Raw genomic sequence first — 42,626 nt, 5'->3', positions numbered from 1 at the left:
GGGGCGGGCACTACCGATCGGGTGGGTGCCGACCGTTGGTCGGCACATCCCATTCCACGCCTACCGCTCGATCGCCGGCAACGCATCGGACAACAACAACCGGTCAATCCGTCGCAACGCACTCTCCAGCTGCCGTCGGTCCGCCGCCAGCCCCAGCGACAACCGCACGCCGTACTGGAGCGAGACCCCCGGCGGACAGAACGCCGATGACGGCGCAATCGCCAGCCCCTGCAGCTGTGCGGTACGCACCAGCGTGGCGTCGGTCCAGGGTGCCGGTATCCGGCACCAGGCATGCAGGCCCTCCGCGCGCTGCAGCAGCGACGGCGCGAGCAGGTAACGTGCCATGCGCATGCGCTCGCGTGCCTCGGCGCGTACCTGGGCCAGCAGTGACTGCGCCGAACCATCCAGCAGCAGTTGGCTGGCCAATGCCGAGACCAGCGGATGGCCCATCAGCCGCGTCGCCCGCAACGCCGCCGTCATCGCCTCGGCGTGCGCAGCGCTCGGGCACTGCACGAACGCGGTGCGCAGGCCAGGGCTGATCACCTTCGACAGCGTCGCCACATAGAACACATGGCGCGGTGCCAGCGTTGCCAGGGGTATCGGTGCATCTTCGGCAAGGTGCCAGTACGGATCATCCTCGATCGCCAGCAGGCCTTCGCTCTCCAGTACACGCGCCAGCGCCTCGCGCCGCTGCAGCGGCAGGGTCAGCGCGGTCGGGTTCTGGCAGGTGGGATTGAGATAGACCAGGCGCGCGCCGCTTTCGCGTGCCTGCCGCAGCAGCGCTGCAGGACACATGCCGTGTTCGTCGCCGTCCACCGGCAGCAGCCGCCGGCCCAGTGCGGCGGCGGCCTGCAGCAGGCCCGGGTAGACCAGCGCATCGCAGAGGATCGTATCGCCATCGCGGCCCTGGCTGACCAGGATCGCGGCCAATGCCACCTGCGCGCCTTCGGTCAGCAGCAGGCAGTCGTCATCCACGGCGCCCAGCATCGGCTGCAGCCAACGCGCCGCAGCATGGCGATCAGTGGGGTTGCCGCCACCCAGGTGATAGGTCATCAGGTTCGGCGCGTTGCTGCGTGCAAGCACGGCGGCGGCACCGCGGCGCAGTGTCTCGGCCAGCGCATCGGCGTCGGGCACCGGCGGCACGTTCATGCTCAGGTCCACTGCCTGGTCGAAGCCGGCTTTGGGCGGTGCGATGAAACTGCCCTGTGGTCCGCGTGCTTCGATCAGGCCGCGCTTGCGTGCTTCATCGAACGCGCGGGTGACCGTGGTCAGGTCGATGCCGAGCTGCTGTGCCAACGCGCGCTGCGAGGGCAGGCGCTGTCCGGGTGCCAGACCACCACGGCGCACTGTGCGTTCCAGCGAATTGACGATGCGCAGGTAGATCGGGCCGCTGTGCGCGAGCACGTCCTGCACCCACTCGCGCGCTGCGACATCCGGTCGCGGCATGTACGGAGCATGTCGGGGCGTATCGTTGCTTCCAACGGCGGGAGCCTGTCCATAACCATCGGTCGGTTCGGACAGGTGACCGCCGTTGTTGTTTGCGGCGGTCGCGCCACCCAGAGCCAGTGATGTCATTGCGCGTCCTCAGCGCTTGGCCTGCCAGGGGCAGTAGCAGCCCACGGCAAGCAGTCCCTTGGGGCGCACGGTTTCGCCGCGCACCAGTCTGTCCAGCAGCGGTTCGACGAAACTGTTGGCCGAGTTGCAGACCATGCCGATGCTGTACGGGCCGGCGTAGGCCAGATGGCCCTGCCGGTCCCAGATCGCCACCGCAGGGCTGGCCGGGATGTGCTCGATGCCGTCGATGGACGGCAGGTTGATCACCTTGTTGCGCAGCGGCTCGGGCAGTTCGCCCTGCGTGCCAGGGCGACGGATCGCGTAGAAGTCGATGCCGGCGCGGCGGTACATGCTGATCAGGTAGCTCAGGTGGGCACCGGTCTCGCGGTTGCACACCCCGCAGGCCGGGTCCCAGAAATGCACCACGCGGATGCGGCCGGTATCTCCGGCCAGATCGGCCGGCAGGCGCAGCTGCGAGTCGTCGAAGACGATGGCCTGTTCGGTGAACGTGGACTGCGCGCTGTAACCGAAGTACTGCCACAGTGCAGCCGCCACGCCGGCCATGAACAGGCAGGCGAGGGCGATCATCGTCGGCAGCAGCCAGCGGCGGCGCGGCGCGGCTGCGCCCATCAGGAGTCTTCCCGGCCGAACTTGTGCACGTACTGCTTGCGCATCTCGCGGCAGGAATCGGCCTGCGCGCGGCGCTGGATCTCGCTACGCGACGGATCCTCGCTGCGCTGCAGGCACTGCTCGATGGCATGGCGTTCGGCGGCCTGTACGTCCACGGTCTGTGGCTGCAGGCAGACCCAGGCCAGCGCGGCCAGCATCAGCACCACAAAGCCACCGCAACCGGCCATCACCAGGTGGAACTTCAGTTTCTCGGCGCGCATCGATGCACGTCCCTTCATCCATACATTGCATACAAAATATCATCTTGTATGGATCTCTTGCCACGTGGACGACTCAGACGATGGCGTTGTGCCGGGCCTCGGGAACTTCGGACAGGATCTCGTTCAGCTTGGCCAGCGCCCCGGCCAAAGCGCCCTGGTCGACCGCGCCGCCCAGCGACAGGCGGATTGCGTTGCCCGGCGGCGGTTCTTCCACGCTGAAGGCGTCGGAACTGGCGATGCCCAGGCCCTGTTCCTGCGCGGCCTGGATCAGCCGGTACTGGTCCAGCCGTGGCGGCAGCGGCAGCCACACATGCAGGCCGGCCGGATGCGCCTGGGCGCGGGTGGGCAGATACCGGGCGGCAATGGCCTGGCGCTCGCGCAGCTCCTGCTGGAAGCGCTGCACCATGTCCTGGGCCTGGCCACTGCGGATCCACTGCGAGGCCATCGCCACCATCGACTGGGTCGGCATCAGTGCGATCGCGCGCAGGGCGTCCAGCACTGGCTCCATCGGCTCGCCGGCCGGCACCACCAGGTAGGCGGTGCGCAGGCCCGGGGCCAGGCACTTGGACAGGGTGGAGATGTAGTAGACCGGGCAGCCGGCGTCGCGATGGGCGGCCAACGGCGGCGCGGCGTCACCAGCCAGCAACCAGTAGGGATCGTCTTCGATCACGGTCAGATCGTGGCGCTTGGCAACCGCCAGCAGGGCCTGCCGGCGCCGCGCCGACATCGTTGCCGTGGTCGGGTTCTGGATGGTCGGCACCAGGTACAGCAGGCGCGGGCGGCGCAGCTGGCAGGCTTCTTCCAGTGCCTCGGGCAGCATGCCTTCGGCGTCCATCGCCACCGGCACTACGCCCCGCTGCAGCACGCGCGCGGCGGCCAGCAGGCCCGGGTAGGTCAGCTGTTCGGCGGCGATCAGCCCGCCTGGCTGGGTGCGGGCCAGGATCAGCGCGCACAGCGCGGTCTGCGCGCCGGGGCAGATCACCACCTGGTCGGCACCGACTGTCCCCAGCATCGGCGCCAGCCACTGCACAGCGGCGGCGCGGTCCTCGCGGGTGCCGGCGCCGACGTGGTAGCTCATCAGTTCGCCCTGGCCCAGCTGCTGGCCCACGTGCTGGAAACCGGCCTCCATGCCCTGTGCGAACGGCGCGCTGCCCAGCAGCGGCGGGATGTTCATGCTCAGGTCCACCGAGGTGCTGCGGTTGCCGGCCGACAGTGCGATGAAGGTGCCGCCGGCGCCCTGCGCATCGAGCAGGCCGGCCTGGCGCAGCTCGGCAAAGGCACGGGTGACCGTGGTCAGGTCCACGCCCACCTGCTGGGCCAGGTCGCGCTGCGGCGGCAGGCGGTCGCCCGGGCGCAGCACGCCGTCATCCACCGCCTCGCGCACCTGCTGGGCAATCTGCAGGTACAGCGGGCCGGCGCCCTCGCGGAAGGGGCGGACCCAGGTGCGATTGGGGTGTTTCAGGCGGCGGCCGGCGGCAGGTGGCGTCATCGGTCAGATTTTTCCATACGTGCAGATGCACAGGTCCATACAATGCTGTATCTTGTATGGGCTTGATTGGAGTGGCTCGCCTGCTTGTAGGCGACCTCGTACCCACAGTGTAGCCGCTCCACGCCCGGGCGCTGCGCGCAGGCGAGCCGGTCAAGCGCGCTTCTTCAACAGGGTTGACCTCCAATGAATATCTGCTGGAACCGCATCCGCCTGGCGCTGGTCGCCCTGGCCTGCGTCGGCCTGTCGGGCTGTGACTGGGTGCTGCTGGATTCGAAGGGCATGGTCGGGCTCGCCCAGCGCGACCTGATCCTGATCTGCATCGGCCTGATGCTGATCGTGGTGATACCGGCCATCGTGCTGACCTTCGTGTTCGCGTGGCGCTACCGCGCCGGCAACACCAAAGCGAAATACATGCCTGACTGGTCGCACTCCACCAAGGTGGAGATCGTGGTCTGGGGCGTGCCGCTGATCATCATCGCGGTGCTGGCGGTGATCGTGTGGAAGTCGACCCACGAGCTGGACCCGTACAAGCCGCTGGACGTGGCCGGAGAGCCGCTGCACGTGGACGTGATCGCCACCGACTGGAAGTGGGTGTTCGTGTACCCGGACCTGGGCATCGCCACGGTCAACCAGCTCAACTTCCCGGCCAACCGCCCGCTGGCGTTCAATATCACCTCCAACTCGACGATGAATACCTTCTTCATCCCGCAACTGGGTGGGCAGATCTACGCGATGGCTGGCATGCGCACGCAGCTGCACCTGATCGCCAACGAGCCCGGCCAGTTCCGTGGCATGTCCGGTAACTACAGCGGGCATGGCTTCTCCAACATGAAGTTCATCGCCACTGCCAGCAGCAACGAAGACTTCGAGCGCTGGGTGGCCGAGGTGCGCAGCGCGCCGGACGCGCTCAGCTTCGCGCAGTTCAAGGCGCTGGCCGCGCCGTCGAAGAACGCACCGGTGCAGCACTTCTCCAGTGTTGAACCGCTGCTGTTCAAGAAGGTCATCGACCAGTTCATCGGCGTCGGTGAGAACACCGCTGCGGCTACCCCGGCGGGCGCTGCCGGCGGTGCCCAGGTTTCCCAGGAGTAACGAACATGTTGGGTAAATTGACGTGGGAGGCCGTGCCGCTGCACGAGCCGATCGTCGTGGTCACATTGGTGGCCATGGTGCTGGGTGGCCTCGCGCTGCTTGGCGCGGTGACGTACTTCAAGCTGTGGGGCCCGTTGTGGCGTGACTGGTTCACCACCGTGGACCACAAGAAGATCGGCATCATGTACGTGGTGGTGGCGCTGGTCATGCTGGTGCGTGGCTTCGCCGACGCGCTGATGATGCGCGCGCAGCTGGCCGCGGCCGGGCCGGGCAGTGATGGCTTCCTGCCACCGGAGCATTACGACCAGATCTTCACCGCGCACGGCGTGATCATGATCTTCTTCGTGGCCACCCCGTTCGTGGTCGGCCTGATGAACATCATCGTGCCGCTGCAGATCGGCGCACGCGACATGGCGTTCCCGTTCCTCAACGCCTTCAGCTTCTGGATCTTCGTGGTCGGCGCTGCGCTGATGATGATCTCGCTGGGCGTTGGCGAATTCGCCATGACCGGCTGGGTCGCCTATCCGCCGCTGTCGGGCATCGAGTTCAGTCCAGGCGTGGGTGTCGACTACTACATCTGGGCATTGCAGGCGTCCGGTGTCGGCACCTTGCTGACCGGCGTCAACCTGTTCATCACCATCCTGCGCATGCGTGCGCCGGGCATGACCCTGATGAAGATGCCGGTGTTCACCTGGACCGTGCTGGTCACCAGCGTGATCATCATCGCCGCCTTCCCGATCCTGACCGTGGCGCTGGGCGCGCTCACCCTGGATCGCTACCTGGACTTCAACTTCTACACCAACACATTGGGTGGCAACCCGATGATGTACGTGAACCTGGTGTGGGCCTGGGGCCATCCGGAGGTGTACATCCTGGTGCTGCCGGCGTTCGGCATCTTCTCTGAAGTCACTGCCACGTTCGCGCGCAAGAAGCTGTTCGGTTACAAGTCGATGGTGGGCGCCACGCTGGCGATCGGCATCCTGTCGTTCATCGTCTGGCTGCACCACTTCTTCACCATGGGTTCCGGTGCCAGCGTCAATGCCTTCTTCGGCATCATGACGATGATCATCGCCATTCCCACCGGCGTTAAGATCTTTACCTGGCTGTTCACCATGTACGGTGGCCGCGTCGAGTTCAGCGTGCCGATGCTGTGGACCATCGCGTTCCTGGTCACCTTCACCATCGGTGGCATGACCGGCGTGCTGCTGGCCATCCCGGGCGCGGACTTCCTGCTGCACAACAGCCTGTTCCTGGTCGCGCACTTCCATAACACCATCATCGGCGGCGCGCTGTTCGGCTACCTGGCCGGCTTCGCCTACTGGTTCCCGAAGGTGTTCGGCTTCACCCTCAACGAGCGCCTGGGCAAGTGGTCGTTCGCCTGCTGGGTGATCGGCTTCTACCTGGCCTTCATGCCGCTGTACATGCTGGGCTTCATGGGCATGACCCGTCGCATGAACCAGTACGACAACCCGGCGTGGACGCCGTACCTGATCGCTGCCTTCATCGGCGCGCTGTTCGTGTTCGCGGGCATCATCCTGATGCTGGTGCAGATCTACGTGAGCGTTCGCGACCGCAAGCGCAACCTGGACCTGACCGGCGACCCGTGGAATGCGCGCACGCTGGAATGGGCCACGCCGTCGCCGCCGCCGTTCTACAACTTCGCCGTGGTGCCCAAGGCCGATGAGCTGGACGCCTTCCACGAAGCGAAGAAGCGCGGCCTGCCGCCGCCGCCGAAGAAGTACGCACCGATCCACATGCCGAAGAACACCGGCGTGCCGCTGATCCTCAACATCTGGATCCTGGTGCTGTGCTTCGCCCTGGTCTGGCACATCTGGTGGATGGCCGCGGCCAGCTTCATCGCGATGATCGTGACCCTGATCGTGCGGTCCTACGACGAGGACGTGGACTACTACGTCAGTTCCGAAGAGGTGGCGCGCACCGAAGCGGCCAGCCTGGCCAAGTTGAAGGAGGTACGCGCATGAACCTGTTGACCCGCCCCGAGCTGGCCAGCGACACGCAGGCGCACGAGGACCACCACGAGCACGACCACGGCCACGAACAGGGCGGCATGAAGGTGTTCGGCATGTGGGTCTACCTCATGTCCGACCTGGTGCTGTTCGGTTCGCTGTTCGCCTCGTACGCAGTGCTCAGCACCGCCTACGCCGGCGGCCCCACCGGCAAGGAGCTGTTCTCGCTGCCGTTCGTGATGGCCGAGACCTTCCTGCTGCTGGTCTCCAGCATCACCTACGGCCAGGCCGTACTGGCGATGCATCGCCACGACACCTCGGCGGTGCTGCGCTGGCTGGGCGTGACCTTCGTGCTCGGTGCCTCGTTCATCGGCATGGAGATCTACGAGTTCTCGCACCTGATCCACGAAGGCGCGGGCCCCAGCACCAGTGCCTACCTGTCGGCGTTCTTCGCGCTGGTCGCCACCCACGGCCTGCACGTGGCCAGCGGCCTGATCTGGATGGCGGTGGTCATGCACCAGGTCTACCGCCGTGGCCTGACCCCGACCAACATCACCCGTGTGTCGTGCCTGAGCCTGTTCTGGCACTTCCTGGACCTGGTGTGGATCTGCGTCTTCACCTTCGTCTATCTGATCGGAGCCTTCTGACATGGCCCACGTCGAAACCTCGCGCGCAGGCAATGCGCACGGCTCCACCAAGTCCTACCTGATCGGCTTCGTGCTGTGCGCGCTGCTGACCGTGGTGCCGTTCGCACTGGTGATGAACCCGGTGCTGTCGCGGCCGCTCACGCTGTTCCTGCTGGTCGGCTTCGCGGTGGCGCAGATCCTGGTACAGCTGGTCTATTTCCTGCACATGGACCGCAAGTCCGAAGGTGGCTGGAACCTGGCCAGCTTCGTGTTCACCCTGGTGATCCTGTTCATCATCGTCGCGCTGTCGGTATGGATCATCTGGAGCATGCACTACCACATGATGATCAACTGAGCCTGCGAACCGTGAAAGGCATCGCGTTCCCCCAACGTGGCCTGCGGCTGGCCGCAGGCCTGCTGCTCGGCCTGCTGGCCGGTTGCAGTGCGCAGTCGCGCATGGACTTCTACTCCAAGGACATCGCCTGCGAAGAGCTCGGCCAGCAGTGGTCGATGCCCGACAGCCACGGCACCGTGCGTGGCCCGAAGGACCTGCAGGGGCAGGTGACCTATCTGTTCTTCGGTTTCACCAGCTGCCCGGATGTGTGCCCGACCACCATGGTCGAGCTGAGCCAGGTCAAGCACCTGATGGGCAAGGATGCCGACCAGCTGCAGGTGGTGTTCGTCAGCGTCGACCCGGCCCGCGACACCCCGGAAGTTGCGCGGACCTACGTGGAAGCGTTCGACCCCAAGGCAATCGCGCTGGTCGGCAACGAAGCGCAGCTGGCGGCGATGGCCAGCGACTTCAAGGCGTTCTACGAAAAGGAACCCGGTCAGGTACCGGATACCTACACGATGAGCCACATTGCCGGCGGCTACGTGTTCGACCGCCAGGGTCGACTGCGCCTGTTCGCGCCCTATGGCATGCCGGTGGACAAGCTGTTCTCCGACGTGCAGCGCCTGCTGCTCGAGCCCGCTCATCCAGCCGCCGGCAACGACGCACTGGCCAGCTGCCACCTCAAGCACAGCGATACACTCGCCGCCCGCTGACGCTGGTGTGTGCCGACCACTGCTCCTGGTGAGTGCCAACCTTGGTTGGCACAGCTGTAGAGCCGAGCCGATGCTCGGCTCCGTGCTTACCGCGCAGCCTGCAAACAGCAGCCGAGCATAGGCTCGGCTCTACATGCTCGCCGCCCCGGTAGGTGTCGACCCTGGTCGACACGCGATGCATGAATCCGGTGGGTGCTGACCGTTGGTCGGCACATCCATCAATCCCCGGCTGGCCAGGAGAGCCGACCGGCCGGGGGCACCACTCAACGCCTTACTTGGTTTCTTCCCACTGCACCACGTCCGGCTCGGCCGCCTTGATGCCGGCGGTCGACAGCAGCCTGGTGGTCGCATCCAGCGCCGCGTTCACCGACGGGTATTCCACGATGGCCTGGCCTGAAGCCTTGGAGACCTTCACCACGGTACCGCCAGTGGCGGCGGCTGCGCGCTGGGCCGAGGCTGCATCGGTGAAGAACACCTTGACCCGCGAGGTCGCCACCACCGGCGCGCCGTCACGGGACACCGCCGCCGCGAACTTGCCGGCACCGGCATCAGCAGGCGCGGCGGTGGCGCCATCCAGCGAACGCTTGGTACGCGCGCTGGTGGTCGCCGCCGCCTGCGGGGTGATCGTGAACTGGCCGCCGCTGGCCTGCTTTACCGTTGCCGAGGGCGACAGCTGGAAACGCGTGCCGCCCACGTCGAATGTGCGGCCGGTAGCGGATGCCTTCAGTTCCTGCGCATCCACGGTCGACAGGGTCCTGGCCGGAGGGGTCTGCCCCGAGCTCTGTGCCCAGGCAGGGGAGGTCATCACCGCGAAGGTGAGCGTGCTCAACAGAATGGTCGTCTTCATCATCAGTGCCCCAGAACGCGGATCTTGAAGAATTCGAGGTTGCCACGCGATGCAGCGGTCGCGGCCTGCCCCATGTCGGTCACTTCCAGCGTCCAGGTGCCCGTGGCGTTCTCATCCAGGAAGGCATTGCTGGACAGCAGGTCCCAGCTGGTGAAGTTGCTCTGCGCGCCACCCGTGCCCGAACCGATCGCGGTGAACGCCGGCTGCACCACGCTGCGGGTGCCGCTGGGCGACACCAGCACGAACTGCAGCTGGCGCGTGTTGCGGTGGTTGACCCGGAAGCCCAGCTGCACGCTCTCGATGTTGCGCGCGCCGTTGGCCAGCTGGAAGGTCAGGCGTGCGGCGGCGGCCGAGGTGTTGCCGATGGCCACGGTACGCGTGGTGTTGCGCCAGCCGCTATCGACCAGCGCACCGAGCGACTGGAAGTTCTCGGCCACCTGCACCGCGCGTGCAGCGTTGACCACGCCGAAGCCATACCAGTTGCTGTAGGCACGGCCGGCAGCATTCACCGTCCAGCCCGGCACCAGCGTGCGGCCGTCGGCCAGCGTCACCGCCGGCTGGTTCGGGTGGTTGCGGGTGGCGGTGGTGGCCAGGATGTACTTCACATCGCGATAGGACAGGTTCGGGTTGGCTTCCAGCACCAGCGCCGCCACGCCCGAGACCATCGGCGCCGACGCCGAGGTGCCGTTCATCTTGGCGGTGTAGTTGCAGGTGCTGTCGATGGCCGACAGGTTGCTGTCCAGGGTGTTCTGGCGGTTGGTGTTCTTGTTGCTGCCCTGCGCGCACCCGGTCACGTCGGTGGTGACGATGGCCGGGTCGTAGGCGCGTGCCACCAGGCCGGGCGCGTACTGCGCCTGCAGGCCGTACTCACCGCCAAAGGCCGAGACCCACAGTGCCGAGCCGGTGGAGGAGTAGGACGAGCGCACGCCATCGGCACGCACCGCGCCTACGGTGATGACGTTGAACAGGTTGTTGCGCGGATCGCGTCCGGCCGGCACGCAGCCGGTGTTGCGGTTCTTGGTGTCGGTGGTGCAGACATCCTGGGTCTGGCTGATCGAGGCATTGTTGAAGTTGTTGCCGGCCGACTTCACGTAGATGCCGCCACGGCCACCGCGCGTGCCCGACAGTGCCTGCTCATACGAACGAATCGTGTTTTCGCTGTACGCCAGCGGCAGGTTCGGATTGCCCGGGCCGGCACCCCAGCTGTTGTTGAACACCTGCACGTCGGCCGACTCCGCGCCGTCCCACCAGGCGTACTCGATGTTGCTCTGCTGGTTGCCCAGGGCCGAGCGCGAAATCGGGTTGAAGCCTTTCAGCGTCGCCGCCGGCGCCACACCGCGCACGCCCAGGTTGTTGGCGCCCACCGCGCCCGCAATGCCGCCGACCATGGTTCCGTGGTTGTCGACATCCGGGTTGGTCGGGGTGGGGTTGTTCGAGCCATTGGTGAAGTTCTTGCCGGCCACCGCCGCCACGTTGGCGGCCAGGTCCGGGTGCGCGATCTGCAGGCCATCATCGACGATGGCGATGGTGACGCCCTGGCCGCGGATGCCGTTGCGGAACAGGCCATCCACGTTCAGGTCGTTGCCGGCCACCGGCAGGGTGTCAGCCGGGACCGTCTGCCCGGTGTTGAGCAGGTGCCACTGTATCCCCGCCAGTGGATCGGCCTGTTGGGCCTGGGCGGTGACGGCCAGACTGCCCAGCACCAGGGCAGTGGCAAGGGCCAGGCGCGCAGAGCGCGGTGGCGCGGAGCGTTGCGTGTGTCGCTTCATACACGAATCCTTCTGTTGTGAATCGGCATGGCAGGACGGCGGGGCGGATCTGCCCCATCGCAACGAGCCAAACGCGACACAACGAACAAACCCCTACCTCTTCACACCCGCAATGTGCGAATGTGCCAATTGCGTCACAAACACTTAGTACGTCAAGTTATGACGGGGCACTCGAATGCCTTCACGCCATCATCGCGTGCTTGCTTCGAGGTACGGGGAACGTGGGTAATCGCATGCAGGTGAAGTCACACATGAAGAAGGCACGCCAGCGTGCCCGTGCACGCGCGGACCAGACTCCGCTCTCGGTTGCCGTCATCCGCAAGGTGGTGCTGTCCGTGCATACGCGCAGCCACGACTATGGCGACGATGCCGATATCAGCGAGTTGCTGCCCGAGCTGGCAGCCTTCGGCATCACCACGGTGAAACCGCTGCGCCTGTTGATGAAGAAGCATCGTCGCGCGCTGCTGCAGGAGGAACGGATCGTCATGCGACGCGCAGAGACGCTGCATCTGCGCACCGAGTGGCGGCCTGGTGGCATAGACGTGCATGCCAACACCAGCCGCTACGCCATCGGCGGCCTGGTCCGCACCAGCATGGAACACGAATTCGGCTTCGAGACGATGCTGCCCTTCCACGAGGTGCGCGAGGACGAATCCACTTAGCGCGGTGCCTGCGCGGAGGGTGTGGCAGCCCCGCCGGGGCATCATCGCGCGTCCTCACATCGCGCTGTGCTACTACAGCCCGTGCACCCTTCCGCACGGAGCACGATGATGGTCAATCCGCTCGCCCAGGCTCATCGCGGCCTCGGCACCACACTGTTCAGCCTGTTGAACCCGATACCCTTCGGTTTCTTCGTCGGCGCACTGATCTTCGACGCGATCTACCTCAACAGCGCCGAGGTGATGTGGGGCAAGGCAGCCGCCTGGCTGATCACCTTCGGCCTGCTGATCGCCATCGTGCCGCGCCTGATCAACCTGTTCGCGGTCTGGCGCCGCAACGGCACGGCCACCCGCATCGACCGCATCGACTTCTTGCTCAACCTGGTCGCGGTGGTGCTGGCCATCTGGAACGCCTTCGTGCACAGCCGCGATGCGTACGCCGTTGCGGTGCCGGGCACGATCCTGTCGGCGCTGACCGTGGCCCTGATCGCCCTGGGCCTGATCCTGCTGTCACTGCAGCCGCCGGTGCTGCAGGGAGGTCGTCATGGCTAAGCACATCCTGCCCACCATGGGCGCCCTGGCGCTGGCCGTGATGCTGTCGGCCTGCGCCGGCAAGGCTGAATACCATCCCGCCGACCAGTCGGGCCCGCAGCCGCCGCTGCCCAAGCCGGCCAACTTCCTGATGCCGCCGATGCAGGTGCCCAAGGGCGTCGGCTGGGCTGATGGACAGACCCCCACGGTGGCCGAGGGCCTGAAGATCGAGCGCATCGCCGCCAACCTGCAGCATCCGCGGCGCCTGCTGACCCTGCCCAATGGCGACATACTGGTGGTGGAAGGCAACGGCCCCGGCGAAGAACCGGTCACCACGCCCAAGCAGTGGATTGCCGGCAAGGTGAAGGCGCGCTCGGGCAAGGCCGGCAAGGGCGGCAACCGGGTCACCCTGCTGCGCCGCTCGCCGGGAACGAACACCTGGACCCAGCACGTCTACATCGAAGGCCTCCACTCGCCGTTCGGCATCCAGCTGATCGGCGACACGCTGTACGTGGCCAACACCGGCAACATCATGCAGTACCACTACGTGCCCGGCGAAACCCGCATGTCGGACAAGGGCCGCGAGTTCACCGACCTGCCCAGCACCATCAACCACCACTGGACCAAGGAACTGCTGGCCAGCCGTGATGGCCGCAAGCTGTATGTGGGCGTGGGCTCCAACAGCAACATCACCGAGAACGGCCTGGCCGTCGAATACCGCCGTGCGGTGGTGCTGGAAGTGGACGTGGCCACCCGCGGCAGCCGCATCTACGCCTCGGGCATCCGCAATCCGACCGGGCTGGACTGGGAGCCGAGCACCGGGAAGCTGTGGGCTGTTGCGAACGAACGCGATGAGATCGGTGCCGATCTGGTGCCGGATTACCTTACTTCGGTGAAGGAGGATGGCTTCTACGGCTGGCCCTACAGCTACTACGGCCAGCACGTGGACGAACGCGTGCAGCCGCAGCGGCCGGACCTGGTGGCCAAGGCGATCACACCGGACTACGCGATCGGCTCGCACGTGGCGCCGCTGGGGTTGCTGTTCTACACCGGCCAGGCACTGCCGGCGCAGTACCACGGCGGTGCCTTCATCGGCGAACACGGCAGCTGGGACCGTTCACCGCTGAGCGGCTACGAAGTGGTGTACGTACCATTCAAGGATGGCAAGCCGACCGGGCGGCCGCAGACCGTGGTCAGCGGCTTCACCTCGAAGGACGAGAAGACGCTGATGGGTGCACCGGTGGGCATGGCCATGGATGCAGAGGGCGCGCTGCTGGTCGCCGACGACGTGGGCGACGTGGTGTGGCGGGTGTCGGCCAAATAGCTGTGTAGCGTCGAGCCACGCTCGACTGCTGTGGATCCGGCCTTTGTAGAGCCGAGCCCATGCTCGGCTTACGCGCGCAGCGCGCGGGTTTCCGTGCACCGAGCGAACAGCAGCCGAGCATGGGCTCGGCTCTACAGTTCCGCAGTACCGCTGCACAACCCGCTGAACACCGACTCGGCAGCAAACCCCACGCCACCCAGCAGCACGCCGAAGTACACCACCGTGGCCACTACGAAACCATAACCGGCCGCCACCGCCGCGCCATCGCGCTGGATGAAGCCAATCGCAAACGACATCAGCGCCAGTGCCGGCAGCGTGTTGCTGAAAGGAATCGGCCCGGCCGGCGCCATCAGCAGCAGGGTCGCGAACACCAGCATCAGGTTGTTCAGGCGCATCATCTTCTTCGAGCGCACCATCACCGCCAGCCGCATCGGCCGCGACAGCCGCTCCATACGGTGCACCCACTTCAGCGCACGGCCCAGGTTGGCCTTCAGCTTGTCGGTGGCGATCTCGCGGCGCGCCAGCTTCTGCGGCACCCACAGCGGGCGGTTGCGCACCCGGCTCAGGCCGATGAGCAGGATCGAGGCGCCGAACACGGTGCTCAGCCCGGGAATCGACACCGGAATGATGAAGATGGCCGAGAGCAGGATCACGATCAGCAGCAGGCCCTCATCGCCCAGCGCGCTGAGCAGGGTGCCGACGCGCACCTGGTCGCCGGGCAGCTCGTCGATCATCTGCTCGATCTGCTGGGCCAGGGGCGCGCTGTCATTGGTTTCGGGGGCACGGTAGGTCATGCGTCGCAAGGTTCTCCAGGGAAGGGCGGTCAACGGGCCGTCCTGCGGTGGGGGACGCACAGGCTCCCCCAGTATCCCGGCCAACGTGGGCAAAGAGGTGAACCGGGCATGAGGGGGGTAAACTGGCGTGCCCCGCACGAGTTGAACGCAATGGACATGGGCCGCAGGCAATCGACCATCGAACTGGTCGCCATCGACATGGATGGCACGCTGCTGGACCCGTCGCACCAGCTCACCTCCCGCGCCAGGAAGGCCATCGCGCAGGCGCGGGCGCTGGGCGTGCACATCGTGCTGACCAGTGGCCGCCCGGTTCCGGGCCTGGCGCCGTACCTGCACGAGCTGGGCATCACCGGCAACGACGACTACTGCATCGCCTGCAATGGCGGCCTGGTGCAGCGCATCGGCACGCGCGAAACCGTGGTCGAATATCCGCTCAGCTTCGACGACTTCCTGTTCTGCGAGCAGGTGGCCCGCGACCTGGGCGTGCACTTCCAGGCGCTGGACAGCCAGCGCATGTACACGCCCAACCAGGACATCAGCTACTACACCGTGGCCGACTCGCATCTCTCGCGGATGCCGCTGTCGTACCGCCGCGTGGAGGACATGGATCCATCGATGTCCTTCATCAAGCTGATGATGATCGACGCGCCCGACGTGCTGGATGCCGCCATCGCGCGCCTGCCGAGCGAACTGACCGAGCGCTTCGCGGTACTGAAGAGCGCGCCGTTCTTCCTGGAAGTGTTCGACCACCGCGCCGGCAAAGGCCCGAGCCTGCAGAAGCTGGCCGAGCACCTGGGCATCGACCGCGCCAACGTGATGGCCATCGGCGACCAGGAAAACGACCTGACCATGCTGCAGTACGCCGGTACCAGCGTGGCGATGGGCAATGCCATTGATGCTGTGAAGGCGGTGGCGCGGTTTGAGACCAGCAGCAATGCTGACGAAGGCGTGGCGCGCGCCATTGAGCGTTTCGTCCTGCAGTAACCGCGCGTCCCTATGCTCTGGTAGGTGCCAACCTCATCCGCCCCGGTGGGTGCCAACCTTGCTTGGCACACGAGCGCCGACCGGGGTCGGCCCCCACCACGCCGGGGCTATACCCACGTATAACCCACCCATCCCCACCGCCATTGGCGCTGTACCACGGTGCAATGGCGGATGCGGCAGTGCGATGCAAGAATTCCGCACGTCGAAATCACCCCACCGAATCCCACGGCAGATGATCGTCTTCCTCTGCCACTGACCGGCGCGCACTGCGCCGTCACCCCCAACGCGACCGCATCGCCAGCCAGGGCGCCGACACCGGCGCTGCAACGCGCTGGGTGTGCGCCTGCGCCGCTTTCCCCCTGCACCCTGGATCTGCTGCCATGAACACCCCACCCACGACACGCCTTGCCTTGGCGATCATCGCGGCCATCACAGCCCCTGCGTACGCCGCAGAAACGCACGATGCCGCGCACGACACGCCCACCACGCTCAATGCCCTGCAGGTCATCGCCACGCCGCGTGGCGCCGCCGTGGCACCGACCCAGGTGGTCGGTCCCAACCGCTACATCATCAAGGCCGAAGACCTCGACGCGATGGTCACCGGCAACAACGGCCTGGCCACGCTCAAGCAGGTGCCCGGTGCCAGCTACACCGCCACCGATGGGCTGGGCCTGGATATCTCGGCCACCAGCCTGTTCGTGCGCGGCTTCCGCATGAACGAAATGGGCATCACCTTCGAGGGCGTGCCGCTGAACGACAACGGCTTCCTCTCGCTCACCGGCACTAGCGTGGTGAACGTGGGCGTGCCCGATGGTATCGGCGCGATCACGGTCAGCCCTGGTGGCGCACCGGTCAGCGTGTTCTCCAGCAGCGTCAACGGCGGCAGCCTGGAATACCGCCTGCGCGAGCTGCAGGACACGCCCAGCCTGCGCGTGAAGCAGGGCGTGGGCAGCAACAACACGCTGGTCACCACCGTGTCCGGGCAGAGCGGCCAGCTCGGTGAGCATGGCCCGAAAGTGCTGGTCGACCTGCAGCGCGTGTCCGCCGACAAGTACCAGGGCGAGGGCACGCAGAACTTCCTGCGCGGCGACCTGAAGCTGCAGCAGGACGTCGCCTGGGGCGATGTCACCGTGTTCCTGTCCGACAGCAAGGCCAAGGTCTGGGGCTACAACAACATCTCCTTCGACATGATCCGCAAGCTGGGCTGGAAGGCCGACATCTTCTATCCCGATTATGCGTGGGCGTGGTACGTGGCCTCGCCGGAAAACGCGGACAAATCCTGCGGCGCCTACACCTGCGGTGAGCTGTCCGAACTGATTCCGTACGACACCGGCCAGACCACCCGCGACCGCGTGTCATCGATCAACCATCGCTTCCAGATCACCCCGGCGCTGAGTGGCAACGTGCAGCTGTACAACGCCAACAGCCACACCCAGGCCACGCTGACCGACCCGACCGTACCGTCGCCCAACGGCGCACCGTTCTCCGAACAGGTACAGACGCCGCGCCTCAACCGTCTGGGCGGCATGGTCAACCTGCAGTTCGAGACCGGCGCGCACACCTTCACTGCCGGTTTCTGGCAGGAGAAGAGCAAGGCCGCGGCCAAGACCGAGTGGTACCAGCAGCCACTGCTGGGCGAGGGCCCGCCGCTGAAGGCCACCGGCCCGTTCGACGTGTACGGCCCCGCGTTCAAGACCGACAACGCATCGAGCTGGGTGACCCGCTCGCGCCAGTTCTACCTGCAGGACGACATCGTGCTGAACGACACGCTGAAGCTGGGTGTCGGCTTCAAGGCCGTGGACTTCCGCACCCGCGGTGGCGGCCTGGGTGATGCCAAGGACCGGCCGGTGAACGGCACGCTGCGCGCGAAGAGCAACTTCCTGCCGCACGTCTCGCTGTTCTGGAGCCCGACCGAATCCACCGACGCCTTCATCGACCTGGCCAACACCATGAACGGCTACCGCGTGGCCCAGCGCGGCAACATCGGCTACACCGCCTCGGCATGGACCATCACCGACCAGGAAGAGTTCGACCGCGTGGCCGGCACGCTGCGCCCGGAGAAGAACTGGAACCTCACCGTAGGCGCGTCGCATCGCTTCGATCGGCTGACGATCACGGGCGACGTGTTCTACAACGACATCCGCAACCGCCTGCTGTCGGCCGCCATCGGTACCCAGTTCGCGCAGATCAACACGGTTCGGCTGATGCCGAAGATGCATGTGATCGGTGCCGACCTCGGCATCACCGCCGACCTGACCGACCACCTGCAGTTCTATCAGGGCGTGGCCGTAGCCCGTTCGTACTACGACAGCGATTTCGTGGTGGGCGACACGGTGTACCCGATCAAGGGCAATGCCCAGCCGGGCTACCCGCAGATCTCGCTGGTCAGCGACCTGTCCGCGCACTTCGGTGACTGGCGCTTTGGTGCAACCAGCACCTCGTACCTGCGCCAGCCTTTCACCTACGAGAACGACATCCGCGTACCGACCTTCTGGCAGGTCAACACCTATGCCGCGTATCGGTTTGGTGCGGACAGCGTAGTGCCAGGGCTGGAACTGCGGCTGGACGTGAGCAACCTGTTCAACCGCCACAACATCGGCACCGCCACCATCGCCGGCTCGTCGTTCTCTGGGGATTACCAGACCCTGCAGCGCAGCGCGCCACGGCAGGTGATGTTCAGTACCTCGATGGCGTTCTGAGGCGATGAGGGAGGGGTCAGATCCCTTTGCACGGCAAAGGGCTCTGCCCCCCCCAAACCCGCCCGGAAGCTCGCCTTGCGCAATCAACAGGGATTTTCTGGCGGCGACGCAAGGTTCCCACAATGTTGCTAGGTCATCCTGTCGGTATGGCTCAGTACAACCCGCGATCACCGTTGTTCGACATCCGGAGCCCGGGACGGCCCCGGCAGGCGCTGTCTGTGACGCCTGTGATCGACCTGCAGGCCGAATACCAGTTCTGGCACGTCTACGAGCGCGTGGTCCGTCCGTTGCCCGCTGGGGGGCTGCGGCTGGCCTGGCTGGTGTGCCAGAAGGTGTACCGGGACCGGTGGCAGCACCCGGACGACAGCGACGAGGCGGCGTTGTCGCGGGTGCTGTTTGGCGGGAACATGACGGCTGACCGGGCGTCGGAGCTGGCGGAGCTGCACGCGCTGGTCAGCCGTCGGGTGGCGTTGCTGGCGAAGCGAGGGCGGGTGGATTCCGCCGCCTGATGCACGGGGACGACCTTGGCGTTGCCGGGCAGCCATGACCCGCTTTGGTTGCCCGCTGCCGTGACCCGCTCTTGGTAGAGTCGACTGTTAGCGACTGCTCTTCGCGTCGGCCCACCAAGAGACCGTGCTGCGCGCGCGAGTCGACTAGCAGTCGACTCTACCCACAGTCACTTGGAACGGTGCTTCTAGGGCTTCCCTCGGTCCAGCTGTCGATACCCGATCGCTTCAGCCAGATGCGCAGTCTGGATGTCCTCACATCCAGCCAGATCGGCAATCGTGCGCGCCACCCGCAGGATTCGATGCATCGCCCGTGCGGAAAGCTGCAGACGTTCAATCGCCTGCTCAAGTAGATCCTGATCGGCCTCGCTCAGCTTCGTGCACGCCCGCAGCGCCGCCGGCGGCAGATGTGCATTGAGCCCGCCACGTGCCTGCTGCCGGGCATGGGCGGCTTCCACCCGTGCACGTACCGCAGCACTGGGCTCCCCCAGCGGCGTGCTCTCCCGCAGCTCCACCGCGTCCATACGCGCCACGCTGATATGCAGATCGATGCGGTCCAGCAACGGACCGGACACGCGCGCACGGTAGCGGTTGATGCGTTCGTCGCTGCACAGGCAGCGGTTGCTGCGGTCGCCGGCCCAGCCACAGGGGCAGGGATTCATCGCCGCCACCAGTTGAAAGCGCGCCGGATACTGCACGCTGCGTGCCGCGCGGGCGATGCGGATGTGGCCGGATTCCAGTGGCTCGCGCAGGGTTTCCAGCGCGCTGCGGTTCCATTCTGGGAGCTCATCAAGGAAGAGGACTCCATGGTGGGCCAGTGATATTTCACCGGGGCAGGGCGGGTTGCCCCCACCCACCAGCGCCGCCGCGCTCGCGCTGTGATGGGGCGCTCTAAAGGGCCGCTGCCGCCAACGTCTTGGGTCCAGCCCTTCGCCACTCACCGACGCAATCGCGGCAAGCTGCAGCGCCTCAGTCTCTTCGGTATCCGGCAACAGGCTGGGCAGGCGCGAGGCCAACAGCGTCTTGCCGCAGCCAGGGCTACCGATCAACAACAGATGGTGACCACCTGCTGCGGCCACTTCCAACGCGCGCCGTGCATGCGCCTGCCCGCGCACGTCGGCCAGATCGGGCAGTGGCAACGGTGTCGAGTCCACGCGCTCCACGGGTGGCAACAGGCGCGGATTGCCCAGCCCGGCGCAGCATTCCAGCAACGTACGCGCTACACGCACATCGGCGTGCTCGGCCAACGCAGCCTCTGCGGCATTCCCCGGAGGCACCACCAGAATGCGCCCAGCCTCGGCGGCGGCAATTGCGGCGGGCAGTGCACCCGCCACTGGCCGCAGCTCACCGGTCAGGCCAAGCTCGCCCAGGAATTCGTACTGCAGCAGTGACTGCGGATCGACTTGACCACTCGCGGCAAGAATGCCCAGGGCGATGGCCAGGTCGTAACGTCCACCTTCCTTGGGCAGGTCGGCGGGCGCGAGATTCAGAGTGATGCGTCGCTGCGGAAAGTCGAAGCGCGCGCAGAGCAGGGCGGCACGCACGCGCTCGCGTGATTCGCGGACGCTGGTCTCGGCCAAGCCCACGATCTGGGTGACAGGCAGGCCGCCAGAGAGATGCACTTCCACCCGCACCAGCGGGGCATCGACCCCGGCGCGGGCGCGGCTGTGGACCAGCGCCAGGCTCATGTGTGGTTTCCTGCGGAAGGTCGCTTGATGGTGCGGCAGGTGATCTGTGGGTCGCCATCGGGTATTGCCGGAGATGTGGCTAGGGATATTCCCGCCTCTACCAGGCCGTCGATCGATCAGGTACCCCGGAAGATCTGTATGTAGATTCCTAGATGAAGGAGGACGGTCCCGCTTCCGTCTGTATAGAACGTCCATGAAGCTGGCATTTCCGCGAACGATCGAAAGGGGGCGTTCGCGACGTATGGGTTCAGGCAGGAGGTGCAGGCGTGTCGGGCGCATCACAAGACCTTGCTCCGTGTTGCAAAGTAGGTGAACATCGACTGACTGCTGGTGCTAACTTCAGGCCCGCTTGCTGCACGTTTCGCGACGTTGGACGAAAGGACGCCGAATGCTCGAAATGACAGGAGTTTCAAAGGTTTTCCGTACCGGCGAAGTGCAGACCAGCGCGCTTCGATCGATGGATCTGAAGGTTGCCGAGGGTGAGTTCGTTGCTGTGACGGGCCCATCGGGCTCTGGCAAGAGTACATTTCTCAATATTGCCGGGCTGCTCGAGGATTTCACCTCAGGCACATACCGGCTCGATGGCGAGGATGTCTCCCGGCTGGGCGACATCGCCCGCAGCCAATTGCGCAATCGCAAGATCGGTTTCATTTTCCAGGGGTTCAACCTCATCCCGGATCTGAACCTCTTCGACAATGTGGATGTGCCACTCAGGTATCGGCGCATGCCCGCAGGCGAGCGTCGCCAACGCATCGAGCAGGCATTGACCCAGGTCGGCCTGGGTTCGCGCATGAAGCACTTCCCGACCCAGCTTTCCGGTGGTCAGCAGCAGCGTGTGGCCATCGCGCGCGCGCTGGCCGGTAGTCCACGCCTGCTGCTGGCCGATGAGCCGACCGGCAACCTGGACACGGAAATGGCCCAGGGCGTAATGGCGTTGCTGGAGCAGATCAACGCCGCTGGCACCACCATCGTGATGGTGACCCATGATCTGGAGCTGGCGTCCCGCGCACGCCGCAATGTCCACATCATCGATGGCCAGGTGACCGATCTGCTGCGGCCCCTGCACCTTGAACAGGAATTCTGCGAACTGTCGGTCAACGGCTAAGGATGGTGGTGGATGGTGGGTTACTACATAGGCCTTGCACTGCATAGCCTGAGAAGAAACAAGGTACTGACGGCCCTGATGATCCTTGCGATCGGCCTGGGCATTGCCGCCTCGACAACCACGCTTACCGTGCTGCACGTCCTGTCTGGCGATCCACTGCCCGGAAAGAGCGACCGGGTGTTCCGCGTCCAGCTGGATGCGGCGAGCCTGCAGGGCTATCAGCCGGGCCGCGAACCCGACGAACAGGTGACCCGCCTGGACGCAGAGACACTGCTGTCGCAGGCCAAGGGCGCGCGACAGGCGATGATGTCCGGCGGCGGCGCCAGGGTCGATGCCGGTGTGGACGGGCGTGCACCGCAGCAGACCGATGTGCGCTTCACTACCGCCGACTTCTTCCCCATGTTCCAGGTGCCGCTGCGTTACGGGCGCACCTGGACGGCGGCCGAAGACGCGTCCCATGCCCGTGTGGCCGTCATCAGCGAGGAGCTCAACGCCGCGCTGTTCGGCGGTGCCGACAGCACCGGCCGGACCATCCGCGTCGCCGGCGGCGAACTGCACGTGATTGGCGTGCTGTCCGCATGGCGCCCGGTGCCCAAGTTCTACGACCTCAACACAGGCAAGTTCCGCGCGGTGGAAGGGCTGTTCCTGCCGTTCACCACATCCCGCGATCTGGCCATGAAGTTCCAGGGCAGCAGCACCTGCTGGGGCAGCAACAGCGACATGTACGACCTCAACGCGCCCTGCGCGTGGCTGCAGTACTGGGTCGAGCTCCCAGGTGTGGCCGATGCATCAGACTACATGCGCTACCTGGAAAACTATGCAGCAGTGCAGCATGAAACAGGTCGCTACGCGCGCCCGGTGAATGTACGTCTGCGCAGCGTAAGCGACTACCTGCAGTTCAAGCAGGTGGTTCCAAGCGATGTGCGCATGCAGGTCTGGCTGGCGTTTGGCTTCCTCGCGGTGTGCGTGTTGAACACGGTCGCGTTGCTGCTGGCGAAGTTCCTGCGGCGCACTTCGGAAATCAGCCTGCGCCGGGCGCTTGGCGCCAGCCGGATCGATGTGTTCGCCCAGTGTTTGGTCGAGGCGGCCGTGATCGGTGCTGCCGGTGGCGCCCTGGGTCTGCTGCTGGCATGGCTGGGGTTGTGGGCCGTGCGCCAGCAGCCGGTCAGCTACGCCGCGCTGGCACATCTGGATATGGCCATGCTGCTGGTATCCCTGGCGATCGCTCTGGCAAGCAGCCTTCTGGCGGGGGCGCTGCCCGCATGGCGCGCAATGCAGGTCGAGCCGGCATCCCAACTCAAGGCCGAATAAGGCCCCGTTCGTCACAACGCCAGCGTGGCCGTTGCCATGGCCACGCCGGCGAGATTCAGTTCCCGGGAGTGGACCATGGACGTAGCACCCATCGTTTCAGCCATGCGCCGGCACAAGATTGCCGTGTCATTGATCGTGCTGGAGATCGCGCTGAGCTGCGCGATCATCTGCAATCTGCTGTTCCTGATCAACGAGCGCCTGCAGCGCCTGCAGATCGACAGCGGCGTGGCCGAGACCGAGCTGATCCGCATCCAGGCAGCCAACCCCCGGCAGCTGGAAGGTGGCGGGGAGAGCCAGGACCGCAGCTTGGCACTCCAGTACCTGGCCACGCTGCGCGCGGTACCGGGCGTCAATGCTGCTGCGCTGGCCTCCCAGGTACCTTTCAGCAGTTCCAGCAGCACCAGCACCGTTCGCCTCAGCGCCGATCAGCAGGATGAGAGCCTGACTGCCAGCGTTTACCTTGACGAAGGCGGACTACTGCAGGTGCTGGGCACGCGGCTGATTGCCGGGCGCAACTTCAATGCCGATGAGTATCGCGACATGAGCGCCTTGGAGGACGCCGGCGGCGACCAGGGCGTGCCAGCGGTCATCATCAACCGCAGCATGGCCGAGCAGCTCTTCCCGGGCCGCAGCGCGATAGGCCAGTCCATCTTCAGCTGGGGCACCTCACCGACACGGGTGGTCGGGGTTGTAGAGGAGTTGATCCGGCCGAATGGATTCGCCGATGGGACCTACACAATGATCCTCCCGGTGCGCAAATACACGGCAGGCATGCACATCGTGGCGCGCGTGTCGCCGGCCCTTAGGGGCGGGGTGCTGCAGGCGGGTGTCGCAGCGCTCAGGGCGGAGGATCCGAACATCATCATCTTCAACAGCGACACGCTTAGCGAGATGCGCAGTGATTACTTCCGCCAGGATCGCGCAATGGCCGTCATGCTGTCGGTGGTGGTGACGGCGCTGCTGATTGTCACGGCACTGGGCATAGTGGGCCTGGCCAGCTTCTGGGTGCAGCAGCGCACGCGCCAGATCGGTATCCGTCGCGCGCTTGGCGCGCGTAGGGTCGATATTCTTGCGTATTTCCAGACCGAGAATTTCCTCATCACCTCCGCAGGCATAACGCTGGGAATGCTCCTGGCCTACGCCTTCAATCTGGTACTGATGAAGGCCTACGAGCTGTCGCGCATGCCCTGGTATTTCCTGCCTGCGGGCGCGCTGCTGTTGTGGATTCTCGGGCAGCTGGCGGTGCTCGGTCCCGCTCGTCGCGCATCGCAGGTCAGTCCAGCAGTCGCAACGCGTGGCAAGTGAGTGCGCAACGCACGTCCTGCAGAGAATGGTTCCTGCAGTGAGCAAAGCTATTGGTTGACTTCACCAACACGTTGTGTGAAAACAACTTTGACGCATCTGATTATGCGTCGTTCATGTGCAGTGCGAATCCAAGTAGTTCAACTTCACTTGTACAAAGAAGGGAGTCTTGAATGGATCTGAAGCTCCGTAGTCTGTCTGATCGTCTCAAGTCCAAGATTGAAAGCAGCCCGCAGGCTGTGTCTGATCTGGACGGCATGAGTGACCTGGTCGATGCTCACCTGGAACTGGTGAGCGCGGCCCATGGCTCGGCCCATGCATCGGGCCACCTGTCGGCCAACCCGGAAGTGCTGGAGTAATTTTCCAGCCTTGAGACGTGGTGCCGGCCTGTGGCCGGCACCTTTGATCGCATTCCAATGCAACTCGCAGCCACCTGCGGGACAGGGAAGTCTTTGCCCATGAGTAACTCATTCGGTAATCAGATCGACGTCGTTCTCAAGCTGGCCGAGCGCTGCAATCTTGCATGTCCCTACTGCTATTACTTCTTCCAGGAAAACAAGCTCTCAGAAATCAGTCGCCCATTGATTCCTGAGAAAACTGTCCACGTGCTTGCTGCCTTCCTCAAGAAGGGCGCACAGGAGCTGGACATCAAGCATATATACCTGGGGCTGCACGGTGGTGAACCGACGCTGCTGCCGAAGGCACGTTTCGACCGCCTGTGTACCGTCCTGCGCGAAGCACTCGATGGTGTCGCCGAACTGCATCTTGGAATGCAGACCAACGGCACGCTCATCGACGATGAGTGGGTCGATCTGTTCGCAAAGCACCAGGTGATGGTGGGTGTCAGCATCGACGGCCCGAAGGATGTCCACGATGCATCGCGACCCGATCGTCGCGGTCGGGGCAGCTATGACACTACTGTGCGCGGGCTGCGCCTGCTGCAGGCCGCCAGCGCGCAGGGGCGCATTCCGCCGACCGGTGTGCTGTGCGTAGCCAACGCGGATCTGGATGGGCGTGAGGTGCTGAGGCACTTCTCCGAAGAGCTGGGCGTATCGGGTCTCAATCTCCTGTTGCCGCGGCAGGGACACGACGATGCAACGCTCGCGCCGCAGGCGCAGTGGACGCGATATTTCAGCGAGATCATCGACTACTGGATGAACTCGGCGCAGACCAAGCCGATCCGCGTCTACATGATCTCCGAGATCATGAACGCCATGATGTCCGAGCAGAACGCGCAGCGGCTGGACTTCCGCCGCGCCAACCGGCACAACGTCATCACCATTTCCGCCGAGGGCTACCTGGGGCCGGACGACAACATCATGGCGCTGGACGAGGCGTTCTGCAGATCTGACGTCACCATCGAGAACACCAGCCTGAGCGAGTTCTTCGCCAGCCCGATGTGGCGGTCCCTGGTGGAGGACGTGGATTCGTCACCACAGAAGTGCACCGATTGCGAATGGTTCCGGACCTGTCGCTCCGGTGACCTGTTCAATCGCTACAAGAGCGGCCAGGGCTTTTCTTCACACTCGGTCTTCTGCGAGACCTTGGACTCGATCCACTCCACGCTGGCCAAGATCGTGGTCAGCCGCGACGGATTGGAAAAGGTGGCAGGGATTCTCGCCGCACCGCCCACCATGAAGGCATCGCAGTTCATGAACCCGACCGTCGGCGCCCAGGTGATGGCCTAGGACTGTCCCATGGATGTCTTCCGCTATCTTTCGCACCCTGCGGTGGGCGATTTCCGCAGCCTTGCTGCCGAGCTGTGCACCCTGCAGTTCCACGCATTCGTCAGCCGCACCCGCGATCGCCTGACGCAGCTGCAGCACGCCGCACTGTTGGACGAAGTGCTGGCTGGCCTTGCGGCCACACCCCCTCACCGCGGTTACTGGACGCCGGAGGTCAGCTGGATCCAGGCCGGCGAATCGGCCCGCGCTGGGTACGCCCGCCTTGCGCCGCACGAAGAGTGGCAGGTGGCGCAGATCGCCACAGCAGCATTCCTGACCGGCATCCTGGACCGCATTGCGCTGCGCGTGACGCTTGAATTCCCTTTGCTTGTGGCAGGACGCACCTTTCTGGGCGAAGTGCTGATCGAGGGGCACGGCGACCTGCTGCGGATCCAGTCCGGTGTCTCCACGCTCGCCACCTTCGTGGCGGTGACCGCGTGCGAGCGTTGCACCGTGTGGATCGACGCCAGGATTGGTGTGCAGGGCGTAATCAATCTGCACGGTGAATCTCCCATCCGGTGCGTTGGCAGTGATTGGCACCGCTCTGACTGGATCGGCATGGACTGCCAGGACGCGTCGATCGCTGATGCGACCCACCAGCTCCAGGATGCGCTGGAGCTGCTGCGCTCGGTCTGCCCGGAGTACCACGCATGGGTGACCTGCCTGCTGAAGGAAGTGACCCCGATTCGGCGGCCCGCCCCGCGCATGCTTGCCAGCAACTCCTCGTCGCTGCGCATGGGCGGGATTGATGTGTCGGTACCGGCAAGCGTCACCGAGACCGTGGAAATGCTGGTGCACGAATGTACGCACCAGTACTTCCACATGTGCGCTTGGCTGGGATCCACCGTGGTGCCGGGTGCCAAGCCGCACTTCTCGCCGCTGAAGCAGTGCGAGCGGCCCTTGGACAGGATCCTTCTGGGCTACCACGCATTCGGCAATGCGCTGATCGTGTTCGACAGGCTGGCCGCGCTGGGCAGGACCGAGGAGATACGCGTGCGCTGGACCGCCGTTGCCGCCTACATGGACAAGCTGGTCGAGCCACTGCAACCGCCGGACGAGCTCAGCGAGCTGGGCCTGGCGCTGTTCTCCCCGCTACGCGCGCGCCTTGATTCCCTGCACCACCAGCGCCCACCCGCCTCGGCCTCAGCCGGGTCCCGCATGAACCGGCACGACCATGTCCCGACCTTCTCCCCTTGATGACCGTCCGTTCTTCCGGCCGGAGGCCGAGGCCCATCGCCTGCACCGCCATCTGGGTGAAGTGCGGCTTGCACGGCCTGTATCGGTGCGCCTGGTGTACCTGATTCCCTTGCTAGCCACAGCGCTGCTGTCTGTTGCCGCGTCGCTGGTGACATTCCGACCGCGTGTGGAGCTGACCCACGTACCGGTGGAGCTGGGTAACGGTGATGTGGGCCTGGTGCTCCCGGCCCCGCGTGCCGCAGTGTTCCCGGTGGGCAGGGCCGTCGAGCTGCTGGGGGGCGATGATCGTCCGCTCGCCACCGCCGAAGTGATCGCCGCCGGCGCGGTGCCCTGCGTTGCTGCACCGGCCTCCGCCACGCCCCCGGACGGCTGCACACAGCTGCGCGTCCGGCCCGCCGTCGCGACGACGGATGGGCGCCATGGCGCTGTTGCAAGCGTGCGCGGCGCGCCGCGTCATTACTTCTCCTTGTTTGACCGTGACCCGCCTGCAGGGGAGAAGTGAGCATGTCGATCCGCAGTGGGCGCAAGACACCGATGATCTACCAGGCCGAGCACAGCGAGTGCGCGTTGGCCTGCCTGGCGATGGTTGCCGGCTACCACGGGTTGGATGTGACGCTGCTTGCTTTGCGCGAGCGGTTCCCGATCTCGATGAAGGGGGCCACGCTGCGCGATGTCGTTGAACTCGCGCGGCGAATCGGCCTGGATACCCGCACTGTGCGCTGCGAGATTCCGTCATTGGCCAAGCTGCAGCTGCCGGCACTGCTGCATTGGGATTTCGAGCATTTCGTGGTGCTGGCGGGCATCCGCGGCACACGCTACGTGATCCATGACCCAGCCCTTGGCGTGGTGGAAATGCGTGCGGAAGAGGTGTCCCGGCACTTTACCGGCATCGCCGCCCAGTTCACCCCGCGTCCCGACTTCCAGATGGGAAGCGAAGGCGGGCGCCTCACCCTGCGTCGCCTGCTGCAGGGCAGCCGCGGTGTCTGGTCGTTCGTGGCGCAGGTGGTGTGGATCACTGCGTTCCTGGAACTGTTTGCGCTGCTCAGCCCGCTGGTGCTCAAGACCGTCATCGATACGGGACTGACCAACCGCGACTTCGATTTCATCACGGCCCTGGCGCTGGGCTTTGCTGGTGCGGCGGTGCTGCAGGGCGTGCTCGCGTTCTCGCGCGATTACGTGCTGCTGCATTTTGCATCGGCCTTCAACGCACAGTTCTCGTCCGTGCTGTTCAGTCATCTGCTGCGCCTGCCGATGCAATTCTTCAGCAAGCGCCGCGTGGGTGATCTGATCGATCGCTACCAATCTGCCAATATCATCCGGCAGACACTGGTCGGTAGCCTTCCCCGGGTGCTGCTGGATGGCGTCATGGCGATCGTGTTCATTTCCATTCTCTTCTATTACTCGCTCGCGCTGGGCGGGCTGGCGCTGGGCTTCTTCCTGCTCTACACGGCCGTGCGCGTTACCTGGCACCGCAGTACCCGGCGGCTGGCCGAGAATGTGGTGAAGATGCGGTCCGAGGAGAATGGCCATGTGATCGAGACCCTGCGTGGCATGCAGCCGATCAAGATCTTTGCCAAGGAGCAGGAGCGCCTGGGCAACTGGCACAACCATTACAGCCGCCTGATAAACGCGGAGCTGGGCCATGGCCTGTCCACCTCGGCACAGTCGGCATCGAAGGTGATGCTGCTCGGCGTCGACGCGGCGGCCAGCATCTATGTGGGCGCAACACAGGTAGCTGCCGGTTCATTGACCATTGGCCTGCTGTTTGCACTGCTTGTCTACAAGGCGCAGTTCGCGCAGAAATCGATGACGCTGGCCGAACAGGCGATGGAACTGCGGATGGTGTCGCTGCACCTGGATCGCCTGTCCGAGATCGCGCTGTCGCCCCCGGAGCAGGATGCCCAGGTGGCAATACCGCTGGTCCCCGCCGACTTCGACGGTTTCCGGCTTGAGGTGGACAATGTGTCCGCGCGCTACGGCCCAATTGATCCGGCCGTGATCTCCGGTGCGACCTTCCAGATCGAGGCGGGCGACTTCGTCGCGCTGATCGGCCCCTCCGGCAGCGGCAAGACGACCTTGTTCCGCCTCATCCTCGGTCTGATGGAGCTTGCCGAAGGGCAGGTGCGTTTCAATGGCCGGCCCATGGCGGATTTCGAGATGCAGAGTTTCCGCCGCCGCATCGGCGTGGTGATGCAGGACGACATGCTGTTGTCGGGCACCATCCTGGACAACATTTCCTTCTTCGACGCCAGCCCTGATGAGTCCAAGGCGCGGTGGTGCGCCGAGACAGCGATGATCTTCGATGAGATCGAAGCAATGCCAATGAAGTTCAACAGCCGCATCGGTGATCTGGGATCGGCGCTGTCCGGCGGACAGAAGCAGCGCATCCTGCTGGCGCGCGCGCTCTATCACGATCCGCACATCCTGCTGCTGGACGAAGGTACCGCCAATCTGGACGTCTCGGTAGAAAAGCAGTTGCTGGACAACCTGGCGATGCTTGGCATCACCTGCGTATCGATTGCCCATCGCCCCGAGACGATCCTGCGTGCCAACAAGGTGCTGCACGTTGAAGGTGGCCGCGTGGTCGAGGTGCGTCGCGCCGATGCCGAAGCCGTCGTGGATGTCGCCCTGGCGTGACCCTGCGCCGTCCCTTTGCCCAAGAGAGAGAACACCACCATGAATGTCAGGTTCCTGGAGTCGCGCGGATTCAACCAGTCCACGCAGGTCGATCTGTTCATCCGCCTCTGGGATACGCCGATCGATGAGGTGGTGTCCGAACGGCTGGCCATCCTGGCGCCGTTACAGCAGATCAGTTCTCCCTTCGGCAACATGAACAACACGGGCACGCCGTATCCGTCCACGAGCTGCCTGGCGTCGCGGTTCCATCCGGATTTTGAATCGGTCATCGAACCAGGCGTGAAGGGCCTCCTGTTCGCCATCGCCATCGACCACAACCTGGTGACCTACACCAGCTGCGAGGGCCACGACTACCGCTCCGATGGTCGTGAGCCGGATGAGCGTCACGTTGGGGTTGTCAGCCGCGATGGAGACGAACACTGCAAGGTGGTGGCGGCCTTCACCGAGGTGGCATCGCGCTTCAATGCAGGGTACCCCTCGGCGGCGATCGAGGCGGCGCTGATGGTGCATACCGTGCGCAGTGCGGCGCGCGAGTACCCCGCCGTGGATCTGTATCTGTCCAAGCGTGAGCGGGCGGGATGGGATGCCTACTTCGCCGAGGTGGACGCCGCGTGCGCGCAACTGGTGGCGGAACTGGGCAGGATTCCGGAGATCAGCTGAGCCGTGTGGCGGCCCGCAGTGGCGGGCTGCCAACGATTGGTGTGGACTGAATCAGCTCACTGTTCCGGCGCTTCAAGCGCTTCCAGCAAGCACCGCTGCCCATCCGGCACCGCAGCGCCGAAGCGTCTTAGCCAAGCCTCAGCCCACGATGGCCCCGCACTCTCCACCAGCAATCGCCCCTGGCTCTGGTGCAGATCCAGCCAACGCTCGAAGCTGATACGCAGCCGTTCGATATCCGGCGCCCGCCAGCGGGCATCGGCGGGCATGCGGATCAGCACGCGCGAGGGCGCGTTCTCCACGTCCATCACCAGCACACCCTTGCATCGGATCTCGAAGGACGTCGCCCCGGCATGGCGCGCGTGCAGTTCAAAGCCCTCGTGGGCCTTCGCGGTCACGAAGCCGCGCGCATGACTGTGCAGCAGGCGGTAGTCGGCCGGCTGCAGCTTCTGGTAGGCCCACACTTGATCCACTGCTGGCTCGGGCCACTCCATCCACATCGCGCCGATCACCGCGATGCACACCGCCGCAGCGGCAAGGCCGTGCATCTTCATTCGTCACCCCGCACACAGGCAGAAAGGTCCGCGCCATAAGCGCGCTCAGTCCTTGGGTCGCATCCGCTCGTGGATGAAGGCGGTCAGCGCCAGATCGGCCATCACCAGCCCCTCCATCACCCGGTCGCCGACGTACTGTTCGGGCTCACCGTTCTGGCGCGTGCGCTCGGCCGCCAGCAGGATCTCCTGCACGATGCGCTGGCCGGTGAGCGCGCAGTCGGCGTCGGACAACGCCATCTGCCGGCTGCGCAGGTGATGCCGCTCGGGCCACGGCCGGCCGTCGGCAGCAGCGCCCGCGCCGATGGCGTGCAGGATGGCGATGAGGCTGTTGGGGTCCAGGGCCGGAGCGGCCGAGGGCGCTTCCTGGATCGGGCGCGGGGGCGGGGAGTGCGGCGTGGTCATGGCGGGCTCCGTGCATGCAGGCAGAAGCCGCCACCGATAAAGGTGGCGGACAGGGCGTGGCTCGAAAACCGGTTGCTAGACAAAGCCGGCGGGCACGAGGCCCCCACGCCCCGCCCGCCATAGCCGGCAGACGGATTGCCAGCCGGCACCACGCGCGGTGGTGCCGGCTGGCAAGCGCAAACTTACGTCTAGCAATCCGGGTTTTCGAGGCCCGACCACCGATGCACGGTGGCGCAGTAACGATTACCTGCTGTTGTGCGGAATGCCAACGGGGAGGGGTCAATGCCGCCAAAACCCGAGACGTTTTTAGCATTGTCGCATAGCACCGGAAGCGGCGAGAGCCTTGGCGTGCTAGGCGGAACGGCGCTTCTGGAACGGAGTCGTCAGAACCTTCCGTTGGAGATGCAAGGCGCGGCAAATGCGACAGCACTCACCCATCGGGCATGTGTGATAGCTCATGCAAGCGAACCGGCGCGACACCCGTTGGATGGTTTAAATGACTTCCTGCCTATTGAACCTACCGAGTGCCGCGCGCAACCTGACTACAGCTGTAGGCAATCAAGGCCGTCCTGCTCGCAGCAGCAAGGTTCTGCAGCGTTCGAATGGATTCCACCCACTGGCGCAGGCCAAGACAAGGATCACTGTACGTGTTACGCCGCAATCGACTTCTTCTGTCTGCGGGTCTGGTCCCGCTTCCGTGGTTCCTGTTCTGGACCAGCGTTGCCGCCCTGTTCGCGCCGGGCTACAACCCGCTTGCACAGCACGCCAGCGAACTGCTGCAGGCACCAACGCTTGCAAGCATCTGCGCCAGGATTGCCCCCATCGGCTGCGGCGTGGGCTTCGTGGCGTTTGCCATCGGGGTATGGCGAGAGTCCGGCCGCCGGATTGCCGTAGGCGCGATCTGCTGGATGATCTTTGGCATCTCCATGCTGACCAACGGGCTCTGGCCCATGGGCCATCCGATGCACGGCTTCTACACCATTGGCATCGCAAACATCATTGCACCGGCGATGTCGCACATCGAATTGAGCGCGTGGTCTGCCAACCGAAGAGCGTACGCCGTGACTGCTGCGTTGAGCGTCGCGGGGATTGTCTATCTCTGGTTGAACGTGGTGGGAGCGGACCCGGAGGGGTTCAGGGGGCTGACCCAGCGCGTGTTCTCGTCGATCAACTCGCTGTGGCCGTTCCTGGTTGCGCTGTACCTGCTGCGAAGGGGTTCAAGCGCGCTGGAGGCGCGGCCGGCGCTTTGATGGAAAGACATGCAGGCACATGGACGACTGTTAAGCGTGCGGAGTTGAGAAGAGGATGAGGATGTTTCGCCGCCAGCTGATCTACGTTCAGGTGCATCAGGACCATTTTATTGCGCGCCTGGTCGGTGGAGACAGGACCATTCGCCGCCAGTGTCACGCCCTTGGCAATCGCGCGGGTCCGATCAAGGACTTCTCGAATATCCGGCCCCTGCTCAAGGCGATCTTCTCGGAACTCATGCCTGGGTTCTCTTTCGCCAAGCCGTGGGGGCTTCTGCATTTTGATCCGGTTGAGTATCCGGTCACGAAGGAAGAGCTGGCCGGGTTTCAGAAGTCTGCCATGCGAAGTGGTGTGAGCTTCTGTTTTCTCTCCACGTGGGAGCAGCGGCATGAAGACAGGGATCTGTTGGAGATGTTCAACTAGGGACCGGCACGAGAATTAATTCAGGGCAAGACCGCTTCGTGATTGGGCCTGGTGGAGATATTGCGAGCGTCCGCTTCTGGCCGGAAGCAGACATCAGCACTGCTTAGGCGTTAGCCCGGTGCTATTCTCCGCTTTCGACCCAAAGCAGACATTCTCCTCCGATGCCGCGAGCTGTCATAACTGTCCTGCTAGGTGAGGGTGACGACGCCGGATCCGAGGCTAAGTTCAATGCCGAGTGGGAGCTTGTCGAGCAATGGTTGGACCGCTGGCGAGACAACATGGCTACCTGCCCCGAAAACTTTGAGGGGTGCGGTTGTTGCTTCGTGTATTGGGAAGTGGATGCACCGCAGTGTGCGCTGGAAGAGCTTCCTTCTCATCTCTTGACCGGCACGTGGTAGCCGACAACCAACGTCCGCTTCTGGCCGAAGCGGACCCGCAGTCCAGATGATTCCGATATAGGTGCAGCCATCCGCCTGCGAGAGAGTACGGACACGATGAATCCAATAAATGACGTAAGCCAGTGTGACGCCAGAATTCGACTCTACACACCTACGTGGAGCACGAAGAACCATTTCAGGTGATGACTTCGGCTCAAGGGGAATGAGGATCTTGGAGATGCATTTCTGCACGCTCCATTGATTATGTTAGTTTGATTGGCTGAACAACAAGATTGCTCTTCACGGGATTAGGTGCCGGGTGGCGCTGATAGCACTTTTCGAACGCAGCAACAGGAATTTACGCTGGAACGAATCGCAGAAGTCCTGCGCATCCAAATAGCTAGAGGCCAGTCATGAGTTCGACCGTCGAGTTCTTTGTTGAGACGATCGCCAAGGATCGCACTGGGAAGTCGGTGTACGTGGGTTTTGTTGTCACGGGCGGCCCGATATGCGTCGGAGACAAGTTTGTCTCGATGTATGAAATTCCGAGGACACTGGAAGACATCCAGCTGGGACGCCGGCGCACCTCTCCAGAAAACGTCCGTGACATCTCTATTGGTGTGGATGCAATAGATGCAAACAGGCGGCGAGTACAGGCGCTACCTGAGGGCGTGACCGGTGCACTTTATCTAACGGGTGAAGACGTGGCGTTTATTGGAGCTCGAACATACTTGCTAACGTCGGGTTGACCTAAGTGATCCTCAGTCATTGCCAGCGATACGATGCTCGGCGGCGATTGCCCGATAGAGATCCGGCTCTTGCGCGCCAGTGATTTGCCAATCAAGGAAGGCGAGATAAATTTCATACAAGGACAGGCTCTGAAAGCTGTGCTTGGAACGGGGATCACGCTCTATATTTTCAACGCGAGCGTCCTCAAGTACGATCTCCCGATACCACGGGCTCACACTGTCAGGAGCGATGGATGAAGGTCGTCTACAGCTTGCGCAATGATCTTGAGAAAGATCAGTCCAGGATTCGAGATACGCAATCCTTGACGTTGAACGATGCGAAGCCATTGCTCGGATTAAAAGGCAATAAGGGGCTATTTGGTAGCGAGGAGTGGTGGTCCAATATCGAGTCTGGAGTCATTGAGGGTGAGTGCGTCACGGGTGTAATTGCGAGCCTGTACGTTGCGGGGCAGGAGCGCCTCGATCACCCAAACGAATTCGAGTTCACCCTAAACGATGGGAGTTCAAGGTCGGAAGCAATCTTGACGGATGATCCAAATTCCATTTCTGCATACGCCATCGGACGGAAAGTTCAAATTCACTACGCGTACGATGAGCTTAAGTGTCCCTTGAGAAACGGGCTTCCTCAGTATCTGGACTTCGTTGTGAGAATAGAGATCGAAGAGTGATAGCGTCAGTTGGCTGCGGTGCGGCACGCGATGAAGTGCGGCTCCACTTGCTTTTCATGCCCGTTTTCTGGCGCGAAGACTCGGCTTGTGAATTCGCGCCTGTGGTGAACGTCCGCTTCTGGCCGGATGCGGACATTGGCTCGCGCAGGGCATTTCCTGTTGATCAGTGGCCAGCCAGCAACCCGTAGCGGACTTGCCCGTGTGCCTCGAACGTGGATCTGGCGGGGCCCCTGATCCCATGCGTTGGTCTGGCCATGCGCCGGCTTGATGGCTGAACTCGGCCGCTCTAGCATCGCGCTGTATCAGGGGAGCGGCCCAACCATGTGGCGATGCAGGATGAACGCTTGTGTGAGACTGGTCTTGTTCACGAGCATGGCGCTATGCCTTCTGGCTTGCACCAATCCCGGTGGCACCGCCAGCGATGTGATCGCAGGGAGCAGGAGCGAAAGCTACGGCCCCGAATCCGCAGCACAGATGGAAGCCAGGGCCCGCTCTGGCGATGGGTACGCTCAGGCGTTGGTGGAGAATCACTACCGCGAGATAGGCAATGCAGCCCTCTATAGGCAATGGATGGAGGAGGGGGTTTCGAGAGGAGATCCTGCGGCGATGCAGCGCCTCGCTTCCCATCTCATTTCGTTGGGGGGGAGGGAGAATTGCCGCCGGGCTGAGGTGATGCTGGTGCGGGCGCGCGCGCTTGTGACAGACGACGATGCGTCGTTCCTTGGAGCGCTCGACTCCACGATGCGACGGCTGAAGGGCGAGCTACTGGGTAGCACACCCTGCAAATAGCGGCCGCAGGGAAGCGCTGATCTTCCTCCTTATCAGTGTCAGTTGATGATCTCCCCACTCCCCGAAGCAACAAACGCCTTCAACTGCCGAACGAACTCCGCGTCATAGGCTTCCCACTCCACAATCTCCCCTACCACCCGCAACGGCTGCGCACTCCGATACGACCGCGTCGGGTTCCCGGGAAACTTCTTGTTGGTCACGTTCGGGTCGTCTTCAAACGGCCCGGTCGGCTCCACCACATACACGCGCGGCCGCCCTTCACCCCGGGCCATCTCCGCAGCCAGCCCGGCGCCCTTGGCAATGGTGGTGAAGTAGATGTGGTTCATCACCACGCTGTCGCGATAGTTGGAGCGGAAGCCTGCGCTCAGCAACTCGCCCACCGCCAGGTCAGCGCGGGTGCCGTGGTAGAACGGCCCGGCGACCTGGTCGCAGGTGTCATGCGAAACGGGTGTCCATTCGGTGTCCTGCGCCATCGGCACTGCCCCTGCGTGTCCTGCCGGATCGACAGGCCGGCGAGTCTAGGGCGCCCGGTGGGCCTTGCTGCAAGGCCCCATCCGGGAAATAATCTGTAAACGGGAGGCGCGGTGCGCCTCCTTTTTTCATTCTGCGGCGCCGCGCCCTTCCAGCTCGCGCACGGCGGTTTCCAGCGCGTCCAGCTTCTGGCGGGTCTTCAGCAGCACGGCGCGCTGCACTTCGAACTCCTCGCGGGTGACCAGGTCGAGCTTGGCCAGGCCGGCCTGCAGCGCGCTCTTGAAGGTGGCCTGCAGTTCCTCGCGCGATTCGCGCAGGCCCGGCGGCACCAGGTCGCTGAGGCGACGGGCGAGGTCATCGATTTGGTTCAGGTCGATCATGGGGTGCTCCGTGGGGGTGGGCCCGTGCATCCGGCGCGGGCAGGCCATTCGGGCACAAGCATACTGCCGGCACCCACTGCCCGGACAGGCCGCAGCGGCTTCGCACGGGCCGCGTTCAGGCGCTATCCTCCACGCCGGAAGACAGGAGATAGACGATGAAGATGGTCATGGCGGTGATCAAGCCGTTCAAGCTCGACGACGTGCGCGAAGCGCTGGCCGAGCGTGGGGTTACCGGGATCACGGTGACGGAAGTGAAGGGCTTTGGTCGCCAGAAGGGCCATACCGAGCTGTACCGCGGCGCGGAGTATGTGGTCGATTTCCTGCCGAAGGTGAAGCTGGAAGTGGCGGTGACCGATGACCAGGTGGAGGCGGTGGTTGAGGCCATCGTGAAGGCTGCCGGCACCGGCAAGATCGGGGACGGCAAGGTGTTCGTGTACGACCTGGGCAGCGTGGTGCGTATTCGTACCGGTGAGTTGGACGCGGACGCGTTGTAACCCGTTCGGCGGGATGTTGTAGAGCCGAGCCGATGCTCGGCTGCATTTCGCGCGATGCAGGAACAGCAGCCGAGCGCGGGCTCGGCTCTACAAAGAGCGGTAAAGCGGTCGAGCGAGCTCGACCCCTACCGGCGCTTGGCCCACTTATAGAACCGCTTCCAGCCCTGGCGCACGGCGGCGACCCAGCCCGGGTCGGCCACCAGCGCGGCCTGCGCGGCACTCGGGGCCTGGCCGGTCACGCGCTGGCGCATCTTCAGCAGGTTCTTCATGTCGCTGCGGCGCATCTGCCGGCTCAGTGGATTGCGGCGCAGCCAGCGCGGGGCGCGCCAGGCCGAGGTGAAGTCCAGCAGCACCGGCACGCCGCCGCTGACCACCACGTTGGTGCCATGCAGGTCGTTGTGGGTGATGCCGGCGGCGTGCAAACGGCTGAGCGCGTGCTGCAGCTGCTCGAACACTTCATTGCCCACCGCCTGCGCGGTGCTGAGCGTCTGGCCCGGGATGAACTCCATGCCCAGCGCCAGGCCGCCCAGGGTGCCGAGCAGTGCGGGGGCATGCTTCCAGCCGCCGAGGCGCTGCAGCATGCGTGCTTCACGGCGCACCATCAGCCGCGCGATCAGCGAAACGGGGGTGCCGCGGTAGCGGGAATAGTCCTTGATGACCGCCTCGCGCCCGTCCAGGCAGGTGCGGTAGACATCCGGGGCCAGGAAACGCTCGCCGCGCTTGAGCAGCAGCGGGGATGCGGCGTCATCGCCGCAGGAGGAGGATGGCAGGGCAGGAAGATGCATGTCGGGGTCTCGGACGACCCGGTGGGTGGCGCAATGCGTCAAGCGAACCGGTGTTACAGGGAGTTACTAAGTTTTCGTTAATTTTAGTACTCGCCAGTTCGCTATTCCACGATTTGTCGGAGAAATGTCGGGGTCGTGGCTGGAACAGTTCGTCGCGCAGAATCGGACAATTCTGTCTCACTTATTCCGATTGGCCTTTAGCATCAACAGCTTGCGCGCCCAGCCCTGCGCCTCCTTCGCAACCGGATGAACACGGCGCACGGGCAACTTGACCCCGGCGCACGGCCTGCCGACCATAAGCTGTTAATCCGCGACATCGGCGGCCGCCCCCTCCGGCACGTCCCCGTCCCCTGCCGCGTTCCCCACCGGTGCTGGCCGCCTGGCCGTGCATCGCCCCGTTTCCCGTTCCGGCCGCGGCTGGAGGAAAGTGCTTTGATCATCAAAATCGTCATTGCAGCGCTGTTCGTGGCCTGCGTGCTGTACATCCACTTCCGTGGCAAGGTCCGCGCGCGCTGGTCGCGCCAGCTGCTGGACCACTCCAGTTTCATGGCCCCGATCAACGTGGTCATGTACATGTTCTCGAAGGTGCCGACCACCCCGTTCCTGGACCCGGGCAAGGAGTTCCCGCAGCTGGAGCCGCTGCGCCAGAACTGGCAGATGATCCGCGACGAGGCGCTGGCGCTGCGCGACGCGCAGAAGATCGCTGCCTCCAGCACGTTCAACGATGCCGGCTTCAATTCGTTCTTCCGTCGTGGCTGGAAGCGCTTCTACCTGAAGTGGTACGGCCCGTCGCACCCGTCGGCCAAGACGCTGTGCCCGAAGACCACGGCGCTGATCGAGTCGCTCCCGGATGTGCGTGCGGCGATGTTCGCGCAGCTGCCGCCGGGCAGTGAGCTGCGCCCGCACCGCGACCCGTTCGCCGGCTCGCTGCGCCTGCACCTGGGCCTGAGCACACCCAACGACGATGCTTGCTACATCGAAGTGGACGGCATCAAGAAGAGCTGGCGCGACGGCGAGTGGATGATGTTCGACGAGACCTACATCCACCATGCACACAACGAGACGCAGCAGGACCGCGTGATCCTGTTCTGCGATATCGCCCGCCCGCTGCGCTTCGGCCTGCCGGGGCTGTTCAACCGCGCGGTGGCGGCCACGCTGCTGGCCGGTGGTGCATCGCCGAACCTGCCGGGTGACCCGACCGGTGGCGTCAACAAGGCATTTGGCAGCGTCTACAAGGTGCGCCTGAAGGCCAAGGCACTGCGCGAGCGCAGCGTGGTGGCGTATCAGCTGATCAAGTGGGGCCTGGTGGTGGCGGTGATCGCCGGTATCTGGGCGCTGTGACTGTAGAGCCGAGCCTATGCTCGGCTTGATTTATCGCAACCTGTCCGAACAGCAGCCGAGCGTGGGCTCGGCTCTACAGAAAGCAGAAAACCCGCGCTGTCGCCAGCGCGGGTTTCTGTTTGGATCAACCCTTCAATGCAGCCTGCACGAACGGCGGGGTCACCAGCACGCCGGTGTGCAGCGCGGCGGTGTAGTACAGGGTGTTGAAGGTCTTGGCGGCCGAGTCGGCCTGGCGGAAGTCGAAGCTGCTGTCGCCCTTGCGCGCCATGGTTACGCTCCACCAGCCGGTGGGGTAGCACGGCTGCGGGAACGGCAGGGTCTTGAACGAACCGAAGCCGGCCTTGCCCATCTCGGCGCGCATTTCGTTGATCAGTTCCAGCTGCATCAGCGGCGACTCGGACTGCTGCACCAGGATGCCGTCGTCCTTCAGGGCCTTGAAGCAGCTCTCGTAGAAGGCTTTGTTGAACAGGCCTTCGCCCGGGCCGACCGGGTCGGTCGAATCGACGATCACCACGTCCACGCTGCCCGCCGGGCAGTTGGCCATGTAGGCCACGCCGTCGTCGAACAGCAGCTCGGCGCGCGGGTCGTCGTTGGAGTCGCACAGTTCCGGGAAGTGCTTGCGCGCCATCACCGTGACCTGCTCGTCGATATCGCACTGGGTCACGCTCTCCACGCCGGTGTGCTTGAGCACTTCGCGCAGGGTGCCGCAGTCGCCGCCACCGATGATCACCACGCGCTTGGGCGCGGCGTGGGTGAACAGCACCGGGTGGCTGATCATCTCGTGGTAGAAGAAGTTGTCCTTGCTGGTCAGCATGATGGCCCCGTCGATGGTCATCAGGTTGCCCCAGTCGGTGGTCTGGAAGATCTCGATCTTCTGGAACGGCGACTGCACCTCGTCCAGCTTGCCGGTGATGCGGTAGCCGATGGCCGAGCCGGTGCGCTCGAAGTGTTCGATGTACCAGTTGTTGCTGTCAGTCATTGGAAAACAGTCCTGTTCGGAGGGGTGGAGCCGGGCTGGCGGGCGGGGCCGCGTGGCACAGATGCCACATCCGGACGGATCGGCCCGTTCAGGTTGGAACCTGTCACGGGCGCGGGCGCGCATGATAACGAACCTGTGGGCACATAGGCGTTATCATGCCCCCCCTTTTATTGCCAACAAGGCCGACTGAAATGACCGATTGGTCCCTCGACCAAGCCCGCAAGACCTACTCGATCCCGCATTGGGCGGACGGTTACTTCGACGTGGATCAGGCCGGGCACATGGTGGTGAGACCGACCGGGGCGGACGGCCCGGTGGTGTCGCTGCCCAAGGTGGTCGATGCGGCGCGCGCGGCCGGCGCCAAGCTGCCGCTGCTGGTGCGCTTCCCGGACATCCTCGGCCAGCGGCTGGGCAAGCTGCAGGCGGCCTTCGCCCAGGCCCAGCAGGACTGGGAGTACAGCGGCGGCTACACCGCCGTGTACCCGATCAAGGTCAACCAGACCCGCGGCGTGGCCGGCACCCTGGCCAGCCACCACGGCGAGGGCTTCGGCCTGGAAGCGGGCAGCAAGCCCGAGCTGATGGCCGTGCTGGCGCTGTCGCGTCCGGGTGGCCTGATCGTCTGCAATGGCTACAAGGACCGCGAGTACATCCGCCTGGCCCTGATCGGCCGCAAGCTGGGCCTGCAGACCTTCATCGTCATCGAGAAGCCGTCCGAGCTGAAGCTGGTGCTGGAAGAGTCCAAGGCGCTGGACGTGAAGCCGGGCCTGGGCGTGCGCATGCGCTTGGCCTCGCTGGGCGCCGGCAAGTGGCAGAACAGCGGTGGCGACAAGGCCAAGTTCGGCCTGTCGCCGCGCCAGCTGCTGGACCTGTGGAAGTCGCTGCGTGACACCGAGTACGCCGACTGCCTGAACCTGCTGCACTTCCATATGGGCTCGCAGATCTCCAACGTGCGCGACATCGCCAACGGCATGCGCGAAGCCACCCGCTACTTCGTGGAGCTGTCGCGCCTGGGCGCGAAGATCACCCACGTCGACGTGGGTGGTGGCCTGGGCGTGGACTATGAAGGCACCCGTTCGCGCAGCTTCTGCTCGATCAACTACGGCCTGCATTCCTACGCCAGCAACATCGTGCAGCCGCTGGCCAATGCCTGCGAAGAGTTCGGCCTGACCCCGCCGCGCATCGTCACCGAGTGCGGCCGTGCGATGACGGCGCACCACGCGGTGCTGATCGCCAACGTCTCGGAAGTGGAAGAAGCGCAGGAAGGCCGCGTGCCGGACCAGCACGACGACGAACCGGCGGCGATCCGCCACCTGCGCGAAATCCACGACGAGCTGGACGTGCGCCCGGCGGTGGAACTGTTCCAGGAAGCCCAGCATTTCCATGCCGAAGGCCTGGCCAGCTACGCGCTGGGCCAGATCGACCTGCCGCAGCGTGCGCGCATCGACGATCTGTTCTACGCCATCGCCCACGGCGTGCGTGCGCGCCTGAGCTATGACGAGAAGAGCCATCGCCCGGTGCTGGACGAACTGAACGAGCGCCTGGTCGACAAGTACTTCGTCAACTTCAGCGTGTTCGAATCGATCCCCGACGTGTGGGCGATCGACCAGGTGTTCCCGATCGTGCCGATCGAGCGCCTGGACGAGACCCCGGACCGCCGCGGCATCATCGCTGACATGACCTGCGACTCGGACGGCATGGTGGAAACCTATGTCGAGAACGAGAGCCTGGACAGCTCGCTGCCGCTGCACAAGATGAAGCCGGGCGAGAGCTACCGCATCGGCTTCTTCATGGTCGGCGCGTACCAGGAAATCCTGGGCGACATCCACAACCTGTTCGGCGATACCGACGCGGTGGAAGTGCTGGCCGATGCCGATGGCTACGCCATTACCCAGCAGCGCCGCGGCGACACCACCGACGTGATGCTGGATTACGTGGGTTACCGCCTGGACGAACTGCGGGCGACCTATGCGCAGCGCGTGGCTGCAGCGCAGCTGTCGCCGGAACGCGCGCAGGAACTGTCGGACGCGCTGGAAGCCGGCCTGACCGGTTATACCTACCTGTCCGACGAACCGCTGGTGTGATGGACGGCGCCGGGCCCGCCCGGTGCCACCGTTGCCGATGAGCGCGCGCGCGACCTTCCACCTGTTCCTGCATGCCGCCGTGCCAGCCCTGCTGGCATGGCTGTTCTGGCGCAAGCGCTTTGCCTCGGCGTGGCTGCTGATGCTGCTGGGCTGGATCATCGACCTGGACCATCTGCTGGCTGACCCGATCTATGCACCGAACCGCTGCAGCATCGGGTTCCACCCGCTGCATACGGCCCCGGCCATCGCCGTCTACGCGGGGCTGTGCGTGCCGAAGAAGACCAGGTTGTTCGGCATCGGTTTGATCATCCACATCGTGCTGGACGCGATTGATTGCTGGTGGATGCATCACCGTTGATGTTTGCTGCGTGTCGACCAAGGTCGACACCTACCGGGCGCACGATGGCGGACGGATTGGCGCTTGGTAGAGCCGGCCGCTGGCCGGCTTCCGCAGGGTGTTCCTGGTGACCACGTGGTTGCCGGCCTGTC

42 protein-coding genes are annotated in these 42,626 nt (G+C 64.6%); 28 read left to right on the top strand and 14 right to left on the bottom strand.

Annotated features, from left to right (window positions below):
- Positions 1–60 precede the first annotated feature (60 nt).
- From O0J15_RS11955 to O0J15_RS11940, 4 genes are read right to left on the bottom strand one after another with little or no spacing between them, the layout of a single operon-like run.
- Positions 61–1,575, bottom strand: a complete 1,515-nt coding sequence (locus O0J15_RS11955; RefSeq protein WP_308305702.1) for a PLP-dependent aminotransferase family protein — start codon at positions 1,573–1,575, stop codon at positions 61–63.
- Between the two features lie 9 nt (positions 1,576–1,584).
- The gene (locus O0J15_RS11950) at positions 1,585–2,184 is read right to left on the bottom strand and encodes a DUF6436 domain-containing protein (protein WP_010482120.1); all 600 of its coding nucleotides are present in this window, start codon (positions 2,182–2,184) and stop codon (positions 1,585–1,587) included.
- On the bottom strand, positions 2,184–2,462 hold the full coding sequence (locus tag O0J15_RS11945; protein ID WP_019336318.1) for a hypothetical protein: 279 nt from the start codon (positions 2,460–2,462) through the stop codon (positions 2,184–2,186). Before O0J15_RS11945 ends, O0J15_RS11950 begins: the two co-directional genes overlap by 1 nt.
- 55 nt (positions 2,463–2,517) lie before the next feature.
- Positions 2,518–3,933, bottom strand: a complete 1,416-nt coding sequence (locus O0J15_RS11940; protein WP_308305701.1) for a PLP-dependent aminotransferase family protein — start codon at positions 3,931–3,933, stop codon at positions 2,518–2,520.
- 183 nt (positions 3,934–4,116) lie between these two features.
- Between O0J15_RS11940 and cyoA the strand changes: the two genes are divergently transcribed.
- From cyoA to O0J15_RS11915, 5 genes are read left to right on the top strand one after another with little or no spacing between them, the layout of a single operon-like run.
- A complete protein-coding gene (cyoA, locus tag O0J15_RS11935; RefSeq protein ID WP_308305700.1) occupies positions 4,117–5,022 on the top strand; it encodes a ubiquinol oxidase subunit II in 906 nt (301 codons plus the stop codon).
- 5 nt (positions 5,023–5,027) lie between these two features.
- Positions 5,028–7,004 carry a cytochrome o ubiquinol oxidase subunit I gene (cyoB, locus tag O0J15_RS11930; protein ID WP_308305699.1) on the top strand — a complete coding sequence of 659 codons (1,977 nt, stop codon included), beginning with the start codon at positions 5,028–5,030 and terminating at the stop codon, positions 7,002–7,004.
- Positions 7,001–7,636 carry a cytochrome o ubiquinol oxidase subunit III gene (gene cyoC, locus O0J15_RS11925; protein ID WP_005414759.1) on the top strand — a complete coding sequence of 212 codons (636 nt, stop codon included), beginning with the start codon at positions 7,001–7,003 and terminating at the stop codon, positions 7,634–7,636. The genes cyoB and cyoC overlap by 4 nt, the downstream gene beginning before the upstream one ends.
- 1 nt (position 7,637) lies before the next feature.
- The gene (gene cyoD, locus O0J15_RS11920) at positions 7,638–7,970 is read left to right on the top strand and encodes a cytochrome o ubiquinol oxidase subunit IV (protein WP_005411473.1); all 333 of its coding nucleotides are present in this window, start codon (positions 7,638–7,640) and stop codon (positions 7,968–7,970) included.
- An 11-nt stretch (positions 7,971–7,981) separates the two neighbouring features.
- Entirely contained in the window at positions 7,982–8,662 is a 681-nt protein-coding gene (locus O0J15_RS11915) for an SCO family protein (RefSeq protein WP_308305698.1), read from the top strand.
- A gap of 271 nt (positions 8,663–8,933) precedes the next feature.
- Here the strand turns inward: O0J15_RS11915 and O0J15_RS11910 are convergent, their stop codons facing one another.
- Positions 8,934–9,512 carry a DNA breaking-rejoining protein gene (locus tag O0J15_RS11910; protein ID WP_134731005.1) on the bottom strand — a complete coding sequence of 193 codons (579 nt, stop codon included), beginning with the start codon at positions 9,510–9,512 and terminating at the stop codon, positions 8,934–8,936.
- Positions 9,512–11,278 (bottom strand): S8 family serine peptidase, encoded by a 1,767-nt coding sequence (locus tag O0J15_RS11905; RefSeq protein ID WP_049441989.1) that lies wholly within the window; start codon positions 11,276–11,278, stop codon positions 9,512–9,514. The genes O0J15_RS11910 and O0J15_RS11905 overlap by 1 nt, the downstream gene beginning before the upstream one ends.
- Positions 11,279–11,529: 251 nt before the next feature.
- On the opposite strand from O0J15_RS11905, the gene O0J15_RS11900 reads away from it, so the two are divergent.
- The 3 genes from O0J15_RS11900 to O0J15_RS11890 all read left to right on the top strand — a co-directional run bounded on the left by O0J15_RS11900 (position 11,530) and on the right by O0J15_RS11890 (position 13,792).
- On the top strand, positions 11,530–11,940 hold the full coding sequence (locus tag O0J15_RS11900) for a hypothetical protein (RefSeq protein WP_242015502.1): 411 nt from the start codon (positions 11,530–11,532) through the stop codon (positions 11,938–11,940).
- A 108-nt stretch (positions 11,941–12,048) separates the two neighbouring features.
- Positions 12,049–12,489: a DUF2231 domain-containing protein gene (locus O0J15_RS11895; RefSeq protein WP_021201954.1), complete on the top strand. Its 441-nt coding sequence runs from the start codon at positions 12,049–12,051 to the stop codon at positions 12,487–12,489.
- Positions 12,482–13,792, top strand: a complete 1,311-nt coding sequence (locus tag O0J15_RS11890) for a sorbosone dehydrogenase family protein (protein WP_134731007.1) — start codon at positions 12,482–12,484, stop codon at positions 13,790–13,792. The genes O0J15_RS11895 and O0J15_RS11890 overlap by 8 nt, the downstream gene beginning before the upstream one ends.
- Positions 13,793–13,923: 131 nt before the next feature.
- Here the strand turns inward: O0J15_RS11890 and O0J15_RS11885 are convergent, their stop codons facing one another.
- On the bottom strand, positions 13,924–14,586 hold the full coding sequence (locus O0J15_RS11885) for an exopolysaccharide biosynthesis protein (protein WP_134731009.1): 663 nt from the start codon (positions 14,584–14,586) through the stop codon (positions 13,924–13,926).
- A 150-nt stretch (positions 14,587–14,736) separates the two neighbouring features.
- On the opposite strand from O0J15_RS11885, the gene yidA reads away from it, so the two are divergent.
- The 3 genes from yidA (at position 14,737) to O0J15_RS11870 (ending at position 18,778) form a co-directional block, all read left to right on the top strand.
- Positions 14,737–15,570 carry a sugar-phosphatase gene (gene yidA, locus O0J15_RS11880; protein ID WP_134731073.1) on the top strand — a complete coding sequence of 278 codons (834 nt, stop codon included), beginning with the start codon at positions 14,737–14,739 and terminating at the stop codon, positions 15,568–15,570.
- A 380-nt stretch (positions 15,571–15,950) separates the two neighbouring features.
- Positions 15,951–18,269, top strand: coding sequence for a TonB-dependent receptor (locus O0J15_RS11875; protein ID WP_134731011.1), 2,319 nt, complete (start codon positions 15,951–15,953; stop codon positions 18,267–18,269).
- Between the two features lie 122 nt (positions 18,270–18,391).
- The gene (locus O0J15_RS11870) at positions 18,392–18,778 is read left to right on the top strand and encodes a hypothetical protein (RefSeq protein WP_134735151.1); all 387 of its coding nucleotides are present in this window, start codon (positions 18,392–18,394) and stop codon (positions 18,776–18,778) included.
- A gap of 185 nt (positions 18,779–18,963) precedes the next feature.
- Here the strand turns inward: O0J15_RS11870 and O0J15_RS11865 are convergent, their stop codons facing one another.
- Positions 18,964–20,463, bottom strand: a complete 1,500-nt coding sequence (locus O0J15_RS11865) for a YifB family Mg chelatase-like AAA ATPase (RefSeq protein WP_308305697.1) — start codon at positions 20,461–20,463, stop codon at positions 18,964–18,966.
- Between the two features lie 388 nt (positions 20,464–20,851).
- Here O0J15_RS11865 and O0J15_RS11860 point away from each other — a divergent pair, with 388 nt between their 5' ends.
- From O0J15_RS11860 to O0J15_RS11820, 9 genes are all read left to right on the top strand, one after another.
- Positions 20,852–21,568, top strand: coding sequence for an ABC transporter ATP-binding protein (locus O0J15_RS11860; protein WP_155030256.1), 717 nt, complete (start codon positions 20,852–20,854; stop codon positions 21,566–21,568).
- A 12-nt stretch (positions 21,569–21,580) separates the two neighbouring features.
- Positions 21,581–22,879 (top strand): ABC transporter permease, encoded by a 1,299-nt coding sequence (locus O0J15_RS11855; RefSeq protein ID WP_155030255.1) that lies wholly within the window; start codon positions 21,581–21,583, stop codon positions 22,877–22,879.
- A gap of 75 nt (positions 22,880–22,954) precedes the next feature.
- Positions 22,955–24,184, top strand: coding sequence for an ABC transporter permease (locus O0J15_RS11850; RefSeq protein WP_155030254.1), 1,230 nt, complete (start codon positions 22,955–22,957; stop codon positions 24,182–24,184).
- 170 nt (positions 24,185–24,354) lie between these two features.
- Positions 24,355–24,540 carry a hypothetical protein gene (locus O0J15_RS11845; protein ID WP_155030253.1) on the top strand — a complete coding sequence of 62 codons (186 nt, stop codon included), beginning with the start codon at positions 24,355–24,357 and terminating at the stop codon, positions 24,538–24,540.
- 30 nt (positions 24,541–24,570) lie between these two features.
- Positions 24,571–25,869, top strand: coding sequence for a radical SAM protein (locus tag O0J15_RS11840; protein WP_155030252.1), 1,299 nt, complete (start codon positions 24,571–24,573; stop codon positions 25,867–25,869).
- Positions 25,870–25,878: 9 nt separating this feature from the next.
- Positions 25,879–27,102, top strand: coding sequence for an HEXXH motif-containing putative peptide modification protein (locus O0J15_RS11835; RefSeq protein WP_155030251.1), 1,224 nt, complete (start codon positions 25,879–25,881; stop codon positions 27,100–27,102).
- The gene (locus O0J15_RS11830) at positions 27,080–27,604 is read left to right on the top strand and encodes a hypothetical protein (protein ID WP_155030250.1); all 525 of its coding nucleotides are present in this window, start codon (positions 27,080–27,082) and stop codon (positions 27,602–27,604) included. The genes O0J15_RS11835 and O0J15_RS11830 overlap by 23 nt, the downstream gene beginning before the upstream one ends.
- 2 nt (positions 27,605–27,606) lie before the next feature.
- On the top strand, positions 27,607–29,739 hold the full coding sequence (locus tag O0J15_RS11825) for a peptidase domain-containing ABC transporter (protein ID WP_155030249.1): 2,133 nt from the start codon (positions 27,607–27,609) through the stop codon (positions 29,737–29,739).
- A 39-nt stretch (positions 29,740–29,778) separates the two neighbouring features.
- A complete protein-coding gene (locus tag O0J15_RS11820) occupies positions 29,779–30,399 on the top strand; it encodes a hypothetical protein (protein ID WP_155030248.1) in 621 nt (206 codons plus the stop codon).
- A 56-nt stretch (positions 30,400–30,455) separates the two neighbouring features.
- Here the strand turns inward: O0J15_RS11820 and O0J15_RS11815 are convergent, their stop codons facing one another.
- Both O0J15_RS11815 and O0J15_RS11810 read right to left on the bottom strand, forming a co-directional pair.
- Positions 30,456–30,950 (bottom strand): cold-shock protein, encoded by a 495-nt coding sequence (locus O0J15_RS11815; RefSeq protein ID WP_164143995.1) that lies wholly within the window; start codon positions 30,948–30,950, stop codon positions 30,456–30,458.
- Positions 30,951–30,995: 45 nt separating this feature from the next.
- A complete protein-coding gene (locus tag O0J15_RS11810) occupies positions 30,996–31,352 on the bottom strand; it encodes a hypothetical protein (protein ID WP_308305696.1) in 357 nt (118 codons plus the stop codon).
- 647 nt (positions 31,353–31,999) lie between these two features.
- Between O0J15_RS11810 and O0J15_RS11805 the strand changes: the two genes are divergently transcribed.
- The 4 genes from O0J15_RS11805 to O0J15_RS11790 all read left to right on the top strand — a co-directional run bounded on the left by O0J15_RS11805 (position 32,000) and on the right by O0J15_RS11790 (position 34,817).
- On the top strand, positions 32,000–32,602 hold the full coding sequence (locus tag O0J15_RS11805) for a DUF998 domain-containing protein (protein WP_308305703.1): 603 nt from the start codon (positions 32,000–32,002) through the stop codon (positions 32,600–32,602).
- Between the two features lie 61 nt (positions 32,603–32,663).
- On the top strand, positions 32,664–33,023 hold the full coding sequence (locus O0J15_RS11800; RefSeq protein WP_308305695.1) for a hypothetical protein: 360 nt from the start codon (positions 32,664–32,666) through the stop codon (positions 33,021–33,023).
- 790 nt (positions 33,024–33,813) lie between these two features.
- The gene (locus O0J15_RS11795) at positions 33,814–34,149 is read left to right on the top strand and encodes a hypothetical protein (protein ID WP_136191753.1); all 336 of its coding nucleotides are present in this window, start codon (positions 33,814–33,816) and stop codon (positions 34,147–34,149) included.
- A gap of 233 nt (positions 34,150–34,382) precedes the next feature.
- A complete protein-coding gene (locus O0J15_RS11790) occupies positions 34,383–34,817 on the top strand; it encodes a hypothetical protein (RefSeq protein ID WP_111205629.1) in 435 nt (144 codons plus the stop codon).
- 827 nt (positions 34,818–35,644) lie between these two features.
- Here O0J15_RS11790 and arr read toward each other — a convergent pair.
- Entirely contained in the window at positions 35,645–36,079 is a 435-nt protein-coding gene (gene arr, locus O0J15_RS11785; RefSeq protein ID WP_227853772.1) for an NAD(+)--rifampin ADP-ribosyltransferase, read from the bottom strand.
- A gap of 126 nt (positions 36,080–36,205) precedes the next feature.
- Positions 36,206–36,457: an accessory factor UbiK family protein gene (locus O0J15_RS11780; protein ID WP_005419983.1), complete on the bottom strand. Its 252-nt coding sequence runs from the start codon at positions 36,455–36,457 to the stop codon at positions 36,206–36,208.
- Positions 36,458–36,612: 155 nt separating this feature from the next.
- Between O0J15_RS11780 and O0J15_RS11775 the strand changes: the two genes are divergently transcribed.
- On the top strand, positions 36,613–36,951 hold the full coding sequence (locus O0J15_RS11775) for a P-II family nitrogen regulator (RefSeq protein ID WP_005411374.1): 339 nt from the start codon (positions 36,613–36,615) through the stop codon (positions 36,949–36,951).
- Between the two features lie 125 nt (positions 36,952–37,076).
- On the opposite strand, the gene O0J15_RS11770 is transcribed toward O0J15_RS11775, so the two are convergent.
- On the bottom strand, positions 37,077–37,736 hold the full coding sequence (locus O0J15_RS11770; protein WP_049417050.1) for an RIO1 family regulatory kinase/ATPase: 660 nt from the start codon (positions 37,734–37,736) through the stop codon (positions 37,077–37,079).
- Between the two features lie 435 nt (positions 37,737–38,171).
- Here O0J15_RS11770 and O0J15_RS11765 point away from each other — a divergent pair, with 435 nt between their 5' ends.
- Complete coding sequence (locus O0J15_RS11765) at positions 38,172–39,077, top strand: aspartyl/asparaginyl beta-hydroxylase domain-containing protein (RefSeq protein WP_204323378.1); 906 nt, start codon at positions 38,172–38,174, stop codon at positions 39,075–39,077.
- Between the two features lie 124 nt (positions 39,078–39,201).
- On the opposite strand, the gene speE is transcribed toward O0J15_RS11765, so the two are convergent.
- On the bottom strand, positions 39,202–40,056 hold the full coding sequence (gene speE, locus O0J15_RS11760) for a polyamine aminopropyltransferase (RefSeq protein ID WP_134732422.1): 855 nt from the start codon (positions 40,054–40,056) through the stop codon (positions 39,202–39,204).
- Between the two features lie 191 nt (positions 40,057–40,247).
- Between speE and speA the strand changes: the two genes are divergently transcribed.
- Positions 40,248–42,137 carry an arginine decarboxylase gene (gene speA / locus O0J15_RS11755; protein ID WP_061480252.1) on the top strand — a complete coding sequence of 630 codons (1,890 nt, stop codon included), beginning with the start codon at positions 40,248–40,250 and terminating at the stop codon, positions 42,135–42,137.
- A gap of 37 nt (positions 42,138–42,174) precedes the next feature.
- On the top strand, positions 42,175–42,495 hold the full coding sequence (locus O0J15_RS11750) for a DUF6122 family protein (protein WP_021201930.1): 321 nt from the start codon (positions 42,175–42,177) through the stop codon (positions 42,493–42,495).
- Positions 42,496–42,626: the final 131 nt, after the last annotated feature.

Origin of the sequence: Stenotrophomonas sp. Sm10, from assembly GCF_030985515.1 — a bacterium.
In the GTDB taxonomy this organism is placed as follows: domain Bacteria; phylum Pseudomonadota; class Gammaproteobacteria; order Xanthomonadales; family Xanthomonadaceae; genus Stenotrophomonas; species Stenotrophomonas hibiscicola.
This window is presented reverse-complemented; position numbering and strand designations above follow the sequence as displayed.

Coding starts and splice junctions, on each gene's coding strand:
- O0J15_RS11955 (WP_308305702.1), bottom strand. CDS start 1,575: ATGACATCACTGGCTCTGGGTGGCGCGACCGCCGCAAACAACAACGGC.
- O0J15_RS11950 (WP_010482120.1), bottom strand. CDS start 2,184: ATGGGCGCAGCCGCGCCGCGCCGCCGCTGGCTGCTGCCGACGATGATC.
- O0J15_RS11945 (WP_019336318.1), bottom strand. CDS start 2,462: ATGAAGGGACGTGCATCGATGCGCGCCGAGAAACTGAAGTTCCACCTG.
- O0J15_RS11940 (WP_308305701.1), bottom strand. CDS start 3,933: ATGACGCCACCTGCCGCCGGCCGCCGCCTGAAACACCCCAATCGCACC.
- cyoA (WP_308305700.1), top strand. CDS start 4,117: ATGAATATCTGCTGGAACCGCATCCGCCTGGCGCTGGTCGCCCTGGCC.
- cyoB (WP_308305699.1), top strand. CDS start 5,028: ATGTTGGGTAAATTGACGTGGGAGGCCGTGCCGCTGCACGAGCCGATC.
- cyoC (WP_005414759.1), top strand. CDS start 7,001: ATGAACCTGTTGACCCGCCCCGAGCTGGCCAGCGACACGCAGGCGCAC.
- cyoD (WP_005411473.1), top strand. CDS start 7,638: ATGGCCCACGTCGAAACCTCGCGCGCAGGCAATGCGCACGGCTCCACC.
- O0J15_RS11910 (WP_134731005.1), bottom strand. CDS start 9,512: ATGATGAAGACGACCATTCTGTTGAGCACGCTCACCTTCGCGGTGATG.
- O0J15_RS11905 (WP_049441989.1), bottom strand. CDS start 11,278: ATGAAGCGACACACGCAACGCTCCGCGCCACCGCGCTCTGCGCGCCTG.
- O0J15_RS11900 (WP_242015502.1), top strand. CDS start 11,530: ATGAAGAAGGCACGCCAGCGTGCCCGTGCACGCGCGGACCAGACTCCG.
- O0J15_RS11895 (WP_021201954.1), top strand. CDS start 12,049: ATGGTCAATCCGCTCGCCCAGGCTCATCGCGGCCTCGGCACCACACTG.
- O0J15_RS11890 (WP_134731007.1), top strand. CDS start 12,482: ATGGCTAAGCACATCCTGCCCACCATGGGCGCCCTGGCGCTGGCCGTG.
- O0J15_RS11885 (WP_134731009.1), bottom strand. CDS start 14,586: ATGACCTACCGTGCCCCCGAAACCAATGACAGCGCGCCCCTGGCCCAG.
- yidA (WP_134731073.1), top strand. CDS start 14,737: ATGGACATGGGCCGCAGGCAATCGACCATCGAACTGGTCGCCATCGAC.
- O0J15_RS11875 (WP_134731011.1), top strand. CDS start 15,951: ATGAACACCCCACCCACGACACGCCTTGCCTTGGCGATCATCGCGGCC.
- O0J15_RS11870 (WP_134735151.1), top strand. CDS start 18,392: ATGTTGCTAGGTCATCCTGTCGGTATGGCTCAGTACAACCCGCGATCA.
- O0J15_RS11865 (WP_308305697.1), bottom strand. CDS start 20,463: ATGAGCCTGGCGCTGGTCCACAGCCGCGCCCGCGCCGGGGTCGATGCC.
- O0J15_RS11860 (WP_155030256.1), top strand. CDS start 20,852: ATGCTCGAAATGACAGGAGTTTCAAAGGTTTTCCGTACCGGCGAAGTG.
- O0J15_RS11855 (WP_155030255.1), top strand. CDS start 21,581: ATGGTGGGTTACTACATAGGCCTTGCACTGCATAGCCTGAGAAGAAAC.
- O0J15_RS11850 (WP_155030254.1), top strand. CDS start 22,955: ATGGACGTAGCACCCATCGTTTCAGCCATGCGCCGGCACAAGATTGCC.
- O0J15_RS11845 (WP_155030253.1), top strand. CDS start 24,355: ATGGATCTGAAGCTCCGTAGTCTGTCTGATCGTCTCAAGTCCAAGATT.
- O0J15_RS11835 (WP_155030251.1), top strand. CDS start 25,879: ATGGATGTCTTCCGCTATCTTTCGCACCCTGCGGTGGGCGATTTCCGC.
- O0J15_RS11830 (WP_155030250.1), top strand. CDS start 27,080: ATGTCCCGACCTTCTCCCCTTGATGACCGTCCGTTCTTCCGGCCGGAG.
- O0J15_RS11825 (WP_155030249.1), top strand. CDS start 27,607: ATGTCGATCCGCAGTGGGCGCAAGACACCGATGATCTACCAGGCCGAG.
- O0J15_RS11820 (WP_155030248.1), top strand. CDS start 29,779: ATGAATGTCAGGTTCCTGGAGTCGCGCGGATTCAACCAGTCCACGCAG.
- O0J15_RS11815 (WP_164143995.1), bottom strand. CDS start 30,950: ATGAAGATGCACGGCCTTGCCGCTGCGGCGGTGTGCATCGCGGTGATC.
- O0J15_RS11810 (WP_308305696.1), bottom strand. CDS start 31,352: ATGACCACGCCGCACTCCCCGCCCCCGCGCCCGATCCAGGAAGCGCCC.
- O0J15_RS11800 (WP_308305695.1), top strand. CDS start 32,664: ATGTTTCGCCGCCAGCTGATCTACGTTCAGGTGCATCAGGACCATTTT.
- O0J15_RS11795 (WP_136191753.1), top strand. CDS start 33,814: ATGAGTTCGACCGTCGAGTTCTTTGTTGAGACGATCGCCAAGGATCGC.
- O0J15_RS11790 (WP_111205629.1), top strand. CDS start 34,383: ATGAAGGTCGTCTACAGCTTGCGCAATGATCTTGAGAAAGATCAGTCC.
- arr (WP_227853772.1), bottom strand. CDS start 36,079: ATGGCGCAGGACACCGAATGGACACCCGTTTCGCATGACACCTGCGAC.
- O0J15_RS11780 (WP_005419983.1), bottom strand. CDS start 36,457: ATGATCGACCTGAACCAAATCGATGACCTCGCCCGTCGCCTCAGCGAC.
- O0J15_RS11775 (WP_005411374.1), top strand. CDS start 36,613: ATGAAGATGGTCATGGCGGTGATCAAGCCGTTCAAGCTCGACGACGTG.
- O0J15_RS11770 (WP_049417050.1), bottom strand. CDS start 37,736: ATGCATCTTCCTGCCCTGCCATCCTCCTCCTGCGGCGATGACGCCGCA.
- speE (WP_134732422.1), bottom strand. CDS start 40,056: ATGACTGACAGCAACAACTGGTACATCGAACACTTCGAGCGCACCGGC.
- speA (WP_061480252.1), top strand. CDS start 40,248: ATGACCGATTGGTCCCTCGACCAAGCCCGCAAGACCTACTCGATCCCG.
- O0J15_RS11750 (WP_021201930.1), top strand. CDS start 42,175: ATGAGCGCGCGCGCGACCTTCCACCTGTTCCTGCATGCCGCCGTGCCA.